59 protein-coding genes and 3 pseudogenes (2 of these 62 cut by a window edge) are annotated in these 55,543 nt (G+C 65.4%); 34 read left to right on the top strand and 28 right to left on the bottom strand.

The window, feature by feature from the left end; genetic code table 11:
• The 4 genes from G6N31_RS09805 to G6N31_RS09790 all read left to right on the top strand — a co-directional run.
• Window positions 1–437, top strand: partial view of an aromatic ring-hydroxylating dioxygenase subunit alpha gene (locus G6N31_RS09805; RefSeq protein ID WP_098003134.1) — the final stretch only. Its footprint begins 571 nt before the window's first position; 437 of the gene's 1,008 nt are visible here — the last part of the coding sequence; its start codon lies beyond the left edge, outside the window; the stop codon is at window positions 435–437.
• 124 nt (window positions 438–561) lie between these two features.
• Entirely contained in the window at window positions 562–1,605 is a 1,044-nt protein-coding gene (locus G6N31_RS09800; RefSeq protein ID WP_098003135.1) for a ferredoxin--NADP reductase, read from the top strand.
• 43 nt (window positions 1,606–1,648) lie between these two features.
• Window positions 1,649–1,882, top strand: coding sequence for a carboxymuconolactone decarboxylase family protein (locus G6N31_RS09795; protein WP_098003057.1), 234 nt, complete (start codon window positions 1,649–1,651; stop codon window positions 1,880–1,882).
• A gap of 77 nt (window positions 1,883–1,959) precedes the next feature.
• Window positions 1,960–3,297, top strand: coding sequence for a phosphotransferase family protein (locus G6N31_RS09790; protein WP_098003058.1), 1,338 nt, complete (start codon window positions 1,960–1,962; stop codon window positions 3,295–3,297).
• A 56-nt stretch (window positions 3,298–3,353) separates the two neighbouring features.
• Here the strand turns inward: G6N31_RS09790 and G6N31_RS09785 are convergent.
• Together G6N31_RS09785 and G6N31_RS09780 are read right to left on the bottom strand one after the other, a co-directional pair.
• A pseudogene (locus G6N31_RS09785) lies at window positions 3,354–4,866 on the bottom strand (IS1634 family transposase).
• A gap of 191 nt (window positions 4,867–5,057) precedes the next feature.
• Entirely contained in the window at window positions 5,058–5,906 is an 849-nt protein-coding gene (locus tag G6N31_RS09780) for a hypothetical protein (protein ID WP_133117678.1), read from the bottom strand.
• A gap of 130 nt (window positions 5,907–6,036) precedes the next feature.
• Here G6N31_RS09780 and G6N31_RS09775 point away from each other — a divergent pair, with 130 nt between their 5' ends.
• The 5 genes and pseudogenes from G6N31_RS09775 (at window position 6,037) to G6N31_RS09755 (ending at window position 9,414) form a co-directional block, all read left to right on the top strand.
• Window positions 6,037–6,666, top strand: a complete 630-nt coding sequence (locus G6N31_RS09775; protein ID WP_234815264.1) for a TetR family transcriptional regulator — start codon at window positions 6,037–6,039, stop codon at window positions 6,664–6,666.
• A gap of 82 nt (window positions 6,667–6,748) precedes the next feature.
• Window positions 6,749–7,207 (top strand): MaoC family dehydratase, encoded by a 459-nt coding sequence (locus G6N31_RS09770; RefSeq protein ID WP_098003060.1) that lies wholly within the window; start codon window positions 6,749–6,751, stop codon window positions 7,205–7,207.
• Between the two features lie 103 nt (window positions 7,208–7,310).
• The gene (locus G6N31_RS09765) at window positions 7,311–8,504 is read left to right on the top strand and encodes a thiolase family protein (RefSeq protein ID WP_098003061.1); all 1,194 of its coding nucleotides are present in this window, start codon (window positions 7,311–7,313) and stop codon (window positions 8,502–8,504) included.
• A gap of 122 nt (window positions 8,505–8,626) precedes the next feature.
• Window positions 8,627–9,185, top strand: a pseudogene (locus G6N31_RS27830) (IS110 family transposase); the annotation flags it as partial.
• A gap of 19 nt (window positions 9,186–9,204) precedes the next feature.
• Complete coding sequence (locus G6N31_RS09755) at window positions 9,205–9,414, top strand: AMP-binding enzyme (RefSeq protein WP_234815267.1); 210 nt, start codon at window positions 9,205–9,207, stop codon at window positions 9,412–9,414.
• Between the two features lies 1 nt (window position 9,415).
• Here G6N31_RS09755 and G6N31_RS09750 read toward each other — a convergent pair whose 3' ends face one another.
• Entirely contained in the window at window positions 9,416–9,913 is a 498-nt protein-coding gene (locus G6N31_RS09750; RefSeq protein ID WP_098003064.1) for a CAP domain-containing protein, read from the bottom strand.
• A gap of 106 nt (window positions 9,914–10,019) precedes the next feature.
• Here G6N31_RS09750 and G6N31_RS09745 point away from each other — a divergent pair, with 106 nt between their 5' ends.
• Window positions 10,020–10,301: a DUF732 domain-containing protein gene (locus G6N31_RS09745; protein ID WP_098003065.1), complete on the top strand. Its 282-nt coding sequence runs from the start codon at window positions 10,020–10,022 to the stop codon at window positions 10,299–10,301.
• On the opposite strand, the gene G6N31_RS09740 is transcribed toward G6N31_RS09745, so the two are convergent.
• Both G6N31_RS09740 and G6N31_RS09735 read right to left on the bottom strand, forming a co-directional pair.
• Window positions 10,287–11,573, bottom strand: coding sequence for a TetR/AcrR family transcriptional regulator (locus G6N31_RS09740; protein WP_098003066.1), 1,287 nt, complete (start codon window positions 11,571–11,573; stop codon window positions 10,287–10,289). The two genes, G6N31_RS09745 and G6N31_RS09740, sit on opposite strands and share 15 nt — an antisense overlap.
• A 44-nt stretch (window positions 11,574–11,617) precedes the next feature.
• Window positions 11,618–11,932, bottom strand: coding sequence for an acyl-CoA synthetase (locus G6N31_RS09735; protein ID WP_098003067.1), 315 nt, complete (start codon window positions 11,930–11,932; stop codon window positions 11,618–11,620).
• A 123-nt stretch (window positions 11,933–12,055) separates the two neighbouring features.
• On the opposite strand from G6N31_RS09735, the gene G6N31_RS09730 reads away from it, so the two are divergent.
• The 4 genes from G6N31_RS09730 (at window position 12,056) to G6N31_RS09715 (ending at window position 17,301) form a co-directional block, all read left to right on the top strand.
• Window positions 12,056–13,255 carry an amidohydrolase family protein gene (locus tag G6N31_RS09730; protein ID WP_098003068.1) on the top strand — a complete coding sequence of 400 codons (1,200 nt, stop codon included), beginning with the start codon at window positions 12,056–12,058 and terminating at the stop codon, window positions 13,253–13,255.
• Between the two features lie 254 nt (window positions 13,256–13,509).
• Entirely contained in the window at window positions 13,510–13,704 is a 195-nt protein-coding gene (locus G6N31_RS09725; RefSeq protein ID WP_098003069.1) for a ferredoxin FdxE, read from the top strand.
• 73 nt (window positions 13,705–13,777) lie between these two features.
• Window positions 13,778–16,081 carry an acyl-CoA dehydrogenase family protein gene (locus tag G6N31_RS09720; protein ID WP_098003070.1) on the top strand — a complete coding sequence of 768 codons (2,304 nt, stop codon included), beginning with the start codon at window positions 13,778–13,780 and terminating at the stop codon, window positions 16,079–16,081.
• Window positions 16,082–16,110: 29 nt separating this feature from the next.
• The gene (locus G6N31_RS09715) at window positions 16,111–17,301 is read left to right on the top strand and encodes an acyl-CoA dehydrogenase family protein (protein ID WP_098003072.1); all 1,191 of its coding nucleotides are present in this window, start codon (window positions 16,111–16,113) and stop codon (window positions 17,299–17,301) included.
• 4 nt (window positions 17,302–17,305) lie between these two features.
• On the opposite strand, the gene G6N31_RS09710 is transcribed toward G6N31_RS09715, so the two are convergent.
• Window positions 17,306–18,277, bottom strand: coding sequence for an acyl-CoA dehydrogenase family protein (locus G6N31_RS09710; RefSeq protein WP_098003073.1), 972 nt, complete (start codon window positions 18,275–18,277; stop codon window positions 17,306–17,308).
• Window positions 18,278–18,368: 91 nt separating this feature from the next.
• Here G6N31_RS09710 and G6N31_RS09705 point away from each other — a divergent pair, with 91 nt between their 5' ends.
• From G6N31_RS09705 to G6N31_RS09670, 9 genes are all read left to right on the top strand, one after another.
• A complete protein-coding gene (locus tag G6N31_RS09705; RefSeq protein WP_098003074.1) occupies window positions 18,369–19,916 on the top strand; it encodes a class I adenylate-forming enzyme family protein in 1,548 nt (515 codons plus the stop codon).
• Window positions 19,913–20,698, top strand: coding sequence for a crotonase/enoyl-CoA hydratase family protein (locus tag G6N31_RS09700; RefSeq protein ID WP_098003075.1), 786 nt, complete (start codon window positions 19,913–19,915; stop codon window positions 20,696–20,698). Before G6N31_RS09705 ends, G6N31_RS09700 begins: the two co-directional genes overlap by 4 nt.
• Window positions 20,699–21,550 carry a mycofactocin-coupled SDR family oxidoreductase gene (locus G6N31_RS09695; RefSeq protein ID WP_098003076.1) on the top strand — a complete coding sequence of 284 codons (852 nt, stop codon included), beginning with the start codon at window positions 20,699–20,701 and terminating at the stop codon, window positions 21,548–21,550.
• Window positions 21,551–21,561: 11 nt separating this feature from the next.
• Window positions 21,562–22,857, top strand: coding sequence for an FAS1-like dehydratase domain-containing protein (locus G6N31_RS09690; protein WP_098003077.1), 1,296 nt, complete (start codon window positions 21,562–21,564; stop codon window positions 22,855–22,857).
• 9 nt (window positions 22,858–22,866) lie between these two features.
• Window positions 22,867–24,009: an acyl-CoA dehydrogenase family protein gene (locus G6N31_RS09685; protein ID WP_098003078.1), complete on the top strand. Its 1,143-nt coding sequence runs from the start codon at window positions 22,867–22,869 to the stop codon at window positions 24,007–24,009.
• A gap of 9 nt (window positions 24,010–24,018) precedes the next feature.
• Complete coding sequence (locus G6N31_RS09680) at window positions 24,019–24,774, top strand: enoyl-CoA hydratase-related protein (RefSeq protein ID WP_098003080.1); 756 nt, start codon at window positions 24,019–24,021, stop codon at window positions 24,772–24,774.
• Window positions 24,775–24,874: 100 nt separating this feature from the next.
• Window positions 24,875–25,021 (top strand): hypothetical protein, encoded by a 147-nt coding sequence (locus tag G6N31_RS27015; protein WP_098003081.1) that lies wholly within the window; start codon window positions 24,875–24,877, stop codon window positions 25,019–25,021.
• 99 nt (window positions 25,022–25,120) lie between these two features.
• Entirely contained in the window at window positions 25,121–26,377 is a 1,257-nt protein-coding gene (locus G6N31_RS09675; RefSeq protein WP_234815268.1) for an FAS1-like dehydratase domain-containing protein, read from the top strand.
• 1 nt (window position 26,378) lies between these two features.
• Window positions 26,379–27,362: an NAD-dependent epimerase/dehydratase family protein gene (locus tag G6N31_RS09670; protein ID WP_098003083.1), complete on the top strand. Its 984-nt coding sequence runs from the start codon at window positions 26,379–26,381 to the stop codon at window positions 27,360–27,362.
• Here G6N31_RS09670 and G6N31_RS27825 read toward each other — a convergent pair.
• The 3 genes and pseudogenes from G6N31_RS27825 to G6N31_RS09655 all read right to left on the bottom strand — a co-directional run bounded on the left by G6N31_RS27825 (window position 27,359) and on the right by G6N31_RS09655 (window position 29,354).
• Window positions 27,359–28,199 (bottom strand): annotated as a pseudogene (locus G6N31_RS27825) (enoyl-CoA hydratase-related protein). The gene G6N31_RS09670 and the pseudogene G6N31_RS27825 sit on opposite strands and share 4 nt — an antisense overlap.
• Before the next feature lie 16 nt (window positions 28,200–28,215).
• Window positions 28,216–28,695: a nuclear transport factor 2 family protein gene (locus G6N31_RS09660; protein WP_098003084.1), complete on the bottom strand. Its 480-nt coding sequence runs from the start codon at window positions 28,693–28,695 to the stop codon at window positions 28,216–28,218.
• 20 nt (window positions 28,696–28,715) lie between these two features.
• Window positions 28,716–29,354 (bottom strand): NAD(P)-dependent oxidoreductase, encoded by a 639-nt coding sequence (locus tag G6N31_RS09655; protein WP_098003085.1) that lies wholly within the window; start codon window positions 29,352–29,354, stop codon window positions 28,716–28,718.
• Between the two features lie 101 nt (window positions 29,355–29,455).
• Between G6N31_RS09655 and G6N31_RS09650 the strand changes: the two genes are divergently transcribed.
• The 3 genes from G6N31_RS09650 to G6N31_RS09640 are packed head-to-tail and all read left to right on the top strand — an operon-like array spanning window position 29,456 to window position 32,572.
• Window positions 29,456–30,598, top strand: coding sequence for an acyl-CoA dehydrogenase family protein (locus G6N31_RS09650; RefSeq protein WP_098003086.1), 1,143 nt, complete (start codon window positions 29,456–29,458; stop codon window positions 30,596–30,598).
• A 38-nt stretch (window positions 30,599–30,636) separates the two neighbouring features.
• Entirely contained in the window at window positions 30,637–31,806 is a 1,170-nt protein-coding gene (locus tag G6N31_RS09645; protein ID WP_098003087.1) for a thiolase family protein, read from the top strand.
• Window positions 31,807–31,816: 10 nt separating this feature from the next.
• Window positions 31,817–32,572: an SDR family NAD(P)-dependent oxidoreductase gene (locus G6N31_RS09640; RefSeq protein ID WP_098003088.1), complete on the top strand. Its 756-nt coding sequence runs from the start codon at window positions 31,817–31,819 to the stop codon at window positions 32,570–32,572.
• Window positions 32,573–32,734: 162 nt separating this feature from the next.
• On the opposite strand, the gene G6N31_RS09635 is transcribed toward G6N31_RS09640, so the two are convergent.
• From G6N31_RS09635 to G6N31_RS09580, 12 genes are all read right to left on the bottom strand, one after another.
• Window positions 32,735–33,361, bottom strand: coding sequence for a TetR/AcrR family transcriptional regulator (locus G6N31_RS09635; RefSeq protein WP_098003089.1), 627 nt, complete (start codon window positions 33,359–33,361; stop codon window positions 32,735–32,737).
• Window positions 33,362–33,483: 122 nt separating this feature from the next.
• Window positions 33,484–34,299, bottom strand: coding sequence for a fumarylacetoacetate hydrolase family protein (locus G6N31_RS09630; RefSeq protein WP_098003090.1), 816 nt, complete (start codon window positions 34,297–34,299; stop codon window positions 33,484–33,486).
• A complete protein-coding gene (locus tag G6N31_RS09625; protein WP_163722125.1) occupies window positions 34,300–35,280 on the bottom strand; it encodes an amidohydrolase family protein in 981 nt (326 codons plus the stop codon).
• Window positions 35,277–35,798 carry a carboxymuconolactone decarboxylase family protein gene (locus G6N31_RS09620; protein ID WP_197747167.1) on the bottom strand — a complete coding sequence of 174 codons (522 nt, stop codon included), beginning with the start codon at window positions 35,796–35,798 and terminating at the stop codon, window positions 35,277–35,279. Before G6N31_RS09620 ends, G6N31_RS09625 begins: the two co-directional genes overlap by 4 nt.
• Window positions 35,799–35,802: 4 nt before the next feature.
• Entirely contained in the window at window positions 35,803–36,759 is a 957-nt protein-coding gene (locus G6N31_RS09615) for a VOC family protein (protein WP_098003092.1), read from the bottom strand.
• A 9-nt stretch (window positions 36,760–36,768) separates the two neighbouring features.
• Window positions 36,769–37,788, bottom strand: coding sequence for an amidohydrolase family protein (locus tag G6N31_RS09610; protein ID WP_197747166.1), 1,020 nt, complete (start codon window positions 37,786–37,788; stop codon window positions 36,769–36,771).
• Window positions 37,789–37,813: 25 nt separating this feature from the next.
• A complete protein-coding gene (locus G6N31_RS09605) occupies window positions 37,814–38,734 on the bottom strand; it encodes a VOC family protein (RefSeq protein ID WP_098003093.1) in 921 nt (306 codons plus the stop codon).
• Between the two features lie 37 nt (window positions 38,735–38,771).
• A complete protein-coding gene (locus tag G6N31_RS09600) occupies window positions 38,772–39,338 on the bottom strand; it encodes an aromatic-ring-hydroxylating dioxygenase subunit beta (protein ID WP_163722122.1) in 567 nt (188 codons plus the stop codon).
• The gene (locus G6N31_RS09595; RefSeq protein WP_098003095.1) at window positions 39,335–40,738 is read right to left on the bottom strand and encodes an aromatic ring-hydroxylating oxygenase subunit alpha; all 1,404 of its coding nucleotides are present in this window, start codon (window positions 40,736–40,738) and stop codon (window positions 39,335–39,337) included. Before G6N31_RS09595 ends, G6N31_RS09600 begins: the two co-directional genes overlap by 4 nt.
• A gap of 102 nt (window positions 40,739–40,840) precedes the next feature.
• Window positions 40,841–42,079, bottom strand: coding sequence for a CaiB/BaiF CoA transferase family protein (locus tag G6N31_RS09590; RefSeq protein ID WP_234815269.1), 1,239 nt, complete (start codon window positions 42,077–42,079; stop codon window positions 40,841–40,843).
• On the bottom strand, window positions 42,076–42,858 hold the full coding sequence (locus tag G6N31_RS09585) for an SDR family NAD(P)-dependent oxidoreductase (RefSeq protein WP_197747165.1): 783 nt from the start codon (window positions 42,856–42,858) through the stop codon (window positions 42,076–42,078). The genes G6N31_RS09590 and G6N31_RS09585 overlap by 4 nt, the downstream gene beginning before the upstream one ends.
• A 106-nt stretch (window positions 42,859–42,964) precedes the next feature.
• A complete protein-coding gene (locus G6N31_RS09580) occupies window positions 42,965–43,195 on the bottom strand; it encodes a ferredoxin (RefSeq protein ID WP_098003097.1) in 231 nt (76 codons plus the stop codon).
• An 89-nt stretch (window positions 43,196–43,284) separates the two neighbouring features.
• Between G6N31_RS09580 and G6N31_RS09575 the strand changes: the two genes are divergently transcribed.
• The 3 genes from G6N31_RS09575 (at window position 43,285) to G6N31_RS09565 (ending at window position 46,434) form a co-directional block, all read left to right on the top strand.
• On the top strand, window positions 43,285–44,535 hold the full coding sequence (locus tag G6N31_RS09575; RefSeq protein WP_098003098.1) for an NAD(P)/FAD-dependent oxidoreductase: 1,251 nt from the start codon (window positions 43,285–43,287) through the stop codon (window positions 44,533–44,535).
• Window positions 44,535–45,359 carry a fumarylacetoacetate hydrolase family protein gene (locus tag G6N31_RS09570; protein WP_098003099.1) on the top strand — a complete coding sequence of 275 codons (825 nt, stop codon included), beginning with the start codon at window positions 44,535–44,537 and terminating at the stop codon, window positions 45,357–45,359. Before G6N31_RS09575 ends, G6N31_RS09570 begins: the two co-directional genes overlap by 1 nt.
• Window positions 45,360–45,438: 79 nt before the next feature.
• Window positions 45,439–46,434: an LLM class flavin-dependent oxidoreductase gene (locus G6N31_RS09565; protein ID WP_163722120.1), complete on the top strand. Its 996-nt coding sequence runs from the start codon at window positions 45,439–45,441 to the stop codon at window positions 46,432–46,434.
• Window positions 46,435–46,447: 13 nt separating this feature from the next.
• Here the strand turns inward: G6N31_RS09565 and G6N31_RS09560 are convergent, their stop codons facing one another.
• From G6N31_RS09560 to G6N31_RS09545, 4 genes are all read right to left on the bottom strand, one after another.
• A complete protein-coding gene (locus G6N31_RS09560) occupies window positions 46,448–47,638 on the bottom strand; it encodes a thiolase C-terminal domain-containing protein (RefSeq protein WP_098003101.1) in 1,191 nt (396 codons plus the stop codon).
• Window positions 47,631–48,101, bottom strand: coding sequence for a Zn-ribbon domain-containing OB-fold protein (locus G6N31_RS09555; protein ID WP_234815270.1), 471 nt, complete (start codon window positions 48,099–48,101; stop codon window positions 47,631–47,633). The genes G6N31_RS09560 and G6N31_RS09555 overlap by 8 nt, the downstream gene beginning before the upstream one ends.
• A 206-nt stretch (window positions 48,102–48,307) precedes the next feature.
• Window positions 48,308–49,108, bottom strand: a complete 801-nt coding sequence (locus tag G6N31_RS09550; protein WP_098003103.1) for a dienelactone hydrolase family protein — start codon at window positions 49,106–49,108, stop codon at window positions 48,308–48,310.
• 40 nt (window positions 49,109–49,148) lie between these two features.
• The gene (locus tag G6N31_RS09545; protein ID WP_098003104.1) at window positions 49,149–49,811 is read right to left on the bottom strand and encodes a TetR/AcrR family transcriptional regulator; all 663 of its coding nucleotides are present in this window, start codon (window positions 49,809–49,811) and stop codon (window positions 49,149–49,151) included.
• Between the two features lie 190 nt (window positions 49,812–50,001).
• Between G6N31_RS09545 and G6N31_RS09540 the strand changes: the two genes are divergently transcribed.
• Window positions 50,002–50,643, top strand: a complete 642-nt coding sequence (locus G6N31_RS09540; RefSeq protein WP_098003105.1) for an NAD(P)-dependent oxidoreductase — start codon at window positions 50,002–50,004, stop codon at window positions 50,641–50,643.
• Window positions 50,644–50,670: 27 nt separating this feature from the next.
• Here the strand turns inward: G6N31_RS09540 and G6N31_RS09535 are convergent, their stop codons facing one another.
• A complete protein-coding gene (locus G6N31_RS09535; RefSeq protein WP_098003106.1) occupies window positions 50,671–51,291 on the bottom strand; it encodes a TetR/AcrR family transcriptional regulator in 621 nt (206 codons plus the stop codon).
• A 120-nt stretch (window positions 51,292–51,411) separates the two neighbouring features.
• Between G6N31_RS09535 and G6N31_RS09530 the strand changes: the two genes are divergently transcribed.
• From G6N31_RS09530 to G6N31_RS09515, 4 genes are all read left to right on the top strand, one after another.
• Complete coding sequence (locus G6N31_RS09530) at window positions 51,412–52,560, top strand: phosphotransferase family protein (RefSeq protein ID WP_098003107.1); 1,149 nt, start codon at window positions 51,412–51,414, stop codon at window positions 52,558–52,560.
• Window positions 52,561–52,627: 67 nt separating this feature from the next.
• Window positions 52,628–52,852, top strand: a complete 225-nt coding sequence (locus tag G6N31_RS09525) for a hypothetical protein (RefSeq protein ID WP_133117679.1) — start codon at window positions 52,628–52,630, stop codon at window positions 52,850–52,852.
• A gap of 135 nt (window positions 52,853–52,987) precedes the next feature.
• A complete protein-coding gene (locus tag G6N31_RS09520; protein WP_234815271.1) occupies window positions 52,988–53,560 on the top strand; it encodes a TetR/AcrR family transcriptional regulator in 573 nt (190 codons plus the stop codon).
• 183 nt (window positions 53,561–53,743) lie between these two features.
• Window positions 53,744–54,589: an alpha/beta fold hydrolase gene (locus G6N31_RS09515; protein WP_098003110.1), complete on the top strand. Its 846-nt coding sequence runs from the start codon at window positions 53,744–53,746 to the stop codon at window positions 54,587–54,589.
• Between the two features lie 43 nt (window positions 54,590–54,632).
• Here the strand turns inward: G6N31_RS09515 and G6N31_RS09510 are convergent, their stop codons facing one another.
• Both G6N31_RS09510 and G6N31_RS09505 read right to left on the bottom strand, forming a co-directional pair.
• The gene (locus G6N31_RS09510) at window positions 54,633–55,418 is read right to left on the bottom strand and encodes an SDR family NAD(P)-dependent oxidoreductase (RefSeq protein WP_098003111.1); all 786 of its coding nucleotides are present in this window, start codon (window positions 55,416–55,418) and stop codon (window positions 54,633–54,635) included.
• Window positions 55,418–55,543 carry the end of a fumarylacetoacetate hydrolase family protein gene (locus tag G6N31_RS09505; RefSeq protein WP_098003112.1) on the bottom strand. Its footprint extends 897 nt past the window's final position, so 126 of the gene's 1,023 nt are visible here — the last part of the coding sequence; the start codon falls outside the window, past its right edge; the stop codon is at window positions 55,418–55,420. Before G6N31_RS09505 ends, G6N31_RS09510 begins: the two co-directional genes overlap by 1 nt.

Raw genomic sequence — 55,543 nt, 5'->3', positions numbered from 1 at the left:
AGGCGGACGACATCGTCTGGTCGGCGAAAGTCGGGTTCGGCCGGCGGTGGAGCGAGGGCATCGACACCCCCGGGGAGACCACCAACACGCTGGAAATCTACTGGTCGGGTATCGGCGTCTCGTTCAACGGTGAACACACTCGCGACGGTTATCGGGTGATCACGATCTGCACGACCCCGGTCGACAACGAAAGATCGGATATCTTCGCCACCTACTGGATAGACGAGGCGCACGGCGACTACCAGTCGCGCCTCGATGCGGCCAAGGCTGCCCTGCCCGACGATATCGCGATCTGGGAGTACCAGAAGTACATGGATCCTCCGGGACTTACCGCGTCGGAAGCCGCGGGGTTCCGCAAGTTGCGCAGTTGGGCAAATGGCTTCTACCCCGAGGACAGTGCAGCCGAGCCGGAAGCGACGCTCACCGCCGCCACCTGACGGCAACGTCCTGCGCCGATCCGCTCGGCACTTTTGTCGAGCCGGAAACGGGTCGGATGCAGGGTATTTCGATGGCTCCGTGATGCCCGGTCCGAGCCGTGCCGCCCAGAGAGGAGACCACCCGGTGCCCACCCCGAAGTGGACACTCACGGTGGCCGATGTGGTCGCAGAGACTGCTGATGCGGCCACCATCGTGTTCGATCCGCCCGACACGGGTGATTGCGCGTACCGACCCGGCCAGTTCCTGACGCTCCGCGTGCCAAGCGATCAGACCGGGGCCGTCGCGCGCTGTTATTCGCTGTGCAGTTCCCCGGCCACCGACAAGCGCCTGGCCGTCACGGTCAAACGCACCGCCGAAGGATATGCGTCGAACTGGTTGTGCGACAACGTCCGTGTGGGCGACCGGATCGACTGCCTCCCGCCCAGCGGGGTGTTCACACCGGCCGACCTGCACACCGACCTCCTGCTGATCGCCGGCGGCAGCGGTATCACGCCGATGCTGTCGATCACCAAGACGGTGCTCGCACGCGGCCGAGGGCACGTCGTGCTGCTGTATGCGAACCGGGATCCCGAGGCGGTGATCTTCGCCGCCGCACTCCGTGACCTCGTCAACGACCATCCGGACCGATTGACGGTCATCCACTGGCTGGAAGCAGTACAAGGCCTGCCGAACGATCAGACGCTTGCGCGGTTACTCGCGCCGTATGCCGGCCATGACGTTTTCATCTGCGGGCCAAGCCTGTTCATGAGGAGCGCCCGCAGCGCGGTGGAGAGTTTCGGGGTCCCGCGGTCACGGATTCACATCGAGAACTTTGTGTCGCTGTCGGGGGATCCGTTCGTCGACAAGCCGGTCGACGTTGATCAGGTCCCTCCGGCGGCTGCGGACAAACCGCAGCAGACCGCGGAAGTCGTCGTGCAGTTGAACGGTGACACCCACACGCTGACGTGGACACGGAAAGACACCCTGATCGACCTGTTGATCGCACAGGGCATCGAGGCACCGTATTCGTGCCGCGAGGGCGACTGCGGAACCTGCCAGTGCATGCTGCTCGACGGCGAGGTCGACATGGATACCCATGGAGCCCTGGACGAGGAAGACATAGCCGAGGGCGTCGTCCTCGGCTGTCAGGCACGGCCGGCGTCGGATCACATCACGGTCGAGTTCTGATGAGCACGGCGCAGGCAACCGCGGCTATCCAGGGAGCGAACGAATGAGCACGGCACGCCAAACCGGCTTGGACATTTTCCGCACGATGATGCCCAAACTGGTCGCCGGCGGTGACGATGCCGAGGTGCGCGACAGCAGATTCGCCGACGAGCTCGGTAAAATCAGGCTGGAGGAACTTGTCTACCACGCGTCGGGATACGTCGGTTATCCAGCCGCCAGCAGTGCAGGGCGGCTCGTTCGTGGGGTATTCGACGATTTGTCGGATGACGAAAAGTAATCGTGAAGTTGGTATTTGGCTGACGTAGCCGATGTGCGAATGTCGGACTCCACCGTGTGACCGAACGAAGGATTGATATGAGCGACGAGGAAATCATCTCGAACTGGATCGCGCAGCACATGGGTGCACGCGTGGTCGCGATCACCCGTCAGGCGCGGTGGCGTGCCGCCTGGCTGGTCGATGCCGAGCGCGACGGTGTGGTGCTGCCGCTGGTCGTGCGTGGCGAGCGTGGCGGCGGGATACCCATGCAGTTTCCGTTGCATCATGAGATGTCCCTGCAACGAGTCATGGGAGAACAGGGCATTCCCGTTCCGGCGGTACACGGCTGGATCGACGATCTGCCCGCGTATGTGATGGACCGTGTCGACGGTCAACCCGGATTTGACGGGCTGACCACCGAGCAACGCGACGCGGTGATGCGCGAATACATGGCCGAACTGGCCAAGCTTCACCGCCTGCCGCTGGAGCCGTTCCTCGAAGCTGGCGTCCAACGTGCTTCCAGCCCGTCCGAGGTGGGCAGCTACGGAATCGGGCAGTTCGAAAAGGTATGGCGGGCAGGAAAGAACGCTCCAAATCCGCTGCTGGAGTTCGTGCTCGGATGGCTCAAGCGCAATCCCGTCGATACCCGTGGCCGGGAGTCGGCCATCGTATGGGACTCGGGCCAGCTACACCAGAAGGACGGACGCCTGGTCGCACTCCTCGATGTGGAAGCCGGCCACATTGGCGATCCGATGATGGACCTGGCCGCACCCCGGATGCGTGACACGGTTCTGCATTTCGGTGACTTCGAGACGCTGTACCGGGAATATGAGCGTGCCGGCGGAGTTCCCGTCGACATGGACGCAATTCAGTTGCACCACATCGCTTTCACGCTCACCAACGAACTGGCGTTCCGGAACTCGCTCAACGATCCCGAGCCGGACTCGGATTACATGACCAATCTGCACTGGTGCAGTGAAACTAACCTGCATGCCATCGAGGCACTGGGGGAGCGGCTCGGTTTGCAGCTGGAGCCACCGGAAATTCCCGAGGCGACAGTCACTCGAGCCGCCGCCGCACACGATCAGCTCATCCACATGCTGCGCGGAATCAGCACCGACGACGAGTACATCCGATATCGGCTCCGGGTCGCCTTCCGGTTGGCCCGCTACGTGCAGCGCGAGGACGAGATCGGTGCAGAACTGACCAACGCCGATCTGGACGACTTGGCCTCGTTGCTGGGTCACCGGCCGCACACCTGGCAGGAAGGCGACGCCGCACTGGAGCAGTTCGTCCTGGCCGATGACGGTCGACACGATGAACAGCTCTGTCAGTTGTTCTACCGCCGCCAGATTCGCCACAAGAACACTCTCGGCCCGTTGGGATCGGCGATGGTTGCTCACCACACCTGCCAGCCGTTCCCCGCGCGCGTTTAAGCCAAACACGAGAACACGGGCGTCGCCAACCTCCGGTGGGCCCGACTTGGCTCAAATTAGTGCGCACCGTCGCTGCGGATTTTGAGCAGAGCGGCGCGGAGGTCGTCGGGTAGCGGGTCAGCGGCGGTGAGGGTCTGGGTTCCGGCCTGGATTTTCACGGTGCGGTAGCGGCGTGCGGTGCGGACGAATTTCTTGATGCTCCAGCCGGTCTGGGTCTCGATGTGGTGGCTGACGGCCATCGCGGCGACCACGATGCTCAGGTGAGCGTCGATGGAATCGCGCAGGTGGTGATAGATCGGACGGGCCTGCAGGTTGTGCTTGGACATCCGGAAGCTCTTCTCGATGTGCCACAGCTGGTGATAAGCATCGATGACGAACGTCGAGGGCGCGCTGGTCAGGTTGGTGGTGTAGCCCTTCCAGCCGGCCAACGCCCGGGTCTTGGCCTCCAGGGTGCGGTTGACGCTTTTGGTGGCGCCGGCCAATTGGATGTAGCGGTTGCGTTTGACCGGTGCGTGCCCGTCCACGGCACGGTCGGCCTTACGGACCTGCTCGTCGATGCCGCGCAGCGTGCGCCGGGCCCGATCAGCGCGGAACTGGTAGTAGATGACCCGGTCGGGGATGCCGCGGGTCTTTTCCGCGCTGGTGGCCGGCCAGGGCTGGATCAACACCAGCCCATCAGGAATCACCTCGCCGGGGTGACTATCACGCCATTCGCGCACCACATCGGGCAGAAACGGGATCCGGGTGCCGAGGATGAACGACAGTCCGGCGGCTTTGATCGCGATCTGGTTGGCCTCGGAGATCATGCCGGCATCGGCGACGACGGTGACATCGGAGAGGTGGTGGGCGGTCTTGAATGCGGTGATGACCGGCAGCATGGTCGCGGTCTCGGCCTTGTTGCCCTCGAAGGCCTGCACGGTCAGCGGGAACCCGGCGGCATCGGTGAGCAACCCGAGGGTGATCTGTGGTTCCAGGCGCCGTTCCTTGGAGAAGCCGGGTTCGCGGAAGCCGTCACCGGCATCGATTTCGGAAGTAGAGCGTGGAGACGTCGAAGAGCACCAGCGAAGCCGGCCCCAACCCGGCACGCCGGGCACTTGCGGCGGCCAACGCTTGGCGCCATTGCGGAGTGGCATAGCTGGGCAGGCGACGCTTGACCGTGGCATAGGAGGCCGGTTCTACACAGACCTCGGTGAGCACGCGTGCGACGTCGATCTTGCTGCTGGGCTCGATGATCCGGGCCAGGACCAGATCACGAAACACATTGTCGCCCTTTGCGGCTGACTCGAAACCAAGGGTCCGATACACCGCGCACAATGCGTCCCACAGGTGCGTCATCCGCGTGGAGGTGATCGGCAGCGGCTCCGAGCCCGCCGGGGCATTCACGTCGAGATCGAGTACCGCCTGGTTGCCTGCGAGACGCTCAGCGGCCGCGGCCTTCAGCGCCGCCAGTTCGGCCTCATCATGAGCCGAGCCCACGTGCTCGATAGTGCGTGACCCGCGACGGTTGGACCACACGATCTGCACCGCGGTCGCCCCCGAGGCGGTCTTCACGGTGCGCACGTAGGCCACCCCGGCAGCCTACGGGCCCGATTTAGTGCACAAATTTCCGGCAACGCCACAAAGAAAATGCAGGTCACGCTACGGGCACTACCAACCTGCAAACGTGAGCCAAGTCAGGTTTGAGCCAAACACGAGAACACGGGCGTCGCCAACCTCCGGTGGGAGGAGCAGCGGCGCCCGTGTTCCGTTTGGTACTGCAGCTATACGGTGCTGGCGACATCCTTCTTTTCGGTCTCCGGGACCTCCGAGATCTCGTCGTCCAGGGCCGGTATGACCAACCTGTACCCGATTATGACAAATGCGATCGAGAGGATTGTCGATGCGACGGCGAACAGATTGATGATGATCAGCGACGTGGTGGAGCTCATGGCCATGCCAATTGGCAGTATGGTGACGACGCCGACGCCGATGATGATGCTCGGCACCAACAGCACGAGGTAGGCCGGCTTGTCACGTACGAGCGCGGTCTTCATGGCGGCGTGAACCAGCAGTGACACGATGAAGATGACGGCACTGTTGGAGAACGCCATCCACAGCGGGTACCCGAGCACCTGAATGGGCTGCTGCGATCCGTAGTACTTGTATAACCCCAAAGCGAGCATCGGGATCTCGAACGCCAAGGTGATGGGGACGGTGATGGCGAACAAGCCCATCCAACGCTTGAAGGTGATGCCGGTTTCCAGCTTTTGGGTCAGATAGAGGATTCCAGGCGCCCAGAAGACGACGTACATGAACATCGTCCATAGTGGGATGATGCCACCGAATCCGCTGACCGACCTCAGCGCGCCAGACTCGTGGTAGGTGATGTCGACCATGAAGTCGCCCAACGGTTCATAGCTCGCTGCCGCCAAGGCCCCGAGAGACATCCAGAACATCTCGGAACGGCCGGTGGTTCGCCACCTCTTGATGGCGTACCAGAACACCGCGGCTGCCAGCACTAGCGTCACCGCCAGCATCGAGACCTGCCAGGTCATCGACTTGATGAGTTCCGGTGCCGGGTCTTTCGGGATGAGATCCGCCCGCATCGGAATTTGATCAAAGTTCACCATCTGCGCTCCTTCGCTGCGCCGCGCCTACCGCTCGAGTAATTCCAGACACAAAGACCCCATGTGTGGGACATGCAACACATTAAGCACTTTTGTGGGAATGGGTCAATAGGTGCGGGTAGACTCCCCAGCCGTGACCGCACAGGCAGAAGCGAACCGCGCGGGCGGCGCCTGGGGTGCAGATCTTCCGCTGAACGAAGAGCAGGCCAGGGAGCGACTGCTGGCAGCGGCCGAAGCCTGTTACGCCGAGCGGGGGCCGACCCGAACCCGCATGAGCGATATCGCCGCCAGGGCGGGCGTGAACCGGTCCACGGTCTACTACTACTTCCAGAACAAGGAAGCGGTGCTGGTAGCTTCCTTCATCCGGACGCTGGCCGGCATCTTCGTCTCGGTCGAGCCCTGCTGGCACACGGATGAGCCATTTCTCGATCGGCTGGTCGCGGCTTGTCTGGCGGGCAACGAAGCTGCCCGGACTTCGCCTACGGCAAGGCTTCTCATCCGCAACGATGAAGCGCTGCACACCTATCATGCGACCCAAGCGTCAGACGTTTGGCGTACTGAGCTGGCCAAGGCTCTCGGTCGGCGCATCGCCGATGCTGCCGAGCGCGGCGAGGTGCGCGACGATATCGCTCCAGAAACGTTGGCGCGGTGGGTGACTCGTATCAACTTCAGCCTCATGTCCGAGCCCGCCAGTGCGGAGGATGGTGGCGAGGAGGGCATACTGCGACATCTGCTCGCGGCGTCTCTGGCGCCGCGGCGGTAGGCAACTGCGCCTGCGCGTGGGTCCTCCCCCTTCTCGTATATAGTTATATGAATAGTGGTATCGCTGCGGATTGGGGAGTCGGATGAAGGTCATTGGGTCAATCGCGGATGCGGAGCAGGCGGTCGGCGAAGAGCTCGGTGTCGGCGATTGGATCGTGGTCGACCAGCAGCGCATCGACGCCTTCGCCGACATCACCGAAGACCACCAGTGGATTCACGTCGACGTGGACCGCGCGAAGGACGAAAGTCCATACGGGGCGACCATCGCCCACGGCTTTCTGACGCTGTCTCTGCTCCCGGTTCTGAGCTCGCACAACTACAGGTTCGAGAACTCGAAAATGCGGGTCAACTACGGCCTGAACAAGGTGCGCTTCCTGGCTCCGGTGACTGCGGGCAGCCGGGTGCGCGTCCGGACGGTTGTCGCCGAGGCCGTGAAGGTCGATGACACCACGGTGAATGTGACGATGCGCCACACCGTCGAACTCGATGGCTCCGACAAGCCGGCCGCGGTGGCGGACCTGATTGTGCGAGCGATTTTTTGACCCCGGACTTGTCGGGACGGCTGACGAATACGCTCACCCTGGTGGGTGTCGCACTCGAGGAGGCTCTTATGAGGGACCAGCGAGAAGCGAAGCGGGATCGCGCATGAGGGGCGGCCCGTTCGAGGGAAAGGCCGTTCTGACCGGCGCGGGTAAGTCACAGGTCGGGCGCCGGCTCGGGCGCACCGGGCTGGACCTGACGCTGGAAGCGGTGCTGCGGGCCATCGAGGACGCCGGCCTGAGCGTCGACGACGTCGACGGGATCGCCAGTTATCCAGGCCCCGGGGTGCCCGACGCCGGTTTCTCCGGAGCGACGGTCCAGGAGGTGCGAACCGCACTGGGGCTGCGCTCCCGCTGGTACGTCTCGGCGATGGAGACTGCCGGACAGATCGGCCCGGTGATCGAGGCCTGCATGGCGGTCAGCCTGGGGTTGGCCAATCACGTCGTGGTGTACCGGTCGGTGTGGGAGTCCACTGCTGCCCAGCAGGCGGGCGGAGGACGGGCCTCGGTGCTGTTCGGCGGCGGCCAGCTGCCTCCGCATCTGGAATGGGTGGCGCCGTTCGGGGCGCTGTCGGCGGCGAACTGGCTGGCGATGCCCGCCCAGCGCTACATGAACGATTTTGGGTTGACCCGCGAGCAACTCGGCCGCATCGCGATCAATGCCCGTACCAACGCCGGACTCAACCCCGACGCGGTGTACCGCGATCCGATGACCATGGAGGACTACCTCGGCGCCCGGATGATCTCCGAGCCGCTGTGCCTCTACGACTGCGATGTGCCCTGCGACGGTGCCACGGCCGTGATCGTATCGCGCCGCGACGCGGCGGCCGGCCTGCCGCGGCACCCGCTGACGGTGGAGTCCGTCGGGCCGGGCATGTTTGAACGCGCCACCTGGGACCAACGTTCGGATATCACCACGATGGCTGCCCACGATTCGGCGGCCACCCTGTGGGAGCACACGTCGCTGACCCCCGCCGACGTAGACATGGCCCAGCTGTATGACGGCTTCTCCTTCTTGACCGTGATGTGGCTGGAGGCGTTGGGCTTCTGCGACCACGGCAAGGTCGGTGAGTTCTTGGGTGATGGCTCTCGCATTGCGCTGGACGGCTCGCTGCCGATCAACACCAGCGGCGGCCAGCTCTCTGGTGGCCGGTTGCATGGTATGGGTTTCCTGCACGAAGCGTGTGTGCAGATGTGGGGTGAGGGTGGCGAGCGGCAGGCGCCGAAGACCCCTGAAGTGGTCGCGGTCGGTGTCGGCGGTGGACCGGTGGCCGGGTCGATGCTGCTGAGCAGCCGCTGATAGATCGAGTTGGTCCTTCTCAAATGCCTCCGGAGGTGTCAGGAAGGAATCTGTAACTGATTCCTTTCGGGGTCCGTGTGCTGATGCACGTGGACCTCCTGATACACCCCGGAGGTGTTGTTGTGTCTGTGCACGTAGCTCCAGTCACATCGTCCACGATCATCGTTGCCGTCGATGTCGGCAGACTTCAGCGGTCTTTTCGGTGACCGACGCGGCCCGTCAACGGCTCATCGGGCCGTCAGAGTTCACGATGAACCGGGCGGGTATGACCGCCGCGGCGGCGAGCGTGTTGGCCGCGGTGCCGGCGTCGGGGCGGGTCAAGATCGCCGTGGAGGCCGCGGGCCATTAGCACCGCCCGGTGCTCGACTATCGGTGGCCTTCTGGGTGGGAGGTGTGGGAACGCAATCCCGCGCAGGTTGCCGAGCAGCGTCGCGTGCAGGGTCGGCGGCGAGTCAAGACCGACGCGATCGACCTGGAGGCCATCACCGACTTGGTGCTGGCCGGATACGGACACCTGGTGACCGATCGCGATGCCGTGATCGGTGAGCTCAGCGCCTGGGCCGGACACCGGACGCGGCGGGTCGCCACGCGTACTGCGACGAAAACCAACTGCTGGGACGGCTAGATCGGGCATTTCCGGGACTGACCCTGGCACTGCCCGACGTGCTGGCCACCAGGATCCGCCTGTGCGGTGGTCGGGGTGCCCGACGATCGATGGGGCGAGACGGTGTGCGTGGTCGTCGTGCCATCCGCCGATGCGGTGCCGACACTGGCGGCTGTCCAGGACGGCGTCCGGCAGCGACTGGCCCGACACAAGGTGCCGCGCCGGCCGGTGCTGGTCGCCGAACTACCGGTGTTGGCCAGCGGCAAGGCGGACAAGAAGCGGTTGCGCACCGAACTCACGGACTGAGCTACAGCTCGGGCTGTCCGTATACCGCGACCACCACGGAACGAGCCAGACTGTTCTCCGACCACACCCCGATGGCGGTGTTCGCGCAGTCCTGCATGATGGCCCGGCGTGGGGGGTCGTACCACCATTGGCCGAGGATCTCGATTCCGCTGATCGCAAGGGCCGGGTTGATCGCGACGGTCTCCGACACCTTGCCGGCGAAGTGCTGCCCGTTGGCCCGGTCCTGTGGTGTGGACCCGTCGGAACCGATGTCGCCGTCGAGATTGGTGTTGTTCAGCACGTCCAGGGTGTGCAGGCGCGCTGCCTCCACCAGCCGGCCGTCGAGCTTCGGCTCGGTCGGGCAGCCGTTTTGCTTCTGTGCGGTGTAGATGTTGGCGAACACGCTTTCGTTCAGCCTCTTGTTGTCGGCCTGGGCGGACGGCACCGCGACAGCGGGGGCCACAGCGGAGATCAATGCCAGCGGCAATGCGCAACGCCGGCCAGCGCGGGAAGGTGACATGGCTGAAGAGCCTACCGGCAAACAGATATATGAATTACCATTTCACTACCTATGAACCGACTCGGCACATCCATACTGCTCGTGCTGCCGCTCGGCCGCGTCAGCGTTGAGCATCTCGACCGCGCACGCAGATGCCGTGGGCTGTCTCGTCAACGTGACGGTGCGGCCCGGATACAACTTCGCCAACGCCGACCAGGCACTGGCCTACGGGTATGGGGTCTGTGACAAGATTGCGCCGTTGGTCGGTGACGTCGAGGCCGACTTCAACACCTCAGACGAGCTCCAGGCCTCATATCCCATGTCCCAGTCCGCACAGCAACTCTGCCCGGCCCAGATCTGGCAGCTGCGACAGTCGGCGGCTGAGCTGTACGGTTCAGCCGGCCCGTAGTAGTGACCGTCGCAACAGGTTCACCATGAGTTCTGCGGTGCGATGATCGCTTTCGGGTGCGGTGGCCGCTGTCGGTTCGGTCATCCGGCCCAGCACTGCGAGGAACACCGCTCCGGCCACTTCGGGGTCAAGGCCGTCCGGTAGTCGAACGGGCTCCAACAGCTTCTGTACCGCGTGGTGGATAGCCGTGATGCCGTGGTCGAGCGCCGCCTCGGACAGCTGCTCTGCCGCCGCGCCGTCGAACCATGCGCGAATGACACCGCTGTAGCGACGGTGAAATCGTACGTAGCCCACCATCCACGTGGTGAACGCCTCGATGTCGGCGATTCCAGGCAGGGTCGCTGCATGCTGTTCGATCTCGATCAACGCCTCGCGGGTGAGTTCGGCGAGGATCCTGTCCTTCGTGCTGAAGTGCCGGTACAGGGTTGCCCGGCTGATGTCGGTGGCGGCGGCAATTTCCTCCATGCTGACCGCGTAGTACCCGTGTTCGGCGAACAGCGAGGAACTGGCCGACAGCACGTCCTGGCCCACGGGCGACGACGGGATGATCAAGGTTTGGGGTGCCGGCGCGGCCCCCGCGGCCGGCCGGCCGGTACTGCTGACCGGTTGGCGGCCATCACGCGGCAGGATGTCAGCGGGGGTGTCGGGGAACAACATCAGCTGCAGGGCGACCGTCAACGACCACGAGAGCGGCTCCCGGCCGGGCAACGGGAACATCGCGCGGCGTTGGTAGAGGTGGACCATGTGCGGGATCCGCATCAGCGCCGCGGCCGCATCGTCGGGGTCGAGCCCCCGGAGTCGGGCCGCGTGCAACTGAGCAGTCACCCGCAGGCGAAACTCTTCGGCGACCGGACCCGCGTCGATCACCGACAGTGCGGTCCCGATACCGGGGTACTCCGCGAATACCGCCGCGTGGGTGTCGTAGATGTCGGCCCATTCGGTGAGCCAACGGTGCAGTGCATCGATCCCGTCGGCGGTCGGGCCCAGATCGCCGAGTCGCCCGCCATGGTCGAGCACGGCCCGGCCGGCCACCGCGCTCAATTCCCGGAAGATGTCCTCTTTGCCGGCAAAGTACTGATAGACCGTGGCACGGGACGAGTTGGCCGCCCTGGCAATGGTGTCCAGCGAGGTGCTGTGGAACCCGTTGGCCAGGAATACGTTCGCTGCACATGCGAGGATTCGTTCGCGCTTGTGCAGACCGCGCCGGCCGACGCCGCTGTTGTCGGCGGGCGCATATCCGGGACGGCGGGTCTTGTCCGGAGTTTTCGGCATGCGAGAAGTATCCGGGTGTCCCGACGTGTGCTCGAACGTGGTCTTCATGGCCCCGGCGGGGGGCCGGGCAGATTGCGTTTGGCCTTCCCGGGATAGCCGAAGAATTTCTCGAAGTTGCTGTCGTTGATGGGTTGTGCGCTGTTGCGTGCGGCGGCGGCGCGCAGCGCCGTGAGGCGAGTGTCGGCTTTCTCGACCTCGGCGGGGGTTCCGTCATGCCGAAGGCGCTCAAGCTCGGTTGCGGCTGCGGCGATCTCGAGGCGCAGCCGCTCCCCGGCTTCTCCGAAAGTCAGCAGGTCGTGGTCATCCTCATCCACTTTTTCTCGTCCGGCGACGTCGCCGGACTGATCCGTGCTGTTCATACTGTGGCTCCCAAGTGATGGACGAATGTGGCGTGTGTCATATAGTCTGTGAGATGAACCGTCAGAAAACAAGATGACGAGTCAGAAAATCCAGAGAATCAGCTCAAAACGAAGGAGCGCGTCATGCCGCTTCAGGATCATCACCAGATCGTGTCCGTCGATGACCACCTCGTCGAACACCCGCGGGTCTGGCAGGATCGCCTGCCGGAGCGATTCCGCGAGGCGGGACCTCGGATCGTCGAATTGGACGGCAAGCACCTGTGGAGTTATGACGGGCAGATCTTCCCGACCATCGGCCTCAACGCGGTCGCGGGCAAGCCGCCGGAGGAGTGGGGGATGGACCCCGTCCGCTACGAGGACATGATCCCGGGCTGCTACGACCCGGTAGCGCGGATCGCCGATATGGACGTCGACGGTGTGCAGTCCGCCCTGTGCTTCCCGTCGTTCCCGGGCTTCGGCGGCGGCACCTTCTTCCGCGCCCAGGACAAGGAGCTCGCGCTGCTGTGCGTCAAGGCGTGGAACGATTTCTACATCGACGAATGGTGCGCCACCGCACCCGATCGCTATATCCCGCTGGCGATTCTGCCGGTGTGGGATATCGACGAGACGGTCGCCGAAGCCGAGAGGGTGGCGGCCAAGGGTGCGCGCACCGTGTCATTCCCGGACAGCCCCGTGCCGCTGGGTCTGCCGTCGTTCCACTCCGATCACTGGGACCCGCTGTGGCAGGTCTGTTCCGAGGCGCAGATGCCGGTCTCGTTGCACTTCGGGTCGGGCTCCTATGTGCCCGGGTTCTCGTTCTCCTCGATGAAGCCGGTGCCCGGTGAGATGACCATGCCCGACGCGCCGTTCGCGGTGGCGATCACCCTGTTCTCCACCAACCTGATGTGGACGACGGTCGACCTGTTGTTCTCCGGCAAGCTGCAGAAGTTCCCGAACCTGCAGATCTCGCTGGCCGAGGGCGGCATAGGCTGGGTGCCCTACATCCTGGAGCGGTCGGACTATGTATGGGAGCGGCACCGCTACTACCAGCCCATAGATTTCGATACCCGGCCCTCCGATTTGTTCAAGAAGCACTTCTGGGGCTGTTTCATCGACGACGAGCACGGGCTGAAGAACCGGCACGAGATCGGCATCGACCGGATCACCTTGGAGATCGATTTCCCGCATTCGGACTCCAACTGGCCGAATTCCCGCAAGCGCGCTGCCGAGGTGCTCGCGGAGGTGCCTGACGACGAGTGCTCACTGATCGTCGAGGAGAACGCCCGCCGCATGCTCAACTTTCCGCGGGTGACCACAGGCGAGCGCGTTCTGTCCGGCGTCTGATCGGGTTTGCGCCTTCACCGCAGACACCGTCGCGGTGATGTCGACGAACTTCTCGTGGGGCCGGGGGCATCCCGGCCCCACGTTGTCGTTCGGGGCAGCTGGAAAATCGGTCGTCGGTGACCCGACAGTGTCTTGCACATGTCGAACCTGGTCAGCCGTCACGTGGATGAATCCTAAATAGTTAATCCTTTAGTCTGATGACGTCAGCCCGTAAGACGTGACCGCGTTGAACGTGGTCGAGTGGAGGAGGTCGCATGAAAGTTCATCTCGAGCAGTCGAAATGTGTAGGCCACGCGCAGTGCTACGCCGTCGATCCCGATCTGTTCCCGATCGACGACTCGGGTTACTCGATTCTCGAGCCCACCGAGGTGACGCCTGAGAATGAGCAGCGCATCCGCGATGGCGTTGCTGCTTGCCCCGAGTTGGCGCTGGTGCTCGAAGGTAAGTGACGGGGGCTTGCCAATCCGCCGCCGTAGCGTCACTATGCTTACATAGTTAACCAGGTAATCGTAGTGAGGTGTGATGCAGGCAGCTGATTGGCGTCCTCGGCTCGAGTCGTTACTCGCCGAATTCCGTGTTCGTCAGAATGAGTTCGCCCGGTCGGGCGTCAAGCCGGACCGGATCGAGGCAGCCCGGGCCTGGCACGCCGATTTGGTTGATCACGGTTTGGCCGCACCAGGCTGGCCTCGCGCGGTCGGTGGTCTGGAGTTGTCGCTGGCCGATCAGCTGGATTACTACCGGATGACCACGGACGCGGGCGCGCCGCCGCATCCCTGCGCGCTGTCGTTCATCCTCGCTCCCACCCTGATCGCGCACGGCACGCGCCAGCAAAAGGACCGCTTCCTCAAGCCGCTGTTGCGTGCGGATGAGTTCTGGTGCCAGGGCTTCTCGGAGCCGGGTGCCGGTAGTGACCTGTCGTCGCTGTCCACCCGGGCGGACCGCGATGGGGACATGTACCGGGTCAGCGGCCAGAAGGTGTGGACCTCGATGGCCGACCGGGCCGACTGGATGTTCGCCCTAGTGCGGACCGGCACGGGGGACAAGCCGAGTGACGGCATTACCTACCTACTGATCCCGATGAACAGTCCGGGGATCACGGTGCGGCCGCTGCGCGACATCAGCGGTGCGGCACACTTCGCCGAGGTGTTCCTGGACGACGTGGCCGTGCCGGTGGAGAACCGGGTCGGCGAGGAGGGGGCCGGCTGGTCGATCATGCGGACCTCGCTGGGGCACGAGCGGGCCACCGCGTTCCTGGCTGATGAGTTCAAGTACCGCCGTACCGTCGACCGGGTGGTCGAATTGGTTGCGGCCAGGCAACTCGACGGCGATCCGCTGATCCGTCAGGACATCGCCCGCATGGAGTCCGGGGTGCGCACCATCGCCGCCAACAGCGCCCGCGCGCTGGCCGCGGTGCTGCGCGGCGAAGATCCCGGCGGTGTGGCCTCGGTGAACCGGCTGGTGAAATCCGAGTTCGAGCAGCACCTGCACGCTCTCGCGCTGCGTGCTGTCGGACCGTACGCCGCGCTGGGCAGCCGGGCTCCCGATGCCGTCGACAATGGACGCTGGACCTTCGGCTACCTGATGAGCCGGGCCACCACCATCGGTGCGGGCACTGCCGAGATCCAGCGCAACACCATCGCCGAGAGCGTGCTTGGACTGCCCTCGCACCGCGGCGAGGGCACCCGCACCGCGGCCGTCACCCCCGGCGCACCGCTGGCGGTGCCCGAGGAGGACGAACGCGAACTGCGTGACGTGTTGGCGAAAACGCTAGCGGCGAAGGTGGATGTGGCGTCGCTGCTGGACCGGAAACGTCCCATCGATGCCACCGACCCGGCCGTGTGGTCGGCGCTCGTCGAGTTCGGACTGCCCGGCCTGGCCGTCGCCGAGTCACTCGGCGGCGCCGGTGCGCGGCAGCGGCTGCTCTATGCCGCCATCGAGGAAGCCGGCAAAGCGCTGGCGCCGGCGCCGCTGGTGTCGACGGCGACCGCTCTCGACATCGCCGTGCAGTGCGGCGCGAAGGATCTCGTCGAGCGTCTCGCTGCGGGCACCCCGGCCGCGTTCGCGGTCCCACTGCACGATGGCGGCTGGGTGACCGAAGGCATCGAGTTGCCGGAATGGGACGGCGCTGCCCTGCGGGGCGTGGTGCCGATCGTAGCGGGCGCGCCGAGCGCCGAGATGCTGGTGGTGTTGGCGCGCGCCGATGACGGCGAGGTTGTGCTGGCGGTCGACGCGGACGCCGAGGGCGTCGACGTGACGGCCCATCAGCCCCTCGATCTGACCGCGACCGTCGGCGCTGTGACGTTCACCGGAGCGATTGGTGAGGTGCTGGCCGACGGGACCGACGTGGGCCGCGTGTTGCGCGCCGCGCGTCGGCAGGCACTGCTGGCTGTGGCGGCCGACTCCGTGGGCGTGGCTGCCCGCGCGCTGGCCATGGCGGTCGACTGGGCAGGTGAACGTCACCAGTTCGGTCGCGCCATCGGCAGCTTTCAGGCCGTATCGCATCGGTGCGCCGACATCCTGGTCGCACTCGAAGGCGCCCGCAGTCAGGTGCTCGCGGCCGCAGAGGTCGATCTCGAAGATTCGGAGTACCTGGTGGACCTGGCCACCGCGGCCGCTCTCGACGCCGCGGTCATGGCGACCGAGGCCGCACTGCAGATTCACGGCGGCATCGGCTTCACCTGGGAACATCCGATTCACCTGCTGCTGCGTCGCGCCCAAGCCAACGCCGTGCTGGTCGGCCGGGCCGACGCACTGCGTGATCGCGCAGCCGCGGAGTTGCTGCGGCCGCTTCAGGAGAAGCGCATCGAACAAGCGTTGAGTCGCTGACCAAGCCACATCAAACAGGAAGTCAGAACGTGGAATACGGTATGGGGCCCGAGCTGGAGGCCTTCCGCGCGCAGGTACGGGCATTCGTCGCGGAATACGCGCCCGCCATCCCACCGCGGGCTGGCGTGCGCAGCGCCGAGAACGAGACCGAGCTCAAGGCGCTGAAGGAATGGACCGCCCGGTTGTTCGAGGCTGGCTATGTCGGCGCCGACTGGCCCGCCGAGTACGGCGGCCGCGACGACCGGTCGGCGGAGCACCAAATCGTCGTCGGTGAGGAGCTAGCCCGGGCCGCGGTCCCCGGCGTGCAGAGCGGCAGCGTGCTGGCCTCACATGCGTTGATCCACTACGGCACCGACGAGCAGCGCCGCAGGCACCTGCCCGAGATCCGGGCCGGCCGCCAGCTGTGGTGCCAGCTGTTCAGTGAGCCCGGCGCCGGCAGCGACCTGGCGTCACTGCGCACCCGGGCGGTGCTCGACGGCGATACCTACACTGTCAACGGGCAAAAGGTGTGGACCACCGACGGGCACTGGGCCGATTACGGATATCTGTTGGCGCGCACGGATTCTGAGGCCCCCAAGCACAAGGGTATCAGCGCGTTCATCCTTGACATGTCCAGCCCGGGTGTTTCCGTACGCCCGTTGCGGGAACTAACCGGAACCTCAGATTTCAACGAAGTGTTCTTCGACAACGTAAAGGTGCCTGCCTCGGCGATGATCGGTGCGCCAGGGCAGGGCTGGGCGATCGCGAATGCCACGCTGGCGCACGAGCGTACCGGTGTCGGCGCGGCGGTGGTGAAGCTGAAGCTGGCCATTCAAGCCCTCGCCGACCTGGCCCGGCGGGTCAACCGAGGGGGGAAGCCCGCCATCGAGAGCGATGTGGTGCGGGATCGCATCGGGGAGTTCAGCGCCGAGGTCGAAGCGCTCGCGGCGCTGACCTATGCCAACGTGACCCGCTGGTCGCGCGGTACCGAACGCCTGCACGACGCCGCCATGGCCAAGCTGATGTTCAGCGAGCTGAATCTGGAAATGGCCCGCTTCGCCGTCGAACTCGGCGGGGAGGACGGCGTGCTGGTGGAAGGCGATCCGCACGCGCTCGAGGGCGGCCGCTGGCAGGACGAGTGGCTCTATGCCCGTGCGTACACCATCGCCGGCGGTAGTTCGGAGATCATGCGAAATGTGATCGCCGAACGCGGGCTGGGGTTGCCCCGTGCGGCGCGATAGGCCGTCACCCGACGAGTGCGGCCCGGTGTTCGGCGACCGTACCGTTGAACGCCTCGTCGACCTTGATCCGACGCAGGAGTAGGTGCAGGTCGTGTTCCCAGGTGAAACCGATACCGCCGTGGACCTGCAACGCGTTCCCGGCGACATGGGCCGCTGCGGACTTCGCGTAGGCGGCGGCCGCAGAGGCCGCCCGCGATCGGACCGCGCTGTCCAGAGTGTCCAGTGCGAGCGCGGCCGCCCACAGCGAGGCCCGGGCGGATTCCACCGCAACGACCATGTCGGCGCAGTGATGTTTGACGGCCTGAAACGAGCCGATCGGCGCACCGAATTGCTCACGCTGACCGGCGTATTCGACGGTCATATCGAGCAACCGGGCCGCTGCACCCAGCGCATCGAAGGCGCGGTGCACCGCCAGCGCATCCCGCACCGCGGCAAGTGTGCCGGTCGGCAGCTCGGTTTTCTTCTCGAGGCCGGCGTCAAGATCCACGCGGGCCCACGACCGGGTCAGGTCCAAGGTCGACATGGTGACCAGTGGGGGAGCGGACAGGACCGACAAGTACTCCTTCTCGCTGGCCTGACGGGCTACTGCGACCGCGGCCATATCGGCGGCCATGGGCACTGGCGAGCTCGTACGATCGCCACCGAAGGCCACCCCGTTCAGCGGCCCCTCGTTCGTAGCGATGCCTGCACTGGCGAGAAGCCAGGCGGTGATGGCCAGGTCGGCGATCGGCAACGAACTGGCGGCGTATCCGTGGGCTTCGGTGAGGACCGCGAGATCCACATGGGTGCCGCCCATATCGGGAGTGAGCAGTGCAAGGAGCCCGGACGTCTCGGCATGAGCGACCGCGGCCGGATCGATCGTGATCGGCGCGGTGTCGAGCGCCGCGCGCACCCGGGCAAGGGGATTGTTGCGGGCCAGCCAGGCGCGCTCGGCTTCGGCCAGTTGCTCCTGCTCGTCGGTCAATCCGAAATCCATATCGACCCTCTCTTCACTAGGTTGACCTAGTAAACCATGTCGATTAAGTTAAATAGAATACTGTTTCTGGAATATCCATCGGAAAGTGACAATGACGAGCATCCATGAAGCGCTGGGCCGGCTGTGGGACGCCAACGACCACGCGCACATGCTGCAGTGCGACGGGCGCTGGGACACATGGGGCCGCATCCGCACGCTGACGGAGCGGATCGACAAGGAACTGACAGCGGCAGGGTGCGGCGAAGGCGGGCGCGTTGCCGTCGTGTTGTCCAATCGCATGGAGTCCGTCGCTGCACTCATCGCGACCTTCCGGGGCGGTCGCACCCTGGTGACCGTGAGTCCGCTGCAGCCCCCGGAGCGGTTGAGCGCCGACCTGGCGGCCGCCAAGGTGTCCTTCGTTCTGGCGCCGCAGGCGCTATGGTCCGAACACGTATTCAGCCGCACGGTCGACGATTTCGGCGCCACCGGCTGGAGCCTCGATGGCGACGATGTGATCGTGCGGGCTCGGGGAACCACGCAGGCGGAACCCGGCGACCCTGCCGTCGCGATCGAGATGCTGACGTCGGGCACAACAGGTGCTCCCAAACGAATCCCGCTGACTCGAGCCCAGTTGGAGGCCGCCCTCGGCGCGGCGCTGCAGCACAATGAGCGGCCCGAATCCCGAACCAAGCCACCGCTGACCGGGACGGTCGGTCTGGTGACCCTGCCCATCGTGCACATCGGCGGCCTGTGGACACTGCTGCAGTCGCTGATTGCGGCACGACCAATTGCCATGCTGGAACGCTTCACCGTGCCGGGCTGGCATGCGGTGGTCAAGGAGTTCCGACCCGCCCTGGCCGGTCTGCCACCCGCGGCCATCCGATCGGTGCTCGACTCCGACATCCCACCGGAGGACCTGGCGAGTGTCCGTGCCGTCAATGCTGGCACCAGTCCGGTCGACCCGGAACTGGTCGATGCCTTCTTCGAGCGCTACGGCATCCCGATTCTGGTCGTGTACGGGGCGACTGAATTCTCTGGAGCCGTGGCCGGTTGGACTGTGAAGGATTTTTACGCGCGATGGGCCGACAAGAGGGGCAGCGTGGGACGCGCCTTTCCCGGTGTGCGGCTGCAGATCGTCGACGAGAACGGCGCTGCGCTCGGCACCGGTGAAACGGGCAGGCTTCAGGTCGCCACGGCGCAAGCCGGTGGGGCGGATGTCTGGGTGACCACAAGCGATCTCGCCCACCTCGACGCCGACGGGTTCCTCTACATCGACGGCCGCGTCGACGACGTGATCGTGCGTGGCGGGTTCAAAATAGCACCGGAGACCGTGGTGCGGGCACTGCGCGCCCATTCAGCAGTCGCCGACGCCGCCGTGGCCCCGATTCCGGACTATCGGCTGGGCCACATCCCGGTTGCCGCAGTCGAATTGCGTCCCGGCGCGGAAGTCGACGGTGATACATTGCGCCAGCACTGCCGCGCCGTGCTCACACCGTACGAGGTGCCTGCACAGGTCGTCGTGGTGGACGAGCTTCCCCGCGGCGCAGCACTCAAGGTCGACCGGCGTCGCTTACTCGCCATGCTGGCTGACCTGGGCGCTGTTCAGACGGACAAATCCCAATCGCAGGACAGAGACAATTTCCGGAAGGAGAATTCATGACTGACGCCGCCAGCGTGGAGCGGAGGGGTAACGTCGCTCTCATCACGATCAACCGGCCCGAGGCCCGCAACGCCGTCAACGGCGCGGTGAGCACCGCGGTCGGCAGTGCGCTGGAGGAGGCCCAGCGTGATCCCGATGTGTGGGCCGTGGTCATCACCGGCGCGGGAGACAAGTCATTCTGTGCTGGCGCCGATCTGAAGGCTATCTCGCGAGGCGAGGATCTTTTTCATGCCGACCACCCGGAATGGGGATTCGCCGGCTACGTGCATCACTTCATCGACAAGCCCACCATCGCTGCGGTCAACGGCACCGCCCTGGGCGGAGGGTCGGAGTTGGCGTTGGCCAGCGATCTGGTGGTTGCCGGCCAGAGCGCGACATTTGGGCTGCCTGAGGTCAAGCGCGGCCTGATCGCCGGTGCGGGCGGGGTGTTCCGCATCGTCGAGCAGCTGCCGCGCAAGGTTGCCCTGGAGCTGATCTTCACCGGAGAGCCGATCACCGCCGACGAGGCACTCAAGTGGGGGCTGATCAACCAGGTGGTGCCGGACAACACCGTGGTGGAGGCGGCGCTGGCGCTCGCTGAGCGGATCACCGTGAACGCGCCGCTTTCGGTTCAGGCCAGCAAGCGGGTCGCCTACGGCGCCGATGACGGCATCATCGCCGCCGAGGAACCCAAGTGGGAGCGCACTGACCGTGAGTTCGCCGAGCTGCTGAAATCCGACGATGCCAAGGAAGGCCCGCTGGCTTTCGCGGAGAAACGTCAACCCGTATGGAAGGCACGCTGAATGGGCCGTGTAGAGGGAAAAGTTGTCCTAGTTACCGGCGGCGCCCGGGGGCAGGGCCGCAGCCACGCGGCCAAGCTGGCCGAGGAGGGTGCAGACGTCATCCTCTTCGACATCTGTCACGATATCGAGACCAACGAATACTCGCTGGCGACGTCGCGTGATCTCGAAGAAGCCGGCCTGGAGGTGGAGAAGACCGGTCGCCGGGCCTACACCGCTGAAGTCGACGTGCGAGACCGGGCCGCGTTGAACCGCGAATTAGCCAACGCCGTCGCCGAATTCGGCAAGCTCGATGTGGTCGTCGCCAACGCCGGAATCTGCCCGCTTGGCGCGGATCTTCCGGTTCAGGCTTTCGCCGACGCGTTCGATGTTGACTTCGTCGGTGTGGTCAACACCGTGCACGCCGCGTTGCCGTACCTGAAGTCCGGTGCCTCGATCATCACCACCGGCTCGGTCGCCGGCCTCATCGCGTCGAAGATGCCGCCGGGGGCGGCCGGGCCGCAGGGCCCGGGCGGGGCCGGGTACAGCTATGCCAAGCAGCTGGTGGACTCCTACACCCTGCAGCTCGCGGGCCAGTTGGCGTCACAATCCATCCGCGTCAACGTGGTTCACCCGACGAACTGCAACACCTCGATGCTCAACAGCGACCCGATGTACCGGCAGTTCCGGCCGGACCTTGAGGCACCGACCCGGGATGACGCGCTGCTGGCCTTCCCCGCCATGCAAGCCATGCCCACGCCCTACGTCGAGCCCTCCGACATCTCGAACGCGGTCTGCTTCCTCGCCTCTGACGAGTCTCGCTATGTCACCGGCCTGCAGCTCAAGGTCGACGCCGGTGCCATGTTGAAATTCTAGGAAGAGCTGATATGACCATTACCGAGAAGTCCGGCGCCGAGACAGCTGCTGAAGAAGGCCGGATCACCGACGAGGACATCGAGCGCGCCAAGGCGCAGATCGGGATCCCGGTCAATCAGCGGGATGAAGCGTGGAACAAGGTGCCGTCGGCAGATACCATCACGCACTTCGCTTTCGGCTGTGGCGACGACAACCCGCTGTTCTACGATCCGGCGTACGGTGCCACCACCCGTTGGCACGGGCAGATCGCCTCGCCGACCTTCCCTATCGCGACGGGTCTCGATCAGACCCCGAAGTTCACCGACCCGGAACGGAAGAAGTTGTTTCGCGGGCTTTTCCGTGGCACTGGCAAGTACTACTCGGGTGTGAAGTGGACCTGGTACCGCCCGATCTACGCGGGACGACCGGTCCTGGCGGAGAACTACACGCTGGACGTCCAGGTCAAGGAGAGCGAGTTCTCCGGCGGGCGTTCGGTGAAGGAAACCTTCCGGTATCTCTACGTCGACATCGACGGCAACCCGATCGCCACCCGCGATGAGTCTTACATCAACGCGGAACGTCAGGGCTCCAAGAAGTCCGGCAAGCTGAAGAATATCGAGCGCAAGCACTGGACCCCCGAAGAGTTCGCCGAGGTCGAGGCCGCGTACGAGGCCGAAGTACGCCGGGGCGCCGAGCCGCAGTGGTGGGAGGACGTCGCCGTCGGCGATGATCTGCCCCCCGTCATGAAGGGCCCGTTGACAGTTGTCGACATCATCTCCATGCACATGGGCTGGGGGTGGGGCGGGTACGGTGTCGGCCCGCTGAAGTTCGCGCACAAACTGCGCAAGCGGATGCCGGCTTTCTACCAACCCGACGAGTACGGCGTACCCGATGTCGTGCAGCGCCTGCACTGGGACGCGGCACGCGCGCAGGCTCTCGGCATCCCGGCCCCGTACGACTACGGCCAGATGCGTGCGGCGTGGATCAGCCATCTGCTTACCAACTGGATCGGTGACGACGGCTGGCTGGCCGAGATGGATCTGCAGATGCGTGGCTTCAATTATCACGGCGATATCCATCGGTGCACCGGCAAGGTCACCGCCAAGGGCGACACCGCCGACGAGACGGTGTCGGTGGACGTCTTCGCCACCAGTCAGCGCGACGAAGCGACCACCCGCGGCACCGCCAAGGTGTTGTTGCCGTCGAGGGCGACCGGCGCCGTGGTGCTTCCAATCCCCGACGTCGACCTCAGAAGGCGCGGCGCACAGGTAGTTTCGCGGGTATCGGGCAAAGTCGGCGACGAGTTGCGCCGCCTGTACGGAGAGTGAGATAGGGAAATGAAAAGATTCGTTATGGACGCGGAGCATGAGGCCTTCCGCGACACTGTGCGCCAGTTCATCGAACGCGAGTTGGTGCCCAACGCCGAGAAGTGGGAGAGCGCCCGGCTGGTCGACCGCGAGGCATATGTGACGGCCGGCAAGTACGGCCTGATCGGGTTCAACATGCCCGAGGAGTACGGCGGTGGCGGCGTCGACGACTTCCGGTTCAACGCCGTTATCGACGAGGAGATCGCCCGCTACGGGGGGCCCGCGCCGTCGATCAGCCTGCAGAACGACGTTGTTGGCCCATACTTCTCCTCGCTGGCCGACGACGAGCAGAAGAAGCGCTGGCTGCCGGGAATCATCAGCGGTGAGCTGATCGTCGCCGTCGCCATGACAGAACCGGGCGCGGGCAGTGACCTGGCGGGCGTTCGCACGTCGGCCGTTCGCGATGGTGACGACTGGATTGTGAACGGCACCAAAACGTTCATCTCCTCCGGCATCAACTGCGATCTGGTGGTGGTGGTCTGCCGCACCGACCCCGATGCCGGGCACAAGGGCTTCACCCTGTTCGTCATCGAGGAGGGCATGGAGGGGTTCAGCCGCGGTCGCAAGCTGGACAAAATGGGTCTGCACTACCAGGACACCGCCGAACTCGTCTTCGAGGACGTCCGGGTGCCCGCGGCCAATCTGCTGGGCAAAGAGGGCCGCGGGTTCTATCACCTGATGCACAACCTGCCGTCGGAGCGTCTGTCGATCGCTATCTCGGCGCTGGCCGGCGCGCGCGAAACGTGGCGGCAGACACTGCAATACGCCAAGGATCGCAAGGCTTTCGGACAATCGATCGGCAGTTTCCAGCACAACCGGTTCCTGCTCGCCGAGATGGACACCGAACTTGAGATCGGGGAGCAGTACATCGATCGCTGCCTGCAGGCGGTGGTCGACGACGACCTGACCGCGGTCGAGGCGTCGAAGGCCAAGTGGTGGTGCACCGAGACCGCCAAGAAGGTGATCGACGGTTGCGTTCAGTTGCACGGTGGCTACGGTTACATGACCGAGTACCGGGTGGCCCGCGATTACATGGACAACCGCATCATGACCATCTTCGGTGGTACGACCGAGATCATGAAGGACATCATCGGTCGCGACCTGGGGCTGTAAAGGTCCGCGGTGAACGGGATTTCGGTCGACCACGACCGCGCTGTCCGGAGGATCCGGTTGGACCGGCCGGAGAAGCTGAACGCGGTCGACACCCCGATGCTCGACGAGTTGTCGGTCCGGTTGCGCGATGCCGCGGCCGACGACTCTGTGCGGGTGGTTCTGCTCATCGCTGCGGGCCGGGCGTTCTGCTCTGGCGGCGATCTGACCGGAGGTGACACCGAAGGGGCCGGGCACGCCGCCAATCGGGTGGTGCAGGAGATTGTGGCGCTGCCCAAACCGGTGGTGGCGGGGGTGCACGGCGCGGCGGTCGGATTCGGCTGTCCGTTGGCACTGGCGTGTGATCTGGTGGTGGCCGCGCCGGCGGCGTACTTTCAGCTGGCATTCAGCCGAGTCGGCTTGATGCCAGACGGCGGTGCGTGTGCTCTGTTGCCGGGTCTGATCGGACGTGCCCGCGCGGCACGGATGGCCATGACCGCCGAACGAATCGACGCGGCAACGGCATTCGAGTGGGGGATGATCTCGCATCTGTCCGCCGCAGATGACTATGAGGACCTGCTGGGGAAGGTGGTTGAATCGCTGTCCACCGGCGCGACCTTGTCCTACGCCTGGACCAAGCGCGCGCTGGGGGCTGCCGCGCTCTGTGAACTGGAGCAGGTTCAGGCCATCGAGGTAGCCGGCCAGCTGGCCTTGGTCGACACCGCAGATTTCCGCGAAGGTGTACGTGCTTTCCGAGCAGGGCGAGCTCCGGTCTTTCGGGGGCGATGAGCAATGCGACAGTTAAATATTTAGCGAATTATCGTCGTTCTGCTGTGGTGTGGGCTACTCGTGCGTTATGTTGTGGCCACAGTCACGGAAAGGGCGGTACATGACCGGAGTTCTGGTGGGTTTTCTCATCACTTTGATGGTTGCCGCGGTGGCCGGTGTCGTGGTGGCCACCGCGTTGGGATTCACCACTGTCGCGATTTCCGTCGGCGTCGTCTCGGGCGCCGCCGTCGCCGCCCGGTTGTGCTGACCGTTTAGGTTCGCGCCCGCCGGCCGAAATCTCTTGGGGATCCCGCGTGTTTGACATCGGGCAGACATGTTGGCGACAAACAACATACGGAGACTATTTGTGACCGGTGTTCCGGGGAAATCCGGCAACGCGTTCGGTGTGCTCACCGATGATGCTTTCGCGAGGTCGCGGCTGCGGCTGGGCGTACCCCGTCCACAACAGAACAAGCCGCACAACTACGAGGTGACGTGGGACGGAGTTCGGCACTTCGCATACGGGTACGGCGACGACAATCCGTTGTACTGCGATCCCGAGTACGCCGCGGACACCCGCTGGGGTCGATTGGTGGCGCCCCCGACATTTCTCTACACTATGGGGGAGGACGCCGCCCCGAACCCCGACTCGGAGACGAAGGCCCTGCTCAAAGGAGATCCCTTTGCCGGCCTGGGTTCCTACCAGGCCGTCATGGAGTTCGAGTGGTGGCGTCCGCTGCAGCTCGGGGTCCGGTGCCGCGTGTTGGAGGCGCAGGTCGGCGTCGAGGAGAAGGAATCGCGATTCGGCGGCCGCACCGCCCACGTCACCCTCGACTACCTCTACTTCACCGGCGACGGGCAGATGCATGCCGTTCGGCGCGGCACCTGGATCAACGCCGAGCGGCACACGTCGAAGCAGCGCGCCAAGGAACGGCTCGCGCAGCAGCCGTACACCCCCGAGCAGCTGGCCGAGATCGACGCCGCCTACGCCGCCGAGACTCATCGCGGACCGGAGCCGCGCTACTTCGAGGACGTCGAGGTGGGCGAGGAACTGCCGCAGCGTGTGAAGGGCCCGCTCACCACGACCGACATCGTGGTGTGGCACCTCGGCTGGGGGATGCAGCTAACGCCCCCTGGCACTTTCGGGATCGCCGCGCGGGTACGTCGTAAGGCGCCGGGCCTGTATCCGCCGAACGCGCTCAACGTTCCCGACACGGCGCAGCGCCTGCATTGGGAACCCGCTCGTGCGCAAGAGCTCGGGCTGCCGAACAGTTACGACTACGGCGGCATGCGCGAGACGTGGCTGTGCCACCTGCTGACGGACTGGGTCGGCGACGACGGGTGGCTGTGGAAGCTGCATTGTGAGCACCGCAAGTTCAACTATCAGGGCGACGTGACCTGGGTCCGTGGTGAAGTCGTGGACAAACGACGTACGGATGTGGGCAACGAGGTTCACGTCGCCGTCCGGTGCGAGAATCAGCGCGGCGAAGCGACCACCCCCGGTACCGCCGTGGTGCTGCTGCCGTCTCGCGACGCGGCGGTGACGTTGCCGGAGCCGCCGGTGGCCACCGTGGACGGGATGCTTGCGCACGAGCTCGCACGCTACGGCGTCGGGGAGAGTTGATGTGCCGCTGAAACTGGTGATCGGGGCGAGCGGCTTCCTCGGCTCGCATGTCACCCGGCAACTGGTCGAGCGCGGCGCCGCGGTCCGGGTTCTGCTGCGCCGCACCAGCTCAACTGCGGCCATCGACGACCTGGATGTCGAGCGACTCCATGGCGACGTGTTCGACGACGCGACGCTACGCGACGCGATGGCCGGGTGTGACGAAGTGTATTACTGCGTCGTCGACACCAGGGCGTGGTTGCGCGACCCCGCCCCGCTGTTCCGCACCAATGTCGAAGGCCTACGGCACGTGCTCGATGCCGCGGTGCAGGCAGACGTGCGACGGTTCATCTTCACCAGCACCATCGGCACCATCGCACTGAGCGCAGACGGCGGCCCCGTCACCGAGGATGAGCCATTCAACTGGCTGGACCAGGGCGGCGGGTACATCCGGTCACGCGTCGAAGCCGAGAATCTGGTGCTGCGCTACGCCCGCGAACGGGGACTGCCCGCGGTGGCATTGTGCGTCTCGAACACCTATGGTCCCGGTGACTTTCAGCCGACGCCGCATGGCGCATTGCTGGACGCCGCGGCCCGGGGCAAGATGCCGGTCTACGTCAAGGACATGTCGATGGAAGTGGTCGGCATCGAGGACGCGGCCCGTGCCCTGATCCTGGCCGCCGAGAAGGGGCGCGTCGGGGAGCGATACATCATCTCCGAGCGGTACATCAGCGCGCGCGAGCTCTACGGGGCAGCCGCGCAGGCCGGGGGTGTGCGGCCACCGCGCATCGGGATTCCGTTGAAGGTCATGTACGCCCTCGGCTACCTGGGCGACGTTGCCGCGAAGCTATTCCGGCGTGACGTGCTGCTGTCCACACTTTCGGTGCGCCTGATGCACATCATGTCTCCGATGGACCACGGCAAGGCCGAGCGTGAGCTCGGCTGGCATCCCGAGCCGATCCACGACTCGATCCGGCGCGCCGTCGAGTTCTACCGGGCGCGTTAGCCTTCGGTCGCTTGCTCGCGGGGCAGCCGGCCCCTGTTTTGCAGTTCGGCCCGCAGCGCCTGCGCGTCGGAGGTGTGTTCCAGCACCGACATCACGTCGGCCGACAGCTCGAGGTGCTGCCGCATGCCCATCTGCTCCCAGGCGCGCACCAGCATGGACTTCGTCGCCATCAGCGTGGACAGTGGGGCGCGGGCGATGTTGGCCGCCAGCTCCTCGGTCACCGACTCGAGTTCGTCGCGTGCCACCACACGATTGACCAGGCCCATCTGCAGCGCCTCCGCCGCGGTCAATGTCTGTGCGGTGTAGAGGTATTCGGCTGCCCGCTTGTAATTCATGAAGACCCACGGCTCGATCATCGTCTCGCCCCCGGCGAAGCCCAGGCCCGGCACCAGCGGCATCATGAAAGTACGCGTCGTCGGAGGCGATGGTGAGCTCGGGCAGCAGCGCCCAGTACGTGCCGCCGCCGATCGCGTAGCCGTGCACCTGCGCGATCATCGGTTTGGGAAACTCCCAGTACCGCAAGGTGGGCCACAGGAAGAGTTCCTTGCTGCCCTGGTAGTTGCTGCCGGTGTTGGCCTGCGAGTCGGTGAACTCCGGGTAGGCGTCCGGCGCGATGACGTGACCGGCGCAGAACCCTTTACCGCTGCCCTTGACGATCACCACTTTCACGCCGTAGTCCCGCCGCGCCTCGTCGAGGCAGGTATCTACCTGGCGGACCATTTCCGAGGACTGGGCATTCGCCCGTTCCGGCCAATTGAGCACGATTCGGGCGATGGCCCCATCACGCTCATAGCGCACAACGCCGAGATCCTCAGTCCTGGAGAGGTTTTGGCTCATGTCGGTTCGTCGGCTGTCAGGGAAGGTCCGCTCCGGCGGTCGCGCCCTGCACGGACGCGGTGACGGTGGTCAACGGGCTCTGGCGCGGCTTACGGGGGCCGCGCACTTCGGGTGCATCGATCGCCTCGAAAACGTGCAAGGAGTCCGAGAACTCCTTCATCTCGACGATCTTGCCGTCGCGCACCCGCAGGGCGATGACATAGGTGTTGGCATAGGTGCCTCCGCTCGCCAGCGGCGCCTCGCTTTCGGCCTCCAGCCAGACACGGTCGTCCTCGGCTGTCACATCCCCGATGCGCATCGTGATCGGGCCGGCCAAGACCCCGGAGAACATCTGTGCGCTGGTGAAGAAGCCTTCCTTCTCCCACCAGCGCGAGGCGGGAAGGGTGCCGGTCAGAAAGTAGCGGAAGTCGTCGGCGATCAGTGATACCGCGGTTTCGGCGTCCCCGCTGACCAGGGCCTGAAACCAGGTGAGCGCAAGTTCTTTGTTACTAGCCATGTTCGATTCTTCCGTCTGAGTCAATTACTGATCGCCGGTGCGGCTTTCGAGAACGTGTCGTCGGTGAGCTGGGCGACGAGGAAGGCGGCGATGTCGGGCCTTGTCATGGCTGATCCGACTTTGTCGCGGCCGAGGAAGCCGGCCCGCACAGTACCTTTCGGTTTTCCGTTGGTCGGACGGGTGATCCGGGCGATGGTCCAGTTCAGCCCGGACTTGGTGACCGCCTCGGTCATTCCGACGAGCTCCGCCAGGGCGTTGGGGAACATCGCCTTCGCCATCACCGGCAGGATCTTGGCCTTCAAGGTCGGCTGGTCTCGTTCATCGGGAACCGACGGGGTGGCAAGACCGATGTAGCGGCTGACATCCTCGGCTGCCATGGCGGCGGCGATGTTGCGGGTGCCCTCGGTGATGGGTGTGCCCTTGGCGCCGCGTTTGAGCGACGGCCCAAGGGCACTGATAACTGCGTCGGCGCCGTGGACCGCCTGCCGAATTCGCTCGGCGTCCGACAGTTCTCCGGTGACCGCGGTCAGTCCGGGGTCGTCGATGCCTAGCTTCGCCGGGTTACGAACGTACGCGGTGACCTGGTGGCCGGCGGCCAGCAGATCGGTGACGACGAAACGGCCGATCTGGCCGGATCCGCCGAACACTGTGACGTTCATTTCAGCCCCCTATCGTATTGAACATAATCTGTTGATAGTGTCTCATGTGTCAAATCGGAAAACCGCGCGGGTGCGTGGGCGAACGCGCCGAGAGGTGACTGGTGAAACGCTCGCTGTTCAATGACGATCATGAAGCCTTCCGGGCAACGGTTCGGGCGTTCTACGCCGACCACGTTGTGCCAGAGTACGACGAGTGGGAACGCGCCGGGGCGCCTCCGAGGCACTTCTGGATAGCGGCAGGCAAGCTGGGCCTGCTGGGCACGCAGGTTCCCGAGGAGTTCGGCGGGGGAGGGCAGGACAGCTTCCTGTTCAACGTCGTGCTCACCGAGGAGTCGCAGCGGGCCGGTATCGCACTGGGCGGTCTGCGGGTGCACACCGACATCGCGATGCCCTACTTCCTTGATGTCGCCAACCCCGAGCAGCAGGCCCGGTGGCTGCCGCGACTGGTCACCGGCGATGCGGTGGCGGCGCTGGCGATGTCGGAACCGGTCGCCGGTTCCGACGTGAAAGCGCTGACCATGAAGGCCGTTCGCGACGGCGACAGTTACGTCGTGAACGGCACCAAGACCTTCATCTCCAACGGTGCCAACGCCGACCTGATCATCACCGCGGTCAAGACCGATCCTTCTGCGGGTCGCGACGGGTTGAGCCTGCTGGTCATCGACGGTGACAGTCCCGGATTGTCGCGCGGACGCAAGTTGGAGAAGCTCGGGCTCAAAGCCCAGGATCTCTCCGAGCTGACTTTCGAGGATGTCGTTGTTCCCGCCGAGAACCTCTTGGGTGCCGAGGGCGCCGGGTTTGGCCATCTGACCGGCAATCTGGCCCAGGAGCGGCTGTCCATCGCGGTGAACAGTCAGGCCGCGGCGGTCAAGGCGTTGTCCGACACTGTCGCATACACCAAGGACCGCAAGGCATTCGGAACCACGGTCGCGTCGTTCCAGAACACCAAGTTCGAATTGGCTGCGTGTGCGACCGACATCGAGGCCGGGCAGTCGCTGCTCGACCGCGCGCTGGTGGCGCACGAGGCCAAGGAGCTGACCGCCGCGGACGCCGCGATGGTGAAACTGTTCTGCACCGAGTTGCAGGGCCGGGTCATCGACCGCTGCCTGCAATTGCACGGCGGCTACGGCTACATGCTCGAATACCCGATCGCGAAGGCCTACGCGGATGCCCGGGTGTCGCGCATCTACGCGGGCTCCAGTGAGGTGATGAAGGTGATCATTGCGAAGTCGCTGGGGCTGTGACTGTCATCGGGGCGAGCGAAGCGACGGGAGACAATTAGATGGAATCCGCCGTCATCATCGATGCCGTCCGCACGCCGATGGGCCGCGGCAAGCCCGGCGGCAGCCTGTCGGGAATCAACGCGGTCGACCTGCTGGCCCAGACGCTGTCCGCGTTGATGGACCGCAACGATGTCGACCCGGCGACCGTCGACGACGTGGTCACCGGCTGCGTGTCGCAAGCCGGTGAACAGGCCGGTACCCCAGGACGTTTCGCGTGGCTGGCCGCCGGGCTGCCCGAGTATGTCCCCGGTGTCACGATCGACCGGCGGTGCGGATCCGGGCAGCAGGCCGTCGACTACGCGGCCTGGGCCATCATGGCCGGGGCCCAGGACATCGCCGTCGCGTGTGGGATCGAGTCGATGAGCCGGGTGCCGATGGGGGTGGCCCGGATGGGGGTGGATCCGTTTGCGCCGGCCGCGCACCGGTACCCGCCAGGACTGGTGCCGCAGGGTATTTCGGCTGAGCTGGTCGCCGTGAAGTGGCGACTGAGCCGTGCGGACCAGGACCGCTACGCGGTCGAGTCGCACCACCGTGCCGCCGCTGCGGTAGCCGCCGGTACGTTCGACGCCGAGATCGTCGCGGTGAAAGACGGCGATCGGGTCGTGGACGCCGACGAGACAATTCGGCCGGACACCTCCGTCGCGAAACTGGCCGGTTTGAAGCCGGCGTTCTACGATGACGGGTACGCCCAGCGCTTTCCGGACATCGAATGGACGGTGACCGCGGGAAATTCGTCGCAGATCACCGACGGAGCCGCGGCATTGCTGATCGCCTCGGAATCCACTGCCAATCGGCTCGGGCTGACACCGCTGGCCCGGTTGGTCTCCTTCGCCACCGCGGCCGAGGATCCGGTGACCATGCTCACCGCACCGATCCCGGCCTCCCGCAGGGCATTACAGCGCGCCGGTCTGACCGTCGACGACCTCTCGCGCTATGAGGTGAACGAGGCCTTCGCCACGGTGCCACTGGCGTGGCTCCGGGAACTGGAGGCTGACCCGGCCAGGCTGAACCCGGCCGGCGGTGCCATCGCACTCGGGCACCCACTCGGTGCATCGGGGGCGCGGATCATGACGACGCTGGTGCACGGGCTGCGGCCGGGCGAGTACGGGCTGCAGACCATGTGCGAGAACGGCGGCATGGCCAATGCAACTATCCTGCAACGACTTTGAAAGGTCATATATGAAGATCTCCGATTCGGTCGCAGTCGTCACAGGAGGCGCTTCGGGCCTGGGGCTGGCCACCGTGCGTCGGCTGGCCGACGCCGGTGCGCGGGTGGTGATCCTCGACCTGCCCACCTCTGCCGGTGAGTCGGTCGCCGACTCCCTGGGTGAGGGTGTGGAATTCGCCGCGGCCGATGTGACCGAAACCGATCAGGTCAACGCCGCGCTGGACGCCGCCCAGCGGTTGGGGGACCTGCGGATCCTTGTGCACTGCGCAGGCAAGGGCGGCCCGGTGCGGCTCGTGGATCGTGACGGCAATCCGGGATCGTTGGAGACCTACGAACGCATCGTGCGGATCAACCTGATCGGCACCTTCAACATGTTGCGGTTGTCGGCGGCCCGGATGGCCGCCAACGACGAGGTCGACGGTGAACGGGGCGTGTGCGTTCTGACCGCGTCGGTGGCGGCCTGGGAGGGCCAGATCGGCCAGATTCCCTATGCCAGCGCCAAGGGCGGCATCGTGAGCATGACGCTGGTCGGTGCCCGGGACCTGGCGACAAAGAAGATCCGCGTGGTGTCCATCGCGCCGGGCCTTTTCGACACGCCGATCCTGCCCGCCTCGGCGCGCGATACGCTGGCCGCCACGGTGCCGCATCCGGCCCGGCTGGGAAACCCCGACGAGTACGCCGGATTGGCCGCGCACATCGTGGAGAACCAGATGCTCAACGGCGAGACGATCCGGCTGGACGGTGCGCTCCGAATGGCACCGCGCTGAACCGCTGTCAGCGCTCGATCGCTGCCCGCACGATCTTGACCTGGGCGGCCAACAGGTCGTCGTAGGGCACGCCGTCGCATTCGAAACCTTCGGTGCGTGCCGCCGTAGGCGACCTCGACGTCGCAGCTGCCCTCGCCGCCTACGCGTCGTGACGGAGCGCAGTCAACTGGCTTTGGCTCGAGTTTTGGCACTACGCCGACGCTGCGGCTTGGCGGCGGTGCCGGAGGTGTCGATCTTGAACAGCGACGCCACCAGTGCAGGCACGTCTTCTGACCGGCTCCCGGGCAGGAATAACATCGAGGTGAGGCTGCGCATGAACAGGTCACCCAACTGACGCTTGGTCAGTGCACCGCTGATCACCAGTGGTGATTCCTCGGCCGCGGGTCCGAGCGCATCGGTGACCACATCGACCAGTTTGGGGAATGTGTCGCGGATGAATTCGAGGGTGAACTCCGGCGCAACATCGAGCATCTGGTTCCAGTCCCCGCCCGCGGCGCGGTAGGCGATGATGGTGTCGAGCACCACCTGGACGCGTGCCTCGGGAGCGGGATTCGCTTCGATGGCTGCCCTGAACGCCGCGGCAACGCCGTCCTCGAAGTGCTGGCCGAGCGCGGCCAACGCCTCTTCCTTGCTGTTGAAGTACCGGTAGAACGTACCCCGGGCGATCTGCGATGCCTCACAGATGTCGCTCACCGACAACTTGCTCGCGCCTTGCCTGCTCAGAGCCTTCATCGTGCCGGCAAGGATCTTTTGTACGGCCCTTTCCGCCCGCTGGTCGTCGACCGCCATTCGTAAACCACCTCACAGACAACATGAACACTGTGTTCACGTGGTGTTCTAGTTGTCAATTATGGCCCACGGTGCCGTAGTTGTTGGGATCCACGAGGGGTGATTGTGAGCAAACCCACCCGTCACGGGCGGTTGCCAACCGTGTTGCGCAACGTGCCGATACCTTCGATCTCGGCCTCCACGACGTCGCCCGGTTGTAGGAACCGGCCGTCCTCCAGTCCGACACCCGACGTCGTGCCGGTGAAAATAAGGTCACCGCAACGTAATTGGATTCGCTCGTCAACATAGGCCAGAATGTCCTCGACCGAGAACACCATCGCGCGGGTGTTGTCGGCCTGCCGTACCTCGCCATTGACCCGCAGCCCGATATCGAGATGCGGCTGGCGGCCGCCACCGAGTTCGGCAGGTGTCACGATCCACGGCCCTACCGGGCAGGTGCTGTCCAGGCACTTCATGCTGAACAGATCCAGCCCGCCCAGGCCCTTGGCATCCCGTGCACTCACGTCATTGCCGATGGTGAAGCCGAGCAGCGGGTCAGTCGCCGAACCGCCGAGGACGATGACCAGCTCGACCTCGTAGTCGAGTTGCCCGGTGGTCGGCGGATAGCGGATCGTACCGCCAGGTGGTGTCAGAGCCGAGTTCGGTTTGACGAACGCCGTAGGGTGCTCGGGTGGCTCGGTGACCCCGAGCTTCTGCAGGTGGGCAAGATAGTTGGCGCCCACACCGAACACCCGGGCGCCGGGATCGACGGGGGGTAGCTGCGTCAGCGCTCCGGCGTCCTCGGGGTCCTGCAGGCGCAGCCCGGCGGTGTCCTCGGCGGCAGCTGCTGCGGCCCACTCGGTGATATCGCCGTCGATGCGACGCACCTTCTCGCCTGCCGGGTCGATGAGCGCCCAGAAGCCGGCACCGGTGGAATCAGCGAACCTTCCGATACGCATCTACTTCCTTTCGAAGAGCTGGCCCACGTTGGCCGTCAGGATCTGGTGCAGAGCCGTTTCCGGCAGTCCGGCGTGCTGCAGGTAGCCAAAGGTGTCGGCGTAGCTTTCGAAACCGAGAAGTACCGGGTAGTCGCTGCCGGGAACGATGCGGTCGGCCCCGAACGCGTCGACCGCACATCGCAACGCAGCCGCCGATCCGTGACCGACCGTGTCGTAGAAGAACCGGCGCGCGGTCACGCTCGGCCGCTCGGGCAGACCTGGTGTGCTGAGTGGCAGCTGGTTGTCCAACCGGCTCAACAGCATCGGTAGCGCGCCGCCGAGATGTGGCACGATGAACCGAATATCGGGAAACCGGTGCGGGATCTGGCGCACGATGAGGTGCAATGCGATTGTGGTGTCCTCGAAGACCGCGCCGGCGGTCGGTGCCAGACCCCACTGCGAGATCAGCGGCGAGCACAGGCCGTTGACGCAGGGATGGAAGAACACCACGGCCTTGCGCCGGTTCAACTCGGCATAAATCGGCTCGAATCGCTCGGCAGCCAGCGACTCATCGAAGCAGAAACACTGCAGCGCGATGCCGACCATCCCGAGGTCGTCGAGGCAGCGCCGCAGTTCGAGCAGTGATGCGTCGACGTGCGGAAGTGGGAGGGCGGCGTAGGCCGCCAATCGATCCGGCTGCTTGGCAGCCATCTCGGCGTGGGCATCGTTCACACACCGTGCCGCCCCCACCGCTGCGGATTCGTCGGTCAGATAGGGCGCGAAGATGGCCGAGAGCAGCTGACGGCCGACCCCCGCGTGGTCCATCATCGAGATCCGTCGGGCGATCGCATCGTCGGTGTCGGTGACCGCGTCCTGCTCGCCGACGAGTCCCGGTCCACCCGTTCCGTATCCGGGAATCGCGACGCCGGCCTCGGCCAGCAGTCGGTGATAGCGCGGGATCACCGCGTGGGCGTGAACGTCGACAGGCCTCTGGGTGTTCACTGCTGCGCCTCCAATGCGCGGAACGCGTAGGCGAGCCGGCCGCTACCCACCATGAGGGCGGCGAACATACCGAGTTCCACCGCCTGCTCGCTACTGAAATGCTCCAGCAGGGACTCGATTTCGTCACCGCCGATGGACAGGTGGTCGGCGGCCAACGCGGTGGCAAACTTCAAAGCCGCCTGTTCGGAAGCACTGAACCGGCCATCGTCATCGGACAGGCAGGCGATGTCCTCCTCGGAGACGTCCACGGACTTGCGCGCGGTCTGACACACCTGGCACTGATTGATCGACGCGATCCGCAGCCGCACCAACTCCAGCAACCGGCCGGGCAGGATCGCACTGTCGTAGAAGCGACTCTGCAACGTGATCTGGGCGTCGGCAAGTTCTGGGCGGTGAGCCCAGATCCGCGGCAGCACAGTCGAAGACAGCGCGCCGCTGCGTCGTGCTCGACTGATCGCTGCCGCGGTGTCCGGGGCCAGATCGTCGCTGTCGATCGGCGCGATCAACGGAGATCTCACAGCATCAGGCTTCGACGAACTCAATATGGGTTCCGTCGAGTTCGTTCGGATCGACCTGCAGATACGATCCACCCACCGCTGCGCTGTCGTCGATCCGCCGGTACCGGGTCTGGCGGGCGTCGAGGTCGGCGGCCTTGGCATCCAGGCCGTTGACCGCGATCCGGATGTAGTACGGGCCCGGACCCCAGGTGGCAAGGTAGCGTCCGGTCTCGCAGTCCCAGCGGGTCGGCTCGATCAGATCCAACGTCGCGCTGTGCCCGACGGTGAAGGTGATCCGGGCACGGCGGTAGCCTTCCTGCTCGAACAACTCGACGGGACCCGATGCGACGATGTCCAGGTTGGTGTCGAGCCGGCGAAGCACATCGTCCAGATCGCGAACCAGGAAGCTGCGGTTGACGATTCGGATCATCTGTCCCGGCTGAGGATCCCGCGGCTGTGGTGTGCTGTCCCCGAACGTCTCCGGTGGCATCTGCAGCGGCGCGATCGGGTGCCACTCCAGACACAACCCGCCGTCCACCACCGGGCGGTACCGAGGTTGCTCGGGGGTGGTGCCGACCCAGAGCCGCTCCCACGCCAATCGGTCGTCGATGGGCGCGATCCGGAACGGCAGCCGTCGCCGGTGCAGCTTCTCGATGAGCTCCTCGATGCTGTCGGTGGCGATCACACAGGAGTGCGTCTTGATCGGCCGGAACCGCCCCTGGAACTCGTGCAAACTGTCCAGGTACTCCGAGAAGATCGGGTCCACCGGCTTCTCGACGTCCCAATGGTGCTGTGGCTCGAGACGGGTGGGCGCCACGGCCAGCGACTTGTGCACTCGCAGGAAATGCGCGATGTAGCCGTGGCTGTCGAAACCCTGCCGCCAGTTCGGGTGTTCCAGGATGCCCAACCGCTCCACCAGGAGCTTGGTGTGACCATCGGGATCGGGGACCATCAGGTCCGCCGACAGGAGGAAATCAGACATCGGGCCGCCCTAGACCTTGATGTCCAGCAGCTTCGACGCGTTCTCGTAGCAGATCTTGTTGGTGTCGGCGTCGGAGACCTTCATGCCTTCCAAGAGATAACCGCGGATCTGGTCGCTGCCGTTGAAGTTGGTGCCGTACAGCAACCGGTCCGCACCGATCGAGTCGATCACGGCCTGCCGCATGATCGGGTCGTGGATCAACGGGTCGAAGTAGAAGTTCTCCAGGTAGCTCAGGAACGGCTTCTTGTTCAGACCGTCCGACAGGTTTCCCGCGGTCGCATCGAACCGGCCGATCTGGTACGGCACGAACCCGCCGCCGTGGGTGATGCAGACCGTCAGATCCGGCACCTTGTCCAGCACGCCACCACAGATCAGATTCCAGAACGCGACCGTCTCGTCGTAGCAGAAGCCGACAATCGAGGTGGTCTCGAACTTGTCCTTGGACGGATCCTCCCAGCCGACCGACTGGTTGTAGCCGTGCACGTAGATCGGCACGTTCAGCTCGGCGCAGCGCTTCCAGACGGGAAGCAGTGCCTCGTCGTGGAATTCGTGCCCGCCCAGGTTCACCCCGCCGGTGTTCACACCGCGGGCGCCGAGCTTGACCGCGCGGTCCAGCTCCTTGAGCGCCTCGTCCGGGTTCTGCAGCGGCAGCGGGGCCCACCAGAACAGTCGATCCGGCGCCTGCGCGCAGTACTTGGCAAACTCGTCGTTGACCATTCGGCACCACTTGGTGCCGAAGTCGCCGGTGTGGTACATGAAGGCGTGCGCGGGCACAGACATCACGGCCTTGTCGATGCCGCGTTCGTCCATCTGCTTGAGCCGGTTCGGTGCCTTCATCCACTCCAACGGGGAGGAATCCTCGCCCGCGGCGTGCGCCGCCGCGGCCTCCTTGGTGCCGAGCGTGAGCTGCCACTTTCCGATGGTCATGCGTTGCATTCCCTCGGCGTCGGGCGCGAAGCGCGGACCCCAGAAGGGATCGAACCCGAGCATCTTGGGCTCGATATGGTGGGCGTGTAGATCGATGATCACTGGTGGTACAACCTTTCAGAAGAATCTAGGCGGGCGGGGCGACGGGCTTGACCGTCGGTGCCCATCCTTGGGCGACGAACTTGTGTCCCCAGACCTCGGCGCTGGACGGCTTGGTCTGGACGAAGTGCTCGGTGTCCAGAACCACGCCGCCGGCGCCGAATTCGATATCGAAACCGGTGGGGGAGCGCATGTAGAAAGACACCAGGGTGTCCATCATGTGCCGACCCAGCGTCATGGTGATCTCCATTTCGCGTTCCTGCACCAGGTCGTAGGCTTTGCCGACGTCGTCGAGGCTGTTGCCCTCGATCGCGATGTGCTGCACGCCTTTCAGGCCGGGGATGGTGACGTAGCCGAGCACGTGGCTGCGCGGGTTGCAGCGGAAGAACTGCGGTCCGAAGACGCCCCCGTCGGGTGTCGGGGTGAGGTAACCCGCGAACAGTTCCATGCCGAGGATGTCGGTGACGAAGCTCTCCATGTCGTCGCCCCACTCGGGTACCACCATCACGACATGGCCGACACCGTCGGCACCGGCGACGAAGCCGTGGTGCGGTTTGCCCGGCAGGAACGATCCCGCGGTGAACTCCGCCGCGTAGAAGAGCTCGTGGACGTAGTCGTGTGGGTCGCGGACGCGCACGAATCCGGTCACGGCGCGCTCGGCGCACTCCTCGGGGCTACCGAGTTCATATGGGTAGTTCTTGGCCTCCAGCTCGGCGATGGCACCACGAAATGCGTTCTTGTCGTGTAGTTCCCAGCCGATGTAGGCGAGCTTGTCCTCGCTGCCGGGGTGCAGGGCGATGCGGTGGTGACGATCATCCATCCGCAGGTAGACGGTGCCGTCGGCTCCCGGATCGTTCAGCCCGAGCCCGAATATCTCGGGTCCGAACGACTCCCATTCCTTGTGGTTCGGTGATTCGAACCCGAGGTAGCCCAGGGTGTTGATTTTCACGAGTTGGCCTCCTGTTTCTGGTCGAAGATGGGTGCCGTCACAGGAAGACCGCAAGGTTCTGCGTGCCCAGTGAGGCCTGGTCGGAGTAGATGACGCGCTTGGCGATTTTCAGTGCACCGTCCTGTCGCCGCAGGATGTCGACGCGGCGTGCCGAGATGATCTCGTAGTTGTGTTCCTGATACCTGTTGCGTAGCAACAACAATGAGCTGGTCACCTCGTACTCACCCTCCACGCCGGTGCGGAACACCCGTATGTTGGTGACGTGGCGACGGGTACGCGAAGGCGGCTTCTCCGACCATGCGCTCGTCGTCGCGGCCAGCCGGGTGGCCTTGATGCCGAGAGTCATGATCGTCTCGTCGAACATGAACATGCCGGTGGAGAACTCCGACCCGTCGATCAGGTCCCGGGTGGATCGCACCGGCATCTGGTAGCGCAGGTCCACGGCCATCAAGCCCACCCACTCCAGCAGTTTTCCTGAATCGAGCAGGGTGGCTTCGTCTTCGAGGAACTCTACGATCTCGAAGTGTTCGGGCTCGCCGTAGTGCACGCGCTGTTTGGGCGGTGCCTCTGCGACGGCTTCTGTCGTTTGTTCGGTGGTTGTCACGAGGCGCTCCCGAGCATCTTGTCGAAGTAGGTCATCCACCAGTTCCATTGGTTGTCGTCCTTGCCGAACCCCTCGTACACGTGGCCACCGCCGGGCCAGCCCTCGGGGACGCGCTCGCCGCTGACCGCGTGATAGCGAATCTTCTGCTGAGCGCCCATGAAGCCCTCGGCCATCCGGGTCATCTGTGGCCAGGTGTCGGCGTCGTCGGTTTCGACGAAGCCACTGGCGCCGAACGAGAGATTGGAGGTGTTACTCATTCGCTCGCGCAGTGCGGGGGATGCCCCCTTCTCAACGAGGAACCAGTTGTAGAACTCGAACTCGCCCGGGCTCAGCGGGACGAAGGCGTGGAACGAAATCAGCGACGACATGCCGTCGGGCATCGGCATGTTCAGGGCGAAGCACCCGACGTTCGGGAACAGGCCACCGACACACGGCGGGCAGTCGCTCAGCAGCTTCAGCGCGGCTTCACTGAAGCGCTTCTGCAGATACGGGATGTGCTCGGCGGTCATGCCCGGTGGCGGTTGCATGGTCAGCTTCTCGACCACCGACATGTTCTCCAGGCCTTTGTCCTTCATCAGAAGTACAAAGGGTTCGGTTTGGTCGATGCAGCGCAGGCCGTGGCCGTTGGCGCTCACGTTCACCCCGGCCATCGCCGTCGGTTTGTCCTCGCCGCCGGCCATCATCTCCAGCTCCTGCAGTGAGTAGTGCAGGGTCAGATTGTGGTAGCCGTCGCCGGAGTGCTGCTCACCGGCGCACTTCCAGTTGGCGCGGATTACGAAACGCTGTGGGGGGCCGAGGACTTCGAGGCCACCTTCGCTGCGGTCGAACATCAGGTCGGTGTAGAACTTGATGTCGCCGAGGAATTCGTCGAGTGGTTCGGCGTTCTCGTCCCAGTTGGCGAAGATCATCCCGGCGTAGGTCTCGACGCGGGCCTTGCGCAGCCCGAGCTCAGATTTCGGGAGGATGTTGCCGTGCATCTCCTCCTTGGCGATCGGCGCCCCCAGGAATCGGCCTTTGTTGCTGAACGACCAGCCGTGATAGGGGCACTTGAAGGTGGCGCCCTTGCCGCCTTCGGAGCGGCAGATCTGCATGCCGCGGTGGGTACACACGTTGAGCAGGACGTTGATGCCCATCTTGCGATCGCGGGTGACGATCACCGGGTCCAGCCCGATCTGCCGCATGATGTAGTCGCCCGGCTGCGGAATCTCGGACTCGTGGCCCAGCAGGTTCCAGGTCTTGCCGAAGAGGTGCTTCATCTCCAATTTGAAGATTTCCGGATCGCTGAGCAGTCGCATCGACACTTCGCGCTTGTCGTAGTCGATCAGGTCGCGCAGCGGAGTGCCGTCGGACAGCACGGGGCCGGTGCGGGTGTTGGAAATGTCTTGGTCCAGAAGGGTCATCGTTCCTCCGAGGGGCTGACTGAAGGGGAATGTGAGCGGCGTCTCTTGTGGCCTGAATGTACACCTGACACGAAAACTGTTCAATGTGTCGCCGCCGATGGATTAAGTGATGGCGCCGATTTCCTTGAGTCGCTCGAGTTCGTCCCAGTCGAGGCCGGCATCCAGCAGCACTTCCTCGGTGTGCTGGCCGTGCGTGGGTGCGCCGGCACGTGGGACAGCAGCGGTCTCGTTGAATCGCACCGGGTTGGCGGCGACGGCAAGTGTCACGCCTTCGGCGGTGTCGACGGTGGGCAGATAGCCGTTGGCGATCACCTGGGGGTCATCGTGGGCCTCGAGCGCGGTGCGCACCGGCGACCAGACGCCCTTGAGGGTGCGCAACCGGGTGGTCCAGTCCGCCAGCGTGCGGGCAGCGAAGATGTCGCGCAGGACGGCGATGCAGTCGCGATTGTTGGCGCGCCGGGCCTCGGCGTTGTGGAACCGCGGATCGTCGATCAGATCGGGGCGGTCCAGATGCTCGCACAGGTCAGGCCAGAATCGGTCGGACTCCAGCATGATCAGCGTCAGGTGCCGCTTGTCGGCCGTCTGGTAGTAGCCGCGCGCGATCGGGTTGGGCAGGTTGTCCGGGTCGTGCGCCGGCATCGCCTTCCCTTCGTAGAGCTTGGCGGCCACCACCGGGAAACCCAGATTCCACAGGCCCAGCCCGAGCAGCGACACGTCGACGACGGGCGGTTGTTGACCGCGTTCCCGGGCCAGCAGTGCTGCGGTGATCCCGCCGGCCAGGGTCAGGCCACCCATCAGGTCACCGAAGCCCGACGGTTGATCGACCAGGTGCGGTGAATCGTGTGGGGTCAAGGCGTCGGCGATGCCGGAGCGGGCGAAATACGACGACCCGTCGTAGCCACCCTTTCCGGCCTCCTCGCCGCGGGTGCCCTGCCCGGTGCCCAGGGCATACACCAGGTGCGGATGGCGGGCGCGGATGGTGGCCGGGTCGAGGCCGAGCTTCTCCCGCACCCGCGGCAGGAAACTCGTCACGAAGACATCGGCATGCTCCAGCAGGAAGTCCAGCGCCGCGCGGCCGTCCGGGTTCGCCAGGTCGATCCCGACACTGCGTTTCCCCCGGTTCGGCTGCTCGATGAGGTAGTTGGCGCCACCGGCATCCCCGGTGACCAGACCCGAACTGATCAGTCCGCGCTGCGGATCGCCGGTCTGCGGGTGCTCGATCTTGATGACGTCGGCACCCCAGTCGGCCAGTACTGCCCCCGACGACGGGACGAACGTCCACGCCGCCGCCTCCACCACCGTGATACCGGACAGTGGGAGCGCAGCGGCGGCATCGGTCACTGGGCGCCCGCCTGCGCGAACAAGGCGTTGATCGCGGCCATGGTGGGCAGATGCGCCAGTACGCCACCGTCGACCTGCAGTACCTGCCCGGTGATGTAGCTCGACCGCGGGGAGGCCAGGAAGGCAACCGCCTCGGCGATGTCGGCGGGGTCGCCGAGCCGTGGGATGAGGCAGTTGTCGATGAAGATCTGCTGGATCGCCTCGGGCATGGTGGCCAGCATGGTCTCGCTGGTGATCAGTCCGGGAGAGACGACGTTGCAACGAATGTGGTGCTTGCCGTAGGCGGCGGCGACGAATCGGCTGAGCCCGTTGACGCCGGCCTTGGAGGTGCCGTAGGCCACCGTCATGCTGTCACCGGACAGCGCCTGGTCGCTGGAGATGTTGATGATCGATCCGCCGCCGGATTCGATCATCAGCGGGACGGCATGCTTACACATCAGCATGGTGCCGCGGACGTTGACCGCCTGCATCTCGTCCCACATCGCGACGTCCATGTTCACCACGTCGAAGTCGAACGCCGCCTTGTTGGTCACGCCGGCGTTGTTGTCCAGCACGTCGAGGCGACCGTGTCTCGATTTCACCGACTCCAACAGGGCGACCACGCTCTCCTCGGAGCTGATGTCCACTTCCTGGGTATCCAGTCGGCCGCGAGCGCCCTCCGCTGATTCGCGCAGCTGTGTGAAATCCGTTCCCGGCAGCTCGGCGGCCACCACCGTCGAGCCCAACTCCAACAGCGTCCGGACCGTTGCCGACCCGATCCCGCCTGCAGCGCCGGTCACTATCGACACTGTTCCGGTAAGTTCGTCGGTTCTGCTCAACTACCCAGCCTTTCGCTTGTGGGATGAAGACGCATGGGCCGGCTGCCCCTGCGGGTGTGGCGGCCGTCTACTCGTCGGACGCGCCGGCCTGGCGGATCTTGATGACTTCCTCCGGGCAGCAGTAGGCGGCTTCTTCGGCCGCCTCCATCAGGTCGTCGGGGATCTCGGTCATATTGGCCACGACGAAGCCGTTCTCGTCGAGCGAGAAGACATCTGGGCACAGCTCTGCGCAGGTTCCGTAGCCGCAACACCTGTTGCGATCGACCTCGAGCCGGTTTACGGCGGTGATGTTGCTCATGTGGGTCCTCTACTAACGCTTCTCGAACGTGGTGTGAGACACTATAGTCATATTTTGTCTTATTTGAACACACTGAGGCGGGGGCAATCTTGACACCCACTGTGGTCGTTGTCGGGGCCGGGCTGGCCGGCGGTAACGCGGCACTCGCGCTGCGTTCGAAGGGATTTGACGGGCGGGTCATCGTTGTCGGAGACGAGGACCATCCGCCCTATTCCCGCCCACCGCTGTCGAAGCAGCTGATCCGCGGTGAGTTCGAGGTGCCGCGCGTCCATCTACGGCCCGCCCCGATGTGGGAGAAGCGCGAGATCGAATTCATGCTGGGCAGAGCGGTGTCATCACTCGACGCCGCCGCACACCGCGTGGTGCTCAGCGACGGCGAGCCGGTCGCATACGACGCGGTCCTGTTGGCCACCGGCGGGCGTGCCCGCACCCTGCCCGGCCACAAGCCGGTGGACGGGGTCTACGTGCTGCGGACCATCGATGATGCGCTGGCCATCCGGCAACATCTCGGGCCGGGCAAGCGTCTGTTGATCGTCGGCGCCGGTTTCGTGGGCGCGGAACTGGCCGCCAGTGCCGCGATGCTGGGCACGCACGTGACGGCACTGGAAGCCGCCGGGGTGCCACTGGGCCGCGGGCTGCCGGCGGCGCTCGGCGAGATCTACGGCCGCATGCATGCGGCGCACGGGGTCGATATCCGCGTCAACGCCACGGTGAGCGAGGTCGTCGCCGGAGCCGGCGGCCTTGTGGCGACCCGGCTGACGGACGGCACCGTGTTCGAGTCCGACGCGGTCGTGGTGGCGATCGGACTGGAGCCGGACGTGAGCCTCGCGGCTGCGGCGGGTCTGGCTGTCGACAACGGCATCGTCGTCGACGAGTACTGCCGCACCAGCGCACCGGACGTTTATGCCGCAGGCGATATCGCCAATCATCCGAATCCGATTCTGGGGCAGCGTGTTCGCGTCGAGCACTGGCAGAATGCCCAGCACCAGGGTGCGGTCGCCGCGCACAACATCGCGGCCGACGGCCCGGAGGCCTACGAGATGTTCGCCGAGGTGCCCTGGGTGTGGTCGGATCAGTATGACGTCAACCTGCAGGTCGCCGGCCGCCCCCTGCCGACCGACGAGGTGGTCTTCCGTGGCGACCCGGGATCCCGGGAGTTCTCGGCGATGTTGCTTCGCGACGACGTGCTGATCGGGGCGGTCGGGGTCAATTGCGCCGACGACGTACGGGCGGTCCGGGCCGCCGTCGGTCACCGGCTGCGACCGGATCGTCTGGCACTCGCCGATGCCTCGCAAGACCTGCAAGAACTCTTCCACTTGGACCGAAAGGTTATTGCCTGATGAGGATCGCGCGCGTCGACATCGACGGACTGCCGACGTGGGGCGTGGTCACAAACGGTGGTGCCGTAGAACTGATCGATGGACCGCTGCGGGCGTGGGCGCCTGCGCTGACCGCCGACTTCGGATCGAAGATCCCGTTGACCGGTCGTCGCGTCGATGCGGAGGCGGTGACGTTTCTGATGCCGGTGGAACCCGGTGCCAAGGTGGTGGCGGCGGGCGCCACCTACGCCAAACACGTCGTGGGACTCGGCTTGAAAATGCCCGAGAAGCCGGCCGCGTTCCTCAAACCTTACGAATCGTTGATCGACCCGTACGGCGAGATCGTCTACCCGCCGCTGACGTCGCAGCTCGACTATGAGGTCGAGTTGGTGGTCGTCCTCGGATCGCCTGTGCGGGCGGGGGATCCCGGTACGCCGGGGATCCTGGGCTACTGCGTCGGCAACGACGTCTCGGCGCGCGACCTCCAGTTCGGTGGGTCGGTCACCGGCATGGACATCTTCTCCGCCAAGGGACTGGATGACACCAGCGCGATCGGTCCGTGGATCGTGACGCGCGACGAGATCGGTGACGATCACCCCGATCTGGAGCTCACGCTCACCGTCGACGGGGAAGTGCGCCAGCAGGACAGAACGTCAGCGCTGGTGTGGGGGCCGGGCGAGCTGGTCGAGTACGTCGCGCAACGCAGCCGGCTGGCGCCTGGCGACGTGCTCTTCACCGGAACGCCGTCCGGTGTCGCGCATGAGGACGGCCGCTACCTTGAGCGGGGCCAGGTCGTCGAGGCGACGGTCGAGAAGCTGGGGACCTTGCGTAACACCGTCCGTTGATGCCCGGCCTGCATCCGCTGCACCCACCGCGCTCAAGTCGGGCACCGGCATCCAAGGGTCGACGAGTCAGGAGCGCTCGATGAAACTGGGAACCATTCTGCTTTGGGGAGAAGATCTTTCGCTCTTCCGTCAGCAGGTGCGGCTGGCCGAGGAGCTGGGCTATTCCGTCATCGGGGTCGGGGATTCGCCCGCCGCTTGGAACGAGCTGTATGTTTCGTTGGCCGTCGCCGCCGGTCAGAGCCACCGGGCCACGCTGACTCCCATGGTGACCACACCGGGCCTTCGGCATCCCTCCGTCACCGCCGGGGCCATGTCGTCGTTGCATCAGCTCACCGGGGGCCGGGTGGTGCTGACCATCGGCAGTGGTGGCAGCGCTGTGGGCAGCGTCGGCCGGAAGGCGGCCGGGCAGCGCGAAATGCGTACCTACGTAGAGGCGGTGCGGTCCCTGCTCGGGGGCGGCTCGGCTGAAGTCGATGGGCGCACCGCGGTGCCGCTGCAGCAGGCGCGTCCGGTCCCGATCTACATGTCCGGCGACGGACCGAAGGCGTTGCGGCTCGCCGGCGAGATCGCCGACGGGGTGGTGATCGGGCTGGGCATGGCGGTGGACGTGGTCGCGAACAAGATCGCCACAGTGCGGGAGGCCGCGAACGCGGCGGGCCGGGACGCCGACGCGATCGACGTGTGGGGACTGGCCTTCACCTCGGTGCGTGACGATCCGGACCAGGCCAAATCGGACATCACCGCGTTCCTGGCGTCGGTGGGCGCCATGGGGCTGAAGGCTGCGCATATGCGGGCGTTGATCCCGCCCGAGTTGCGCGGCGCGGTCGCCGAGTTGGAGCAGCGCTACGACCCGCGCCAGCACGTCGTCGTCGGCGGTGCCGGTGCGTGCCTGGTCGAGGAACTCGGCATGGTCGACTTCCTCGTCGGTCTGCGCGGGGTTACCGGAACGCCAGACCAGGTTCGTGACTACGCTGCCGAGATCGAAAAGCTCGGTGTGACGCACCTTTTGGCTGCGTTGCCGGGTAGCGCCGACCCCGACGGCACGTTGCGCAGGCTGGCCCGGGCCGTGCGGTGACGGCGCGGGCAGGTCAGGGCCGGGTCAACAGCAGGCAACCACCCAGTGGGCCGCCGCCGGCGCCGACGAAGGCGGTCTCGGCGCCGCGCACCTGACGCCGGCCGGTCTCGCCGCGCAACTGCAGAACGGCTTCGTGCAGGAAGCCGAACCCGTGCAGCCGACCGCCCGACAGCTGCCCGCCCGCGGTGTTCAGCGGCAGTTGTCCGCCGGGGCCGATCCGGTGGCCGCCCTCGACGAACGCGGCCGCCTCGTAGGGGCCACAGAACCCGGCGGCCTCCAACCAGGCCAGGGTCAGGATGGAGAATCCGTCGTAGAGCTGTGCCACGTCCACGTCGGCGGGCCGCAGCGAGGTTCGTGACCACAGGTGCCGGGCGGAGTCCCGCTGTGGCAGGTCCAGCGGATCCGACCATTGATCCCACAACGGACGGGACGCCAGCTTGGCGCCCATCGCCTCGATCCGGATCGGTGCGCGCAGGTCGCTACGGGTCTCGGCCGCCGAAATCAACACGGCGACCGAGCCGTCGACGGGCACATCGCAGTCGTAGAGACACAGCGGCTCGCTGATCATCCGCGCATCGAGATACTCCTCGATGGTGATCGGGGTGCGGTAGACGGCGTCGGGCGTCATCGAGGCCCAGTTCCGGGTGGACACCGGCAGGCCTCCGATCTGCCGTTTGGTTGCGCCACTTTCGTGCATGTACCGCTGCGCGACCATGGCCAACCAGTGGGCCGCGGTGACGGCACCGAACGGGCGCAGCCATTCCTGCAGACCCACGACGCCGACGACATCGGCGGGGCTGGTGGTGTTACGTCCGCCGCCGGCCTGGCCGGTGGCCTCCGAGGTGGTGCGGTAGACCAGTACGTGCCGGACATAGCCGCTGGCCACCGCGAGCACGGCCGACATCACCGACCCCAGTTGGCTGGGTCCGTCCTGCATTCCCGCATGCCAGGAAGGGTTGATGCCCAGGGCGTCCTTGACACGGCCCACCGCCGGCCCGCAGAACCCCGGCGCGGCCGGCCACTCGCCCGGCCAGGCAATGAGCCCGTCGATGTCGGCGGCAGCCACCCCGGCATCGGCCAGCGACCGTTCACACGCCTCGACGGTGAGATCGAGGTCCGACCGGCCGAGTCGGCGTCCCACTTGTGATTTCCCGACGCCGGCGATCAGGGTCCGGTGTTCGGTGTTCGCCGCCGGATCAGCCATCGACGTTGCCCCTTGCGGCGACGTGCACCCGAGTCGGCCCGAACAGGGGCAGATATACGTCCCCGTGTTTCTCGAAGACCACCGACACCGGCAGCCCGATGCGGACCTCGTCCGGCGCGATGTCCACCAACCGGCTCGTCAGGTGAACGTCGCTCTGTTCGGTGAGAGCGACGATGGCCAATACGTACGGCGGCGGCAGCCACGGCACGAACGGCTGCCGATTGACGGTGTAGCTGAACACCGTTGCGTGCCCGGACACCACGGCCGGCTGCGGGTCCGGCGCGCCGCAGAACCGGCACCGCGGCGTCGGCGGATGCGCATACCGGTGGCAGCGTTGGCATTTCCGGATGCGCAGGTAGCCATCGGCGCCGGAACACCAGAAGAATTCGGTGTCCACCGATTGCTGAGGCGCGGGTATCCGTGCGTCGTCGGCTATGCGGATCGGCGCGGCCGCTGTTGTCACGAAACCTCCATGCTCATCGGCGTCACTTCGCCGCACTCTCATTTGGGCTGTCCGGCAGTGGTTCTGTGCGTCTTGACTAGACAGTATGCACAGACTCCGTTGAATGTGTTTAACATGATTGCGGGCGGGCCGGAAGGGTGTCCTCAGTGCCGTCGCTCGAACAGTCTTGAACACCGGGCGACGGGGCCGTGGTGACCGGAGTCCGGTTACCAGGATAGTCGAGCAGTGAGGAATTCGACGACGCGGTTGCGTGCTTCGAGGGCTGGATGTCCATCGATCTCGCGGAGTTGGTTGGTCAGTACCGAGTGGGCCAGCCGACCGAACCCGTGCTCGTTACCTTTGGACGAGTCGATCTCGATCACCTCCAAAGCGTCCCCCAGTCGCTGTTTGAGCGTATCGAAACGTTCTTGTGGCGCCGCCCTGTCGGCGGAGAAACGTAGGCCCATTGCGCATAGGCCGTCATCGGTGGCGCGGCCGACCACCACGCTCAGTTCGGTCTCGGACAGACCCGGATCCCGGCGGCGCGATCTGGTCACCGGAAAGGGTAGCGACGGTTGACTCAGTACCGGGGCGAGGACGCTGTCATCGGCCGCGGCAGCCAGGGCAAACCCGCCGGTCAAGCACATGCCGATCACACCGACGCCGGGCCCGGGCGTCTGTGCGTTCAGATCGCGGGCCAGTGCCCGCAAGAACAGCGACACCGGCCGCTGCGCGTCGGTGGCGAATGCGGCGAACTCGCGCGCTACGCACGCGCGGGCGATGCTGGACAGCGCATAGCCCACGGATATGGCGCGCCCGGGTTCGCCGAACAGCGACGGGATGGCGACGGTGAATCCGTTGTCCACCAGATGATTCCCCAGGGCGAGGACGCCGGGGTGTGGCCCGGGGATCTCGGGGATCAAGATGACGCCGGGACCGGTGCCCTTGCGATAGACGTCATGGGTGATACCGGCGCCGACAAACGGCGACGGGGTCCAGCCGGTCAGGTCCGCCTCGGGTGCACGCATGAATGGTCTCCGTCTCGGTCGGGTGGCTGGATCGGATATGTCAGGTTCCCTGGTCGCAACTGCCGCTCTGCATCGCGTCATACATCTGCCGTTTGGTGGGGGCCGGGGCAAGTGCGTGTTGGCGCTGGGCGTCGCAGGCCGCAATGAGGTAGCTCACCAGTCGTTTCGACGCCGCCGGTGCCGCATCGCCGGCGCTGGCCACGACGCCGGCATTGGCCATCAGCAGCATCACCAGGTCTTGCGAGCGGAACTCGGGACGCAGCCGTCCGCCCGCCTTGGCCTTGGCGATCAACTTCTCAAAACCGCGATAGGCGGCCGCGCGGTTGGCTTCGAAGGCTTCGGCTCGGGGAAAGGTCATGGTCAGTACGGTGGTGAAGCCCCGGTCCTCGTACTGCATGGTGCACACCCGCTCCACGTATCGGCAAAAGCCGTGCCACGGGTCCGCATCTTCCAGCGCGGTGGTGGCCGCGTCCAGATAGGCGGCCATCTTTCCCTCGAACACCCCGGTGATCAGGTCATCGCGGGTGGGGAAGCGGCGGTAGAGCGTGGCGATACCGACACCGGCCCGTCGTGCGACCTCCGTCATCGGTGCGTCCAGCCCATGTTCGGCGAACACGTCTCTGGCAGCCTCGATGACGGCGATGCGGTTGCGTTCTGCATCGGTCCGTAGAGTCGGCTGACTCGTGGGGTGTGAAGGAGGCACTCCGACATCTTACGTGGTACCGGAGAACCCACTCCGGTTCGTGTTAGCCTGCAAGTCGTCAAGTGGACCTCAGCCTCCACTTGTGCGTGACGGGTGAGCCGCGTTTTGATTCCAGCGTTGCCCCGCGGTCCCTACAGTTTCTGACCGAGCCCCGCCGCGGCTGCCGGACAAATGATGAGGAGTCAACACGATGAAGGTAACGGTTTTCGGCGCCACCGGAGCGATAGGACAACTGGTGGTGGGAAACCTGCTCGACGCGGGTCACAGCGTGAAGGCATACGCGCGCAACGCGTCCAAGATCCCGGCCTCGTGGAAAGATCGGGTCGAGACCGTCGTGGGTGAGATCACCGATGCCGCGCAGATCGACGTGGCCGTCGCCGACTCTGACGCGGTGATCAGTGCCCTCGGGCCCAGCATGGACCGCAAGGCCACCGGCCTTCCCCTGGTGGACGGCACCAAGTTGATCCTGGACGCCATGAAGCGCCACGGTGCGCGGCGATATGTCGGCAATGGCACCCCGAGCGTCCTGGACCGGCGTGACGCCAAGACCTTGCAGGCACGCCTGGTCGGATTCATGGGCCGGACCATGTTTCCCCGCGCCTACCGCGAGTTGCTCGGCATGTCCGCAGCCATCATGGACTCGGGGCTGGACTGGACCATTGTGCGTTTCATCGCACCGACGGACGGCGCACCGAAAGGCGTTGCGCACGAGGGATTTTTCGGGACCGATAAGATCGGCTTCACGGTGACCCGGGCCGACATCGCCGCGTTCACAGCAGCTCAGGTGGACAGCGACAAGTACATCGATGCGGCGCCTGCGATAAGTAACTGAGCGGCGCGCGGTTTCGAGGCCATGAATTCAGGCCGGACCCGGAGGCCTGGCACCTAGCCCAGCGAGGATAATATCCACGAACGGCCGAACATGTAGATAGGCATCTGCTTTGGCTGTTCTCCGGGCGTTCGGCGTCAGGTTCATCACGTGCATGAGCACCGCGCCGAACAGGCACTCCGCGACATCGAGTGCCGACACCTCTGTGTCGATCTCGCCGCGTCGTAGAGCGCGCCGGAAGATGGTGGTCGATGTCTCGATGAGTGGCTGTGTCACTCGCTGCCGGATGTCATCCAGGATGGCGGTTCCGGCGACCGCGTCCACCGTGATCCGCATCGCCGTCCAACCGGCGGGATCGAGGAAGTACTCGAAAAGGTCGGTGGCCCAGGCGATGACGTCGTCGTAGAGGCTCCCGCTATCGGGCTGGTCGGCCAGGTGTGCGGCCCCGGCCACGACGCTGTCGACCAACAACTGTTCCTTGGATGACCACCGCAGATACAGCGAGGATTTCCCGACGCCTGCGGCCTGGGCGACGCCGCGCATCGAGAATCCCGACCATCCGTGCCGGGCGTACTCGTCGAGAGCGGCGGCCATGATGCGGTCGGTCGCCAGCGGGTTGCGCGGTCGCCCGCGCGTCTCTGTGCCATGCATCGACAGTCCTCTCTCGGCCGGGTCAACTCTAACCAGGACGCCGGATCATCGAATACTTGCGGACCACTATGGTCCGTTATAGAGTATGGTCTGCGTCACACGACCGAATCGAGGAAACCGATGCAATCCGCAGCGACTCTTCGTGCCCTGGCCCAGGTCGCCGCTTCAGTGCTGCCGCGAGTTCCGACGCGCGGGCCCTGGAAGTCATCCGACGTCACCACCACCTGGCTCACCGAGCGCTTGGCGAAGGGGGTGGGGAGTGGGGCCGCCCTCTTGGTCGCGCCGCTGGACGGCTCCAGCGGGACGACGGATCGCCGGCGGATCGTGGTCGAGTGGAATGACGCCGCCAAAGAAGCCGGACTGCCGGCCAACCTGTTCATCAAGAGCTCGCCTCTGACGGCGAAGAACCGGGTGATGGTGGGTGCTCTCGACATGGCCGTCAACGAGGTCCACTTCTACAACCACGCGGCCGCATCCCTCAAGGACGTGGTGCCCAAAGCGTGGTTCGCCTTTGCGGGTATCGGCGCCCGCTTCCTCATCGTGCTGGAAGACATCGTCGCCGACGGCGGCCATCCCTACGCGCTGGCCGACCGCTGCGAAATCGACCACGCCCGCGGCCTGATCGACGCGTTCGCCGATCTGCATTCGCAGTTCTGGAACAGCCCACGGTTCACCGTCGACCTGGGGTGGGCGCGGACCTGGAGCCGGCGTCCGGGCTATGCCGTGCTCAAGCAGTTCTACTCTCGCGGACGTGCCGGGGCCCTCAAGCTGGGCCGCCCCGAGGTGACTCCGGCGGTGCGGGCGGTCTCGGCGGCGTTGGACGCGCACGCCGACTCGTACTACCGCGAGTTCGAGGCGGGTCCGCTGACCCTGTTGCACGGCGATTCGCACCTGGGTAACACGTTCACGACCGGCGATGGCCGGTCCGGTCTGCTCGACTGGCAGGTCGTCTGGCAAGGTCCGGGGCTGCGCGAAGTGTCGTACTGGATGACCACCGGCCTGGAGCCCGACATGCGTCGGGCCTACGAATCCGAGCTGCTCGAACGCTATCTCGAAGGCTTGCGCGCCGGTGGAGTCCCCGATGTGCCGAGCTACGACAACGCTTTTCAGCGTTACCGGCTGTTTTCCGCGGAAGCTTGGGACGCCACCGCGATGACCATCAACTGGCCTGGTCTGCAGGCCGAGGAGAACGCCGAGGCCTCGTGGCGCCGCGCCTGTGTGGCCGTCGAGGATCTCGACACGGCGGCGCTGCTCAACGGTTTGTGCTGACTCAGGTCGTCAAGGACCTGGTCAGGTCGGTTGCCGTAGCGATGAGCTGCAGACCAGGGTTTCCAACATGTCGATCCCACGACTGGCAGTCAAAGGCGGCGGGCCGAAGGGCCACGACGATGCTGATTACGACCGGGTGGTGCTCGGGCGGCTGAATGCGGTCCACCGCCGCAGTCTCCCGCTCGCTGCCGCCGCCGCACAGTTGCCCCGCCTCGATACCTATGCGGTCAAGTTGCAGGCTGCTGTTGGCCTTACGCGCGAAGGCGAGACCAAAGCTGGTCACGCCGGCTGACGCGCGTCGAGGTGCCCCGCGCTCCCAAAACTGCATACCGATTGGATGTGTACTCACCTACAGGTTGCATGGCAATATACTGAGCCGATGCCTAGGGATCAACAGTCGGCGTCACGGGCCAAGACGGCTCGCGCGGTGCAGGCCGAAGCCACCCGGGCGGCCCTGATCGCGGCGGCGCGGCGGTTGTTCGTCGAGAAGGGTTACTTCGGCACAGGCACGGAAGAAATCGTCGCCGCATCCGGCGTCGGTACCCGCGGCGCGCTCTATCACCACTTCGAAGACAAGCGGGCACTCTTTCAGGCGGTGTTCGAACAGGTTGAGGTCGATCTACTAGCCGCCGCTGGTGGCGCAGAGCAGGCTGGCGATGCGCTGGACCGGCTGCGCGCTGGTCTGCTGAGTTTCCTCGACGCCTCACTTACCCCGGAAGTCCAGCGGATTCTCCTGATCGACGGGCCTGCGGTGCTGGGCTGGCAGACCTGGCGGCAGTTGGGGGGACGCTATGGCGTCGGAGCGATCCACGGGCTGCTGGAACGGGCTGTGCTCGAGGGCGCACTACCGGCTCAACCGCTCATCGTCCTCGCCCATGTGCTGCTTGCCGCGGTGGACGAAGCCGCCCTCGTCATCGCGAACTCGCCGGAGCCCGCACTGGCCCGGGAGCATGGGGTGGCGGCGATCAGTCAACTGCTCGCCGGTCTCGGCTCCCGGTGACTGACGGCCCTTCCACGGCTCCGTGCCGGCATTGCTGAGCCGGTACCTGGTTGACAACACCTGGCGGGTATCGACATACTGACTGTATGTGAACTGCATTCTGTGTGTATGCGGTCGTGACGTTCAGATCCGGACAACACGAGCGAGCCTTCGAACATCGGATCTTCATGAAGGAGAAGCGCCTTGACGGATCGCCAGATTCGGGTGGACGGGCTCGACATCGCCTATGTGGACACAGGCTCCGGGCCTGTCGTTCTGTTCGTGCACGGCGTGTACGTGACCGGCGCGCTGTGGAACGACACGGTCCGCGAGCTGGGCGACGGCTTCCGGTGCGTGGTGCCGACGTGGCCGCTGGGCGCGCACAGCACCGAAACCGGCGGCGCCGACCTGGGTGCGGAGGCAGCCGCCCGCCGCATCGTGCACTTCATGGAGGCGCTCGACCTGGCCGATGTCACGGTAGTGGCCAATGACACTGGCGGTGGTCTGGTGCTTGCTGCCCTGGGTGATACCGCACTGGACACCTCACGCATCGGCAGGCTGGTCTTCACCAATTGTGATAGCTACGAGCATTTTCCGCCCGGCTCGTTCGCCCAGATCGTCAAGTTGTGCCGCGCCAGCTCGACGGTGGGCGGCGGCGTTCTGCGGCTGTTGGCCACCGGCCCCGGACAGAGCTTCTTCCTCAAGGCGGTGTGCAAGCATCCTCCGACTGCGGATCGTCAGCGGGAGATCTTCGGCGCCTTCGCCACCAGCGGGGCGGCGCGCCGCGACGCGGTGGCGGTGACGGCCTCACTGGATCCGGCCCTGACCCTGCGCGCGAGCGGGGCGATCGAGGCTTTCGACAAGCCGGTGACCCTGGTCTGGGGAACCGACGACAAGCTGTTTCCCCTCGATCATGCACGCCGGCTTCGCGACGCGTTCCCTCACTCCGAGCTCATCGAGATCGACGGCAGCTCAACCTTTGTGATGCTCGATGCCCCGAAGCGGCTGGCCGCGGCGATCCTGGAACATCAGCGGCCAGACAGCATCTGACAAGACCGACGGCGGGCACCGCGAAGATGGGCGACCGCCGTCCTTAAAGGCCAGGTGGCTTGCTGTTGTACCGCGGCAGATGCTGTCCGCCGTCGACATGGATGGTTTCGCCGGTGACGTAACGGCTGTCGTCGCTGGCCAGGAACACCGCGACCGGTGCGATGTCGGTGTCGGGGTCACCCACCCGGCCCAGCGGATTGGCCGCCGCGGACGCGTCCGCGAAACCTGGAATCGCCTGCGACAGTTGCTCGAAGACCGTGCCCTTGGCTGCCGGGGCGATGGCGTTGACCAACACGTTGTAGCGCCCCCACTCGGCGGCTGCAGACCGGGTGAGTCCGCGGATGGCATCCTTGGTCGTGTTGTAGTCGACGTGCAGCCAGGCCGCCGCCTCGGCGTCGATCGAGTAGAAGTTGATCACCCGCCCACCGCCCTGAGCCCGGAAGTGGGGGAGGGCGGCGCGCATCGACCACCATGTCGCCCACAGCCCGGTGCGCAGCAGCCCGTCCAGGTCGTCGTCGCTCTTGTCCTCCAGCGGAACGTTGGGTGACAAGGCGATTGCATTGTTCACCAGCACGTCGAGATGCCCGAAGGTATCGACCGCCGCGGCAATCGCCGATTCGATCTGTGCTTTGTCGCCGACATCGGTCCGGACGAAGAGTGCCCGACCGCCGGTCCCTTCGATATCCTCGGCGACCTGCTTGCCGGCCGCGTCGTCGAGCTCGGCGATGACGACGGCGGCGCCCTCGGCGGCGAAGCGCCGGGCGATGCCCCGGCCGATGCCTTGCCCGGAGCCGGTGACCACTGCGACTTTGTCATCGAGTCGGCCCACTACGTTTCCTCTCCGATCGGCGCCTCGTTGTCCACGAAGCGGTTACGCAGCGTCCCGAGTCCTTCGACCTCGAGTTCGACCGTCTGGCCCATCTCGGGGAACCTACCCAACTCCAGGCCGCAGCC

Source organism: Mycolicibacterium duvalii, from assembly GCF_010726645.1.
Lineage (GTDB): Bacteria > Actinomycetota > Actinomycetes > Mycobacteriales > Mycobacteriaceae > Mycobacterium > Mycobacterium duvalii.
Note: the sequence above shows the minus strand (reverse complement) of the source record. Positions and strands in the feature narration are given on the sequence as shown.

What these genes read in the sequence shown, in the direction of transcription:
- G6N31_RS09640 (WP_098003088.1), top strand. Translation starts at nt 31,817, where the DNA reads ATGAAGATCTCCGATTCGGTCGCAGTCGTCACAGGAGGCGCTTCGGGC.
- G6N31_RS09690 (WP_098003077.1), top strand. Translation starts at nt 21,562, where the DNA reads ATGACCATTACCGAGAAGTCCGGCGCCGAGACAGCTGCTGAAGAAGGC.
- G6N31_RS09710 (WP_098003073.1), bottom strand. Translation starts at nt 18,277, where the DNA reads ATGGATTTCGGATTGACCGACGAGCAGGAGCAACTGGCCGAAGCCGAG.
- G6N31_RS09695 (WP_098003076.1), top strand. Translation starts at nt 20,699, where the DNA reads ATGGGCCGTGTAGAGGGAAAAGTTGTCCTAGTTACCGGCGGCGCCCGG.
- G6N31_RS09790 (WP_098003058.1), top strand. Translation starts at nt 1,960, where the DNA reads ATGAGCGACGAGGAAATCATCTCGAACTGGATCGCGCAGCACATGGGT.
- G6N31_RS09655 (WP_098003085.1), bottom strand. Translation starts at nt 29,354, where the DNA reads ATGAACGTCACAGTGTTCGGCGGATCCGGCCAGATCGGCCGTTTCGTC.
- G6N31_RS09560 (WP_098003101.1), bottom strand. Translation starts at nt 47,638, where the DNA reads ATGGCTGATCCGGCGGCGAACACCGAACACCGGACCCTGATCGCCGGC.
- G6N31_RS09660 (WP_098003084.1), bottom strand. Translation starts at nt 28,695, where the DNA reads ATGGCTAGTAACAAAGAACTTGCGCTCACCTGGTTTCAGGCCCTGGTC.
- G6N31_RS09750 (WP_098003064.1), bottom strand. Translation starts at nt 9,913, where the DNA reads ATGTCACCTTCCCGCGCTGGCCGGCGTTGCGCATTGCCGCTGGCATTG.
- G6N31_RS09720 (WP_098003070.1), top strand. Translation starts at nt 13,778, where the DNA reads ATGCAGGCAGCTGATTGGCGTCCTCGGCTCGAGTCGTTACTCGCCGAA.
- G6N31_RS09685 (WP_098003078.1), top strand. Translation starts at nt 22,867, where the DNA reads ATGAAAAGATTCGTTATGGACGCGGAGCATGAGGCCTTCCGCGACACT.
- G6N31_RS09595 (WP_098003095.1), bottom strand. Translation starts at nt 40,738, where the DNA reads ATGACCCTTCTGGACCAAGACATTTCCAACACCCGCACCGGCCCCGTG.
- G6N31_RS09645 (WP_098003087.1), top strand. Translation starts at nt 30,637, where the DNA reads ATGGAATCCGCCGTCATCATCGATGCCGTCCGCACGCCGATGGGCCGC.
- G6N31_RS09730 (WP_098003068.1), top strand. Translation starts at nt 12,056, where the DNA reads ATGCCGCTTCAGGATCATCACCAGATCGTGTCCGTCGATGACCACCTC.
- G6N31_RS09580 (WP_098003097.1), bottom strand. Translation starts at nt 43,195, where the DNA reads ATGAGCAACATCACCGCCGTAAACCGGCTCGAGGTCGATCGCAACAGG.
- G6N31_RS09725 (WP_098003069.1), top strand. Translation starts at nt 13,510, where the DNA reads ATGAAAGTTCATCTCGAGCAGTCGAAATGTGTAGGCCACGCGCAGTGC.
- G6N31_RS09770 (WP_098003060.1), top strand. Translation starts at nt 6,749, where the DNA reads ATGAAGGTCATTGGGTCAATCGCGGATGCGGAGCAGGCGGTCGGCGAA.
- G6N31_RS09550 (WP_098003103.1), bottom strand. Translation starts at nt 49,108, where the DNA reads ATGCGTGCACCCGAGGCGGACCTGACCGGCTGGACCCCGTCGCCGTTT.
- G6N31_RS09780 (WP_133117678.1), bottom strand. Translation starts at nt 5,906, where the DNA reads ATGGTGAACTTTGATCAAATTCCGATGCGGGCGGATCTCATCCCGAAA.
- G6N31_RS09700 (WP_098003075.1), top strand. Translation starts at nt 19,913, where the DNA reads ATGACTGACGCCGCCAGCGTGGAGCGGAGGGGTAACGTCGCTCTCATC.
- G6N31_RS09530 (WP_098003107.1), top strand. Translation starts at nt 51,412, where the DNA reads ATGCAATCCGCAGCGACTCTTCGTGCCCTGGCCCAGGTCGCCGCTTCA.
- G6N31_RS27015 (WP_098003081.1), top strand. Translation starts at nt 24,875, where the DNA reads ATGACCGGAGTTCTGGTGGGTTTTCTCATCACTTTGATGGTTGCCGCG.
- G6N31_RS09795 (WP_098003057.1), top strand. Translation starts at nt 1,649, where the DNA reads ATGAGCACGGCACGCCAAACCGGCTTGGACATTTTCCGCACGATGATG.
- G6N31_RS09540 (WP_098003105.1), top strand. Translation starts at nt 50,002, where the DNA reads ATGAAGGTAACGGTTTTCGGCGCCACCGGAGCGATAGGACAACTGGTG.
- G6N31_RS09525 (WP_133117679.1), top strand. Translation starts at nt 52,628, where the DNA reads ATGTCGATCCCACGACTGGCAGTCAAAGGCGGCGGGCCGAAGGGCCAC.
- G6N31_RS09615 (WP_098003092.1), bottom strand. Translation starts at nt 36,759, where the DNA reads ATGTCTGATTTCCTCCTGTCGGCGGACCTGATGGTCCCCGATCCCGAT.
- G6N31_RS09765 (WP_098003061.1), top strand. Translation starts at nt 7,311, where the DNA reads ATGAGGGGCGGCCCGTTCGAGGGAAAGGCCGTTCTGACCGGCGCGGGT.
- G6N31_RS09630 (WP_098003090.1), bottom strand. Translation starts at nt 34,299, where the DNA reads ATGCGTATCGGAAGGTTCGCTGATTCCACCGGTGCCGGCTTCTGGGCG.
- G6N31_RS09570 (WP_098003099.1), top strand. Translation starts at nt 44,535, where the DNA reads ATGAGGATCGCGCGCGTCGACATCGACGGACTGCCGACGTGGGGCGTG.
- G6N31_RS09740 (WP_098003066.1), bottom strand. Translation starts at nt 11,573, where the DNA reads ATGCCGAAAACTCCGGACAAGACCCGCCGTCCCGGATATGCGCCCGCC.
- G6N31_RS09535 (WP_098003106.1), bottom strand. Translation starts at nt 51,291, where the DNA reads ATGCATGGCACAGAGACGCGCGGGCGACCGCGCAACCCGCTGGCGACC.
- G6N31_RS09565 (WP_163722120.1), top strand. Translation starts at nt 45,439, where the DNA reads ATGAAACTGGGAACCATTCTGCTTTGGGGAGAAGATCTTTCGCTCTTC.
- G6N31_RS09735 (WP_098003067.1), bottom strand. Translation starts at nt 11,932, where the DNA reads ATGAACAGCACGGATCAGTCCGGCGACGTCGCCGGACGAGAAAAAGTG.
- G6N31_RS09705 (WP_098003074.1), top strand. Translation starts at nt 18,369, where the DNA reads ATGACGAGCATCCATGAAGCGCTGGGCCGGCTGTGGGACGCCAACGAC.
- G6N31_RS09635 (WP_098003089.1), bottom strand. Translation starts at nt 33,361, where the DNA reads ATGGCGGTCGACGACCAGCGGGCGGAAAGGGCCGTACAAAAGATCCTT.